Genomic DNA, 56,500 nt, shown 5'->3' with positions numbered 1-56,500 from the left:
CAACAACCACCACGCAAAAACGCGGCAGCCAAGGGCCAAAAAACAAGGCACAAGAAAAACAAACACGCGCTGTTGAGTTCTCAAGAAACAACCGCCCAACCCCCACAAGCCAAAAACCAGCTCTTCAAGGAAGACGGCGTCCCATCAATCTATATTTTAAACAACCCCCACACTACCAAAACCCTCACACAACACCAAACCGGCGTTTTGCGAAAACCCAAGTAGTTAAGGGCCTGGAACCCGTTTCGGATTTCTCCGCTCCGTTGTTCCGTTGTGTCTTCACAGTATCAGCAGCTTTTCTCGGACACCAAATCGGTGCTTTCAAGCTACCGAGCCACCAGCACAACGAGACCACCCAATTCTCACCGGCACAACAGAGGCGCCGGCGTGAATCCGGACAGTAGCTTGCGAGGTGACGGGGCACGTCCACCGAGCGGTGTCCGCTTCGCCCCATGAAGACTGTCGCCGACAGCGAGGCCTTGCGACCCCCGCCTCTTGGCGACCCGAACGACTATAGTCCGCGATCGTCGCATCGCCAACTCAATCGAACGTGACACGCGACACGTTTTCTTGCGCCTCCCCACAGGGGACGCCCATCAACCCATGCCGCTCCCTTTTCTCCCCTGGTCACCCTATGCTGCCCCCGGCTGGTTTCGTCTCCCTTGGCTGCGAGTCCCCCGAACCATGGGCGATAGTGGGAAAGGACCGCAATAGCGGGCTAACCGGAGAGTGCTCTGTGACCCACCGTTCCCCCGCCCCCGTGCCCTCGGCGCCCTGGCCCTCGGGCAGTTTCATGGCCCGGCTGAGCGAAGACGCGCGCAGCGACCTCCTCTCGCTGGCGCCCCAGCGCGAATATCCGGCCAACACGACACTGCTGCACCAAGGCGACACCGGCGGCATGATCTACATCCTCAGATCCACGCGCGGCGGCGCATCAGCGTGCGGAAAGGTCGTCGCGCGCTTGAAGAACGGCGACGAGTCGCTCCTGGACATCCGCGTCAGCGGTGACATCGTCGGAGAATTGGCGCTGCTGCGGAAGCGCCAACGCATGGCGACGGTGATCACCTGCACGGCCACCCTCGTCCACGCCATCCCAGGGGCGGACTTCCGGGCTTTCTTGAGTCGCCACGGTGAGGCGTGGGAAGCGATCAGCTCCATCATCGGCGACCGGCTGGAGTGGTCTGAGGAACGAAGGCTGGACTTCACCGGCTATGACGTGCCGGCGCGTCTGGCTCGGACTGTTATTGCCCTGGTCGAGCGGCACGGGGTGACCACTCCGAAGGGGGTGGAGCTGGGCGTCAACCTCTCCCAGGCCGAACTTGGCCGGCTCATTGGCGCCAAAGAGGACGCGGTCGGCCAGGCCGTTCGGCATCTCCGCGAGGCCGGATGGGTCCAGGCCGGCTACCGCAACCTGACCGTCACCGATCTGAGTGGTCTGCGGACTTTCTCGGAAAACGGGAGATAGCTCCGTTTTCATGCGTTCATCCCGAACCGCTCAACAGGGCAGTGCATCATGTGTCTCCTAAAGGAGATCAGAGATATCTGCGCTTCGAGAACTTCTTTAGAGAAGTGACTCCACGACCACACTTCCCAACGCTGCAACGAGCATCACGGAAGTGTAGGGAATGGAGCGAGCGACATGGGCGTGCTTGAGACGGGCGAGAGTGGCGAACACCCGCGAAAGTTCCCATGCTTCCCGAACCTCATCTACCGCGTTGGTCTCGGCTTTGTCGTAGGGCGGGATTTCTCCGTTCTGATATCGATCCATCGCGATGCTGAAACGGCTCGACTGGGGAGCGGGCGTGCGACGCGGGCGCAGCGCCTGCACTAGGTGGTACCCCGAGGCGAGAAACGCGATCGTGAACACCACCAGCAGTAGGGACGCGAGTGACCCCCGCTGTCCTGCGCTCTCCGCCTGTGCGGCCATGACGGCGAAGGCCGAACCGGCGTTGACGACGACGAGAGTCCCCACCTTCGCATCGGCCTGCTGCACGTACCCCTGGAACATCGTCAGCGCTGTCAACGCGGTCGCCGTGTCAACCTGCCCTTGCTCTTCCGGCATTTGTATACAACCCGTCCTTTTTTGCCTCATTGTGAGCTGCTGACGGATTTATTCAACAGTGCAACGCTTAACCGAACGTCTGAAAAATCAGTGATGTGGAGGGTGTCTACAGTCACACCTTTTGGTGCCTATCAGCCCTCTGGAAAGCCGACTAATAAGGAATCTCTTCTCTTCCCCCGCACCACACTGGGGCCATCGTCCCCAGGGCTATCAGGGAAGGAATGAACAGTGACGTTCAGCGATGAATTCCAGCGGCGGCCGATGATCGCGACCGACGCCAAGGGTTTTGGGTCGGCCGACGATCAGCGCCAACTCGCCATCCAAAGTGGACTGCGGGCGGTCCCGGAGCAGGCCGCCGAGCGCAGCGGGCTCTGTCGAGAAGGCTGGGACACCCAGTTCACTGGGGACGGGGAACTGGCGGTACTGCCGCGTGAGGCGCGCGAAGCAGTAGTCGCCGACGAGTACGTGCGGGCCTTTGCCGCGGAACTAGCCCACTACAACCGCGATCTCCGTTCCGAGGCCCGGCTGCGCGTGCGTATGGCGATCCACTTCGGCAACGCCGTGCCTTCCGCCGAGGGCTACCGGGGACAGGGGGTCGTGGCGGTCAGCAGGCTGGTCGACAGCGACGTGCTACGGGCGGCACTGGACGTATCGGGCGCCGACTTAGTGGTGGCGTTGTCGAACCAGGTGTTCGAGGACACGGTGCTCCAGGGCTACACCACCGTCAGCGCCGAGGAGTTCCGCGGCGTCAACGTGCGGGAGAAGGAGTTCGTGGCGCAAGCTTGGATTCGGGTCCCTGGCCATGACATTCACGCGCTCGACCTCGGCAGCGCCATCCCCGCTCGTGGCCGCCACCGACGAGAGGCGGGCCAGACACCTCCTCCAGCACCGGAGAAACGACCGGAAACGCTTGAAGCCCCCGACCAGAGCCCAGCCACACGCGGAGAAAACGATCCCGACAGCGCCGCCACGGTCGCCTCCACCAACGTCGAGGAGATACGTATCGACCGCTCGACCGGCCTCTCGAGCGGTGGCATCCAGCCCGGACGGGACCAGGATTCGAGTCCACGATGAGCAAAGGCGAGTCCTCACCGCAACGGTGAGGAAGACCTAGGTTGTTGTTTTTGCACGGCTGGGATAGGGGCTGTGTGTGGGGGTGTTCTCCGTTGGCTCGTGCCTCGATCGCTGCGCGATCTCGGCAGCCTGCGGGGGCGCTCACCCGCGTGCGCCCACCGCCCTTTTCAAAAACAACAACCTCGTCCAACAGCCCAGACTTCGGTGCTCCACGGGAAAGTTTGCCGGGCCTCGGGGCTCCTCTTCAGGAGTGCCGAGGCTTTTGCTGTGGGCCGGAGAGCGGCGGAGTACGTCGTGCGCGTGGCGAGGGTGGGAGCCCGGTGCCGTCGGCCGAGGTTTCCCGCTGGGGCCGACTGGAGCGGGGCCGGCGCGGTGTCGAGGAAGAGCGTGTCACGTATCGGCGCGATGTTGTCGGCACTGTTAAGTCAGCTTAGCGCCGGGTGGGTTTACAACGACTCCCGGCTTTTTGGAATTGTAAACTCGCCCTCACAGACGACTTTTTTCTTGCATCTTATCACTCGGCTTATAAAAAGCCGATGACCAGCACATTCCCCTGGGAACCATAAGATCAACCTCGACCTCACCATCCTTCTCTCCCTCCTTGTTTTCGCAGCTCACAGGCACGAAAAAAGATCAACGAGCACCGTCAAGTCACCCGATCAACACCAGCGGAGCACGCCAGAAAAACACAGAAACCCCCTTGAAATAACCTTGCTCGCATTCCATTATTGCGAACACTTACACGGAAACGTGTTCGCCGACCGATTCCCGCGCTAATGGCTACTGCCGTGGCATGGAATCGACGCCTCGACGTGGGACGGGGGAGTGGAGGTAACGGTGAGACACGGGCGTCGGAAGAGGAGAACGACATGTCGAATGAGGCTCTTGACCTGGAGCGGGACGACGCCCAGGAAGGGGACGGCGGTCACACGAGTTGGGCCCGCTTCGGGTTGCTGACCGCTCCCGCCGTTCTCGGGGCCGGTGCCTTGGTGTTCGCGATGTCTCAAGGGGCGATCGCCGCTTCGTTCGCGGTCTCAGGGCAGCAGTTCAAGATCTCGGCTGACCGCCTGGAGGGCGACGGGTTCGCCATGTACGGCTCGCTCGACCAGACCGTGCGTGAAGAGGTGAAACCGGTCGCGGTGGCGGCGATCCGCGAGGCCGAGTTGGACAGCCTATGCCAGTCGGTGCTGACAGAGTTCCCGATTCTCGGCGAAGTCTCCCTCAAGCTCACCGCCGGCACAGAGGACACACCAGTCGAGGCGTCGAACCTGTTTGTCGACATGGAGCAGATGGACGGCGATGCCGAGTTCTCCCAACTGGAGATCGGACGCGACGCCTCCACGCTCGACAAGGGGCCAGAGGGGGGCCAGGGCATGCAGGACCTGTTCGGCATGCAGGGCGACACCATCGAGGTCGACAACCTGGAGCAAACCGCGTGGGGAGCCAACGCCGGCACATTCCGGCTCTCGGACCTGAGCATGGGCGTGGAGCAAGGCGCGAACGAGTGCTTCTGACGGGTCCGCCTTCCAGCTCACCGCGCTGCTGAGCGGTGCTGGGAGCTTGGGGGGTGACCGTAGGCCGCGTTTGCGGCGTTCGCCGGTGACCGTTGGACGCAGAAGCCCCGAAGGGTGTGGTGAGACATGACCAAAGGAGCCGAACGAGCAGGCCGGCGCCGCCCCCGACGGGGCTCGTCGTCGCCAGCACGGATGTGGCGGAGTTTCCGGACGTGGCGCCGTAACCGTCCCTTCTGGGGCGGGGTGCTGACGCTACTGGCCGGCGTCGAGATCTGCGTCATTCCGCTCGCTCCGATGCAGATCATGATCCAACAGGGCATCGCGGGTGTCCCGTCGGTGCTCTTGGGGATTCTCCTGATCGCGCTCGGCCTGATCACGTGGGCCACACCGGCGCAACGCACGATTACCGGCGTGCTCACGGTGCTCAGCGGATTGGGAGCACTGGTGATGTCCAACCTGGGCGGATTCGTCATCGGGAGCCTGCTCGCGTTCGTCGGCGGTGGGTTGATGTTCGCCTGGCGGCCCACGCCCCGGCGCCCTCGCCGATCTGCCCGTTCCCGCCGTGCCCGTCGTTTCCGCAGCGGCGGTGCCGAAGGTGACACCAGCGAGGACGCCCCCGCGGAACCTCTTGACGCGGGCCCCCTCACGACGCGGGTGAGTGAGGGCGCTGAGGGGGTGGTCGACGGCTCTCGCTGACCCCGAGAACACCCTCCCGAACACCACAAGACTGTTTTCGAGCCACGACAAGCTGCTGTATCTCCCACGTCGGCTGCGGTCTGTCGGCGCGTTACGCGCGGGCGACGTGGTCCTCGGCCCCTGATGGGGGCGGCCCGCGACCGGTGGGCCGTCAGTTCTCCGAGCGCCGAACGAGAGGAGAAAAAATGCGGCGCAGCAGGAAGGTAACGACCGAGAACACCACTACCCGTTCGTTGGCTAGGCGCGGCGGTGTCGCCGTGCTGGGGGCGGCAGGGCTGACCCTGGCCATGGCTGCCCCGGCTGCGGCCACCACCGCCACGCCCGCCGGAGACTACTTCTCCGCTTCCCTGGTTGGGACGGCGGACCTGTCCGTTGGCAGTGTCACCGTTAGCTGCAACGTCTCTGTAACCGAGCCCGATACTCCGCTGGGCACCAACTCGCTGAACCAGATCGACCCGGCTCCCGACAACAGCAACCCCTCTGGGTCGGTCAGCGCAGGAATCAACCCGCCCTCGTTCGAGGACTGCACCACGAACATGCCGCTGGTCGACGCGACTGTGACGACGAGTGGCTCGTGGTCGATCTCGGTGGACCACGGTTCGCCGATTTCGGGGACGATGAACCTGCCACAGGGCGGCATCGTCGTCGAGACCAGTGGTCTGGCGTCCTGCGAAGCCGTCGTCGCGCCGAACGGACCGGCCGGTGCGGTCGGCGAGTGGAGCAACGGCGACCCCTCGACCCTCACCTTCGACGCAGCGGCGACGCCAGTCGAGGTGACCGGCGGCTTCGGCTGCCCGACCTCCTCCGATGAAGGGACGTTCGACGCGGTGTACGAGGTCACCAACGTCAGCTCGCCCGGAGACCCGATCACGATCACGTCATAGCGTGACAGCGGCCTCTGGCGGCCGTTGATCGCATCATTCCCACGCCGGGACCGACTCTCCCCAGTGCCGGCGTGCACGCCGAAGCCCCCAGCCCTCACTGGGGGCTTCGGTCATGTGCGCGCACCCGGCGGGAAGCGCCGCCGACAAGTCAGTGAGGCGCCCGTCACCCTGTCGAACAGCCCAAGGCCCGGCCGGCCGCCGTCAAGGCCAACCCGTCTGGGCCCCGCCTTACGACAACACAGCGCTATGGGGGTAGGGTCGTATCGCTGTCTGCCTGGTCTTAGCGGTGTGACGCTTTGCGGAGGGTGGGCCGGCCGCCATAAGCTCCCCCTTCACGGCACGGCGCGGTCTCCCCTGAACGCCTCAAGAAGGATAATCACACTAGGTAGGCAAGACGGTCAGTACTACTCCCCTGCCCTTGAGGGACGGCCGAACCGCGTTTCGGATGTTGCGGTGCACACTCTCACTGTCGACGCTGCTCTCTTAGCGAAAGCCAGGGGACAAGCCCGGTAGAGGTGTCACTTACGGTAGCCGCGCCTGAATATCCTCGCCTATGATCCGGTTCCTTGGTCGCGCCGAGCGTGTCTTCGGGAGGGGGCTCCTGGCCAGCAAGTGCCGTGAGCCGGAGGGGGCGACGGAGTGCGGGCGCACGGCTGGGTCGTCACGTGCCATGTTGCCAGGACTGACGGGATCGGGGCGCTGTCTCTCGCCACGGGGTTTCGCATAAGAACACCGCCCTTGCGAACCGTTACGCTCGCTTGCCCCGCATGGAACCGGGGAGCCGGCCGTCGAGCTCAACGGGAGATCTTGGCCCAAGCCAACGGGAGAGGAAGAGGATGGACGAGTTCTTCAGCGACGCGCTGCTACGAGCGGCCCGCCCGCACTTGGCGTGGGTCGCCGAGCAGATGGATCTTTTCCGGGAACTGGTTCCCATCGGTGATGTGGAGACCGACCTCGCTGCGCGGAAAGCGTGGCAGAGTGGCCACGAACTGGAGATCGGAATACTGGGCAGTTTCGCTGAGGACGGCACCTGGCTGTGGGGATGGGCCAACTCCACGTTCGACGGCATGCCAGTGATCGCCGAGTCCGCGCGGCTGCGCTCGATCGGTGAACAGTACTCGGTACCGGAGCTGACCGAAGGGCTTGTCGACCTGAATCACCTCCCCGACCCGCGGTTGGGCTCCGACCACATGGCGTTCGCGGCCATGGGGCTTCTCGGCGCCCGAGGGGTGATCATCTTCAACTATTCGGGGCGAGCCCGCGCTTTCCTGGTCACGTTCGACCCGATGATCCCCGAGGCGCGCACCGACCTGGGGAAAGTGGCGTCGTTCCTACACACCGGTGCGACGATGCTGCCTGGGCCGGAAGCCCAAGAGGGGCGCGGATACGCATCGACGGTGGTACGCGGCTACGGTGAACACCACCAACTCCCGGTCACCGAGACAGCGCAGGGCATGGAGTTGCGGCTCGCCACCGGCAACCGCATCGCGGTCCACATCGACGGCAACGACCAGATCGAAAGCGTCGACGTCACCGGGCCTGACGGTGGTTTTCCCGTCGCCGAGGCGACCCAGACCTTGTCCCACAATCCTGCTGTGGCCGCGGAGCCGACGCTTCCCGGGCTCCCGGAGGGGCTGCTGGTGGGGATTTTGCCGCGCCTGGCAGGTGCGGTGGCCCAGGACATCGCGTTGCAGCACCACCTGGCGGACAACGATTGGAACGTGACGTCGCCGGTGTGGGACGCCTCCTCCGGGACGCTGCGCTACTCCGACGATGTGGAGTTGGCAGCGCGGGAGGTGGGCAGCTATGACTCCGCTGCCGAGGTGTGGCGGTGGCCGGCCGCCGATGAGCAGTGGCAGGGGGTGGCGCACCTGCGGGCATGGGCACACGAGAGTGGGCATCCTGAGGTGGCAGGCGACGAGGTTGCCCTCTCGGGCCGCCAGAAACCGGGGCATATCGCGGAAATCCTGGCGTTGACGGCTGTGGATCTGGGTGAGGGCCGCGGGTTGTGCCGGCTCGATTTCCCCGATGGGGAGCGGTATTACCTTGCGGTCACCGACCCCCGGGTACCTGTGTGCCATAGCGGACCGGACACGGTCTCGCGCGACGTGCTCTCCACCGCCAACCTGGTGCACCCCGTGACGGGGGAGACGGAGCGGTACGAGGTCATGTACCAGCTCGCGGTCGGTTACTTCCAGCGCTTCGGCATCGCCACGGTGCACGAATATGAGCCCCACGTATTGGGGGGACGTTTCGGCTCTTACGAGGCGTGGGTGCGCTTCAGCGAGGACGGAAGTATCGGGACCGTGGATGTGGGGGTGGCGCAGTCGCAGGAGGGGTCCGCCTGATTTTCGAGGACGAGGCGGTAGGGATCAGCCTGCGGTGTCCTCACCGGGGGCCTCCTTCTCGGCGGGGGACGCGCCTCCGTCGACACGCTTACCGGTGACCGGGTCGTGGAAAGTACCGCCGCTGAAGTCGACGTGGTCACCGCCGTGGGAGTGGGGGGTGACGGGGCCGGTGAAGTCACGCCCTTGGATGACGGTGCCTGAGATGTCACCGCTGACCGTGTTGGACACGTCGGTGGCAGACCCGGTGGAACCGGCATCGTCTGACTGCCGTTGCGAGGGAGCGGCTCCGGCACCGGCTGTGAGGGCGCGGGTGACGAGCCCGCCCGCCAGGGCCATCGCACCCACGACGCCGGCGACCCAACTGGCGAATTCGACGCTGCGGTACCATACCGCCAGCGCCAGCGCTCCCAAGATGGCCAATCCGCCGAGCAGGGTGAGCATGCGCCAAAGCAAAGACATACCACCGATTTTGACGGTTCCCGTGTTTGGTTTCTATGCCCTTCAGGCTTTGACCCCCCTTGGAACCCTGCCGGTTTTTCGAGGGGCTTGACCGGCGCGGACGATGTCCGATTACACGCGATCACACTCGTTCCCACCGCAACGGCCGAGACCCACCTCACAAACCAAACGGGCGCCATGTTTGAGCTGTGCTAACGCCATGCACGCGATCACGGGGGCTGCGGCTTCACCGTGCGAGGCTGTACACGGCCCCGGACAGGATGCATCGCGCCGCCTCCGGGAAGCGTCGGTTAAGACTGATTCACCCGCCTCGACACTGCCCTGTGGGCGCGTGGGGAAACCGCACCGCCGCGGGGAAGGTCCCGTTCGTCGCCTTCGGTGAGCTGGGCGGAGCCACGGCGACCAGCGTGGCCCCTCGCCCCCTGGCCGGCTCTGGCCACTGCCGGCCGCCGACATCCGCCCCGCCCCTGGCCCTGCTCGCCATGGCCCCACCGGTCCTTGCCAATCGGCCTCCTGCGAAGTGGCCGGTCAAGGCCAGAACACACATAACCACGCCGGTTGCGGGCAGCCGGGTCCGTACAAGGGACTCCTATACCGGCGGGGGGTAACGGCTGTGGACAGCTACGGGCCGGCGCTGGCGCTGCTGGCGGTGGCCGTCGGCGCGGTGCTCGTGGTCTACGGCGTGTCGGCGCTGGTGCAGGTCGGGCGTACACCGGTGGTGACCGAGGGGTTCTTGTCGGGGGCTCCGGTGACCGAGCACGCCGTGTCGCGCTACCACGTGCGGTGGTACCCGGTGACGCTGCTGTTCCTGGCCTTCGACATGGAGATGGTCTTCATGTACCCGTGGGTGCTCGTCGTGGCTGAGTTGGGGCTCAAGGCCGTGGCCGAGATGTTCCTGTTCCTCGCCGTGCTCATGGCCGCTGTCGTGTACGCCTGGCGCGAGGGGGCGTTGCGGTGGACGTGAGGAGGTGGCTGCTGCGGTGGGCGCTGCCTCGGCCGTTCGTGGTGACCACGATCGGGGGCACGGGCGCACGCTTGGCGGTGGAGCGTGAGCTGCGGCTGCGCAACTGGCAGCCGGCGGCCACCCCGCCGCAGGCGGACCTGCTGGTGCTGTGCGGGCCGGACGATCCCGCTATGGCCGCGGCGGTCGCCCGGCTATGGCGACAGCTTCCCGCGCCGCGGGCGCGCGTACGGGTGGACGCGGCGCGACAGGCGGCATGGCAACTGGACGCGGGGCGGGCGGCGCTCGCCGACGTGTCCGGTCAGCGTCGCGCGGCGACGCTGACCGGGGCCGCGGACGGCGCCGGCAATGGAGGCGACGGCGACGAGGCGCGGTGGCCACCGGTGGCCGGCGGCCACCACCACGACCAGCACGGCTCCAGTCCTGACGCCGCGCCCGGCCATGGCTCCGGCCAAGGGAGCGCCGGTGGCCATGGCCAGCATGGGGAGCATGGCCCCAGTGGCCATGACCACGAGGGACATGACCATCACATGCACGGCGGTGGGATGGAGCTACCGGGCGGGTTGGCCATGGCCGGGCGGGGGCCGGATCGGGACGGGCTACGGCTCGACCGACTGCACGTCGCGCTGGGTCCCGCGCTGCCGGACTGGCCGGCGGGGTTGGTGGTGCGCCTGCTCCTCCAAGGCGACGTGGTGCAGGAAGCGGAGGTGGCGGTCGCGAGCCAGGCGCGCGGCCCTGCCTTCTGGTCCAGCCCTGCCGTGGCGGGGCTGGCCGCTCAGGGGCGGGAGCGCCCGCGGGCGGCGGCTGCCGCGGACGGGGCGCAGCGGCTGCTGAGCCTGGCGGGGTGGCCGTGGGCCGCGTTGATGGGGCGGCGGGTGCGCGACGCGCTGCTAGCTCCGGCGCTGGCACCGGCCGGCTCCGCGGGAGGGGCCGAGCCGGGGGCCAAGGAGGTGGCGCGCTGGCTGCGGCGGGTGCGGCGCTCTGGCGTGCTGCGCTGGGGGCTGGCCGGGGTGGGGCCGGTGAGCGGGGTGGATGTTCCCGAGCGGCTGCGGGGGGACGTGGTGTCTCGCCTGCTGCGGATGCTCGACGAGGTGGAGGCGGGGCTGGCGGGGATGGCCGCCGATGCCGGTGGCGGGGGCGCCGGCACGAGCGGTGAGGAGACGCGGCCGAGCGCGTTGGGCGGGGAGCGCGCCGAGACGGCCGACGCGGCGCTGGCGCTGTTGCCGGGGCTGTTGCGCGGGCAGGAGTTGGCGGCGGTGCGGTTGATCGTGGCCTCACTCGATCCCGATGTGGAGGCGCGCACGGTCTACCTGGACCGGCTGGGCGAGGCTTCGGGAGCCGCGGAGGTGCGGGATGACTGACGCGGCCGTGCCGGGTGGGCCGGCGGCGTGGGCCGCCGGCGGAGATGGGGTGGCCGCGGCGGCAGTGTGGCCGGTGCTGGTCGCGCCGATGGTGCTGGCGGTGTTCGGTTATGGGGCTGCGGCGGGTACGGCTGTGCTGCGCAGGCACGTGTCTGGGGTTGCGGCCGTGGGTGGGCTGGTGGCACCGGCGCGGGAGACGGTTCGGCTGCTGGTGACACAGCGTCGTACGGTCCCCGGCGCGGACGCGCTGCTATGGCGGTTGGGGGGCGCGATTGTCCCGGTCGCGGCGGTGCTGGCGGTGCTGGTGATTCCGGTGGGGGGTCGGGCTGTCAGTGACCTGTCGGTGGGTGTCGTGTGGTTCAACGCCATGGAAGTGCTGGTCTGGGCGGGGCTGTGGCTGGCGGGGTGGGGGGCGAACTCGGTGTGGGGGATGGCCGGCGGCTACCGGTTCCTGGTGCAGGGCTTGTCGTATGAGTTGCCGCACATGTTCGCGTTGACGACGGCGGCGCTGGGGGCGGGGTCGCTGCGGGTGAGCGAGATCGTGGCGGCGCAGCAGGAGCAGGTGTGGTTCGCGGTGGTGATGCCGGTGGCGCTGGCGGTGTATCTGGTGTCGGCGCTGGCGATGGCGTTTTGGGGGCCGTTCGATCAGGCGGTGGGGCGCGATATCGCGGGCGGGGTGACGGCGGAGCTCTCGGGGGTGGATCTGCTGCTGGCGCGGGCCGGCCGTTACCTGCTGCTGGCGGCGGTGGCGGCGATGGCGGTGCCGCTGTTTTTGGGGGGCGGTGCGGGTCCGTGGCTGTCGGGGTGGGCGTGGTCGCTGGTGAAGGCGGCGGTGGTGCTGGCGCTGCTGGTGTGGGCGGGGCACCGGCTGCCCACGGTGCGGATGGACCGATTCACCGAGGTGGGGTGGGTGGTGTTGCTGCCGGCGACGTTGCTACAGGCGCTGCTCGTGGCGTGCCTGATTCTCCTGGGATGGGGGTGATCCGGTGGTGGAGCTGGTCGTGTTCGCTGTGTGCGCCGTGTGCGCGGTCGCGGCGGGGGCCGCGGTGTTCTGGGTGGACTCGATGGCGCGGGCGACGTTCGCGCTGCTGGCGTCGTTCGTGTTCACCGGTGTGGTGATCCTGCTCATCGAACTGTCTTACCTGGGTGTGCTGGTCATTCTCATGATGACCATGGAGATGCTGGTCATGGTCGTGTTCATGGTCATGTACATGATGAACCCGGCGGGGCTGATGCCCATGACGATGGTGCACAACAACCGGGTGGCGCTGGTGATCTCGGGGGGCACGTTCGTGGCGCTGGTGGCAGGCATCGAGGTGGTTCCGTGGCCGGCGCGGGGTGGGGAGCCGCCGCCGTTGCCTGCGGCGGAGTTGGGTGCGGCGGTCATGGAGTCGCACATGCTCGTGATGATGGTGGTGGCCATGGCGCTGTTCGCGACGATGGTCGCGTCAGTGGTGTTGGCCACGGATCGGGGGCGTTACGACCGTTACGGCGACGGTTTGGACCGGCGCGTGCCCGACGATCCGATCCGCGGAGGTGTGGGCCGGTGATCTCGCTCGATCCTGGTCTGCGCGGTGCCTGCGCCTCCCGCGCCCCAGCGCCGCCGGCGCGGCGGCGCTGGGGCGCGGGAGGTGGGGGTGTGGTTCCCTTTTCCGGCGCGAGGGGCGAAGCGTCGGAGCATCCCGGGAGGTTCGTGATGACGCTCGACGTGTTCCTGCTGCTGGCCGCGGCACTGCTGGCGGTTGGGCTCTACGGTGCGCTGAGTCAGCAGTCGATCGTGATGATCATGATGGGTTTGGAGTTGATGATCAACGCGGTCATCGTGGCCGCTGCCGCCTTCTGGTTCTTCCTGTCGCCCAGCCAACCGGACGGGCAGGTGGTGGTGTTGGTGGCGATCACGGTGATGGCGGTGGAGATGGCGATGGGGTTCGCGGTGACCACGGCCATCTTCCGCTCGCGTGACGTGGACGTGGTGGACGCCGCCGCCGACCTGCGGGAGTGAGGCGATGGCGGCGACGCTGTGGACGCTGCTCGCGCTGCCGACCGTGGTCGGGGGCGGGTTGCTGCTGGCCGGGCGGCGGGCTGACGCGGTTGCCGCGCCGGCGGCGTTGGCGGTGGCCGGGGCGGAGGTGGTCTTGGGAGGTGTGGTCGCCGGGACGCGGCCGGCGGTGACGGTACCGGCGCTCCCGGGGATCAGGGTGGGGGCGGCGGTGGATGGCCTGTCGGCGGTAGCGGTGCTCACGGTCGCGGTGGTGCTACTGGCGGTGGTGAGCGCGTCGGTAGCCGAGATCGGGCGGGGGCAGGCGCGGGCGCGGTTCCATGGGCTGCTGTTGGTGTTCGCGGCGGCGATGCTGGTGACGGTCACCGCGACTGATCTGGTGGCGCTGCTGGCGGCGTGGGAGGTTATGGGGGCGACGTCGTATGCGCTGATCGGGTTCTGGTGGCAGGCCCCGGGGCGGGCGCGTTCGGCGGGGGTGGCGTTCGTGACGACGCGCGCCGGTGATGTGGGGCTGTACCTGGCGGCGGGTGCGGCGCTGGCGGGCGGCGCGGCGGGGCTGGAGTTGGCGGGGTTGGCCGGTCTGGCGCCGGGGTGGCGCGACGCGGCGGTGGCGGGGATCGTGGTGGCGGCGCTGGGCAAGTCGGCGCAACTGCCGTTCAGTTTCTGGCTGTCGCACGCGATGGTGGGCCCGACTCCGGTGTCGGCGCTGCTGCATTCGGCGACGATGGTGGCGGCGGGCGGCTACCTGCTGGTGCGGGTACAGCCGGCATTGGCGGCGACGCTGTGGGCGGGGCCGGTTGTGGCGTGGGTGGGGGTGTTGACGGCACTGGCGTTGGGGGCGGTGGCCTACGCGCAGCGCGATATCAAACAACTGCTGGCGGCGTCGACGTGCTCGCAGGTGGGATTTGTCGTGTTGGCGGCCGGGGTGGGGGCGGTGGTGGGCGGCACGGCGCAGTTCGTGGCGCACGCGGCGGTCAAGACTTTGCTGTTCCTGGCGGTGGGGGCGTGGCTGGTGACGCTGGGGGCGCAGGGGGTGGAGCGGTTGCGGGGGGCGGCGCGGCGCTACCGGTTCGTGGGGGTGACGTTCGCGGTTGGCGGGGTGGCGCTGGCGGGGGTGCCGCCGCTGGCGATCTGGGCGGCTAAGGACCCGATTTTGGCGGCGGGGTTGGCGCGGTCCGCGGTGCTGTACGTGGTGGCGCTGGCGGCCGTGGCGGTCAGCGCAGCGTATGCGGCCAAGGCGGTGGCGGTGGTGTGGGCTCGTTCGGGTGAGGAGGCCGAGGCAGAGGACGGGCCGCGGGTCGCGTTGTGGCAGCGGGTGCCGCTAGCGGGGCTGGCCGCCGTGTCGATCGCGCTGGGGGTGGTGGCGTTTCCGGTGGTGGCTGCGTGGGGGGCGCGGCTGCTGGGCGTGGCCTACGGCGCTGCTCCGGCCCTGTGGGAGATCGTGGTGTCGGGGGTGGTGAGCGTGGCTGTACTGGCGGTAGCCGGGTGGGTGCACGCGCGTGCCGAGCGGGCCCGTGCGGTGGTGCTGCTGCCGGCGGGGCTGGTGGAGTGGCTGCACCTGGAGCGCCTCGCGGAGGCGGGGGTGGTCCGGCCGGTGTTGGCGCTGGCGCGAGGGTTGGCGGTGGTGGATGACCGGGTTATCGACGGTGGGGTGCGCGGGTGCTCCGCGGTGGTCGCAGGGCTGGCACGGCTAGCTGACGGGCGGGGCGAACTAGGGCTGGACCGGTCGATTCGGGCAGTGGCGGGTGCGGTGCGGTGGCTGGCGCGACTGGCGCTGCGGCCCCAGACGGGGCTGGTGCACCAGTACTACGCGCAGGCGGTAGCGGTGCTGCTGGCGCTGGTCGCGGTGTGGGTGCTGCTGCGGTGAGGGCGTGGCGCACGACGGTCGGTGGGCTCGCGCGACGGCGGCCGGGAGGTGCCGGCGGTGCGGGCCACGGCGGCGCGTGTCGATGCGGCGGGGGAGGCGGAGGACGGTGCCACGTTGACGCGGGCCGCGCGGCGGCTGCGGCCAGGTGCCGGCGCCCGGCGCTGCCGTGCCCTTGGCCGCACCTGCGGGCGGGGCGGCGATCGCGCGCCCCGACCCGCGCGACGCCCTGGGAGGTGCGTGGATGACTGCGTTGTCCGTGGCGGTGTTCTTCCCGCTGGCTGTGGCGGTGCTGCTGCTGATGCTGCGACGCCCGCGCGCCCGGGCGGTCATGTGGGCGTGGGTGGGGGCGACGGCGCTGGATCTGGTGCTGGTGGCGGCGTTGTGGGTGGGCTACGTCTTCGGCGACGCGGCCGGGGACGGGTTCGGCTATGAGGCCAGCTCCCGCTGGATTCCCAGCGTGGGTGTGGGGTACCACATCGGAGTCGACGGGATATCGCTACCGCTGCTGACGATGACGGCGGTGCTGTTCCTGGCGTGCGCGATCTACTCGGTGCATGCGGTGCCGCGGCGGCGGGCGCGCGAGTACGCGGTGCTGTTCCTGTTTCTCCAGAGTGTGTCGCTGGGGTTGTTCGTCTCGCTGGACCTGATCTTGTTCTTCGTGTTCTTCGACTTGTCGATCGTGGGCATGTACGCGGTGATCGCGGGCTGGGGGCACGGGCAGGCCGGGCGTTCGGCGTTGCAGTTCTTCCTGTACACCTTCACGGGGTCGTTGGCGCTGCTGCTGGGGTTCATCGTGCTGTACCTGGGTTCGCAGCCACGCACATTCGACATGGTGGAGCTGGCCCGCCAACAGCCGCTGGCGGGCACCGGACTGGCGGGCGGGCTGGCGCTGCTGGCCGTGGGGGTGGGTTTGGCGGTGAAGACGCCGACCGTGCCGGTGCACACGTGGCTGCCGCCGGCCCACACCGACGCGCCGGCGGCGGGCTCGGCGATCCTGGCGGGGGTGCTGCTGAAGATGGGCGCCTACGGGTTCGTGCGGATCGCGATGCCGCTGCTGCCAGGAGCGTGGCGGGATTATGCGTGGGTGATCGTGGTCGTCGGGGTGGTGTCGGTGCTGTACGGGGCGCTGGTGGCGCTGGCACAGCCGGGGTTCAAGCGGATGGTGGCCTACACGTCGGTCAACCACATGGGCTACATCGTGCTGGGGTTGGGCGCGGTCGGCGTGGCGGGGTCGGACGCGGCCGACGCGGAGGCGGCCACGCTCGCGGTCACCGGTTCGGTGGTGCAGATGGTCAGCCACGGGCTGCTGACGGGGGCGCTGTTCCTGCTGTCCGGGGTGCTCTACGAGCGCGGCGGCACGTATGCGATGGGCGCCTACGGCGGGGTGGCCGGTCTCACGCCCCGGTTCGCGGCGGTGACGGCGGTGGCGGCGCTGGGGGCGCTGGGGCTGCCGGGATTGTCCGGGTTCATCGCCGAGTTCCAGATCTTCACGGGCAGCTTCGGCGCCGTGCCGGTGGCGGTGGCGCTCGCCCTACCGGGGATCGTGATTACGGCCGCGCTGTTCCTTCGGGCGCTGCGGCGGATCTTCCTGGGGGATCGGGCGCTGCCGGCGGGGGCGCGGATGGTGGACCTGAGCCGGCCGGAGATGGCCTCGATCGTGCCACTGCTGGCGCTGTCGGTGCTGATTGGGGTGGTTCCGATTGTGCTGGTGGAGATCGTGGTGCCCGCGGCGCAGGCGGTTGTGGCAGCGGTGACGACGTGAGTGTGGGCGTGGAGGTGACGAGCGCGGCCGGGCTGGCCGCGCTGCTGCCCGAGGCGGTGGTGGCGCTGACCGCGGTAGCCGGGCTGCTGGTGGGGTCGTGGCTGCCGCGCGGGCGCCAGGGCTGGGTGCGGGGACTCGCGGTGGTGGCCGCGCTGGGAGCGCTGGCCGGGGCGGCCGGCGGGCTGGGCGGTACTCCGATAGCGCTGGCCAGTGGCTACGCGGTGGACACGGCCACGGGTGTGGCGCGCGTAGTGGTGCTGGTGGGTGTGGTTGTGGTGCTGGTGCTGTCGGCTGACCACGTGGCCGGGTCGCGGCGCGAGAGCGAGTTCTGCGTGCTGGTGCTCTTGGGCGGTTTGGGCGCGATGGTGGTGGCGGGCGCGAGCGACCTGCTGGTGCTGGCGGTGGGTGTGCTGCTGGCCAGCGTGCCGCTGTACGCGCTGGCCGGGTTCGGCAAGGACGCCGGAGGCACGGAGGCGGCGCTGAAGTACTACCTCGTGGGGGCGCTGCTGGGGGTGGTGCTGCTGGCGGGTGTGACGCTGCTGTTGGGCGCGGGCGGGGCGACGAGCTACGCGGAGCTGTCCGTGGCGCTGCCAAAGGCGCCGGCGGGGGTGGTCACGGCGGGCACGGTGGCGGTGCTGGCGGGACTGTTGTTCAAGGCGGGGGCGGTGCCGGCGCACTTTTGGGTGCCCGACGTGGCCGAAGGCGCGTCGGCGCCGGTGGCGGCGTTCGTGACCACAGTGCCCAAGATCGGGGCGGTGGTGGCCATCTACCGGTTGGGCACCCAACTTGAGGTGGCCGATGTGGTGGCGTGGCCGGCGCTGGTGGCGGTGGTGGCCGCGGCGAGCATGACGTTGGGCAACCTGGCCGCGTTCTTCACCGGGCAGGTGCGGCGACTTCTGGGCTATTCGACGATCGCGCAGGTGGGCTACGTGCTGTTGGCCGCGGCTGCGGCCGGTCAGACCGGTTTGGCGCTGCCGGGGCTGCTGTACTACCTGGCCGCCTACCTGGTGACCAACCTGGGGGCGTTCGCTGTGGTGTGCGCGCTACCGCGGGCGGCGACACCAGACGACTACGCGGGGCTGTTTCGCCGCCGCCCCTGGCTGGCGCTGGGGCTGACCGTGTGCCTGCTGGGGTTCGTGGGCACGCCGCCCACGGCGGTGTTCGTGGGCAAACTCTCGGTGTTCGCCGCCGGTGTGGACGCGGGGTTGGCGTGGCTGGTGGTGCTGGCGGTGGCCAACACGGTGGCCAGCCTGTTCTACTACCTGCGCTGGCTGCGACCGGTGTTTCGGCAGGTGCCGCTGGGTTCTGTCTCGAAGCCCACGGTTGCGGAGGCACGCTCCTGGCCCGGCGAGTTCACCTCGCCGGGCCGGTGGAGCGCTCGCGTGGCCGTGGCCGCCGCTGTGGCCACGCTGGGGGTGGGGGTGGCCGCCGAGGCGTTCCTGTCGGGGGTTCAGGGGGCGCGGTTGCTGCCGTGAGGCGAGTGCCGCAACCGGCCGTGGCGAGGCATCGTTGAACTCAGCCAGGGGTGTCGTGGCCACCGGAGGTGAATACGCTGCGGGCCGCTTTGAGCATGGTGGCGATTCCGGGAGTGGTTTCAGCGTGGCGCAGCCATGTCATGGTCACCTGGACACGGAACTCGTCGCCGGCCATGGGCAGCGCCACGATCCGGCCCTTGTCGACGTGGCTGCGTACAGCCATATCGGGCAACAGCGCGGCGCCCATGCCGGTGGCCGCACAGCTGCACAGGGCGGCGAAGCTGGTCATCTGTGCTTCGATCGTGGGGGCTGTCGGCCCCAGTGAGTGGACGCAGGAATCGAGCATTTCCCGGAAGCAGCATCCCGGCTCGGTGGCGAGGAAGGATTCGCCCTGCAGGTCCTGGGGGCGCACCCGGTCGAGCCGGGCGAGCCGGCTGTGCCGCGGAACCACGACCATCAAGTGGTCGGTGGCGATGGTCTCGCTGGCGAGCGTCTCGTCTGCGGGAGGGTCACCGAACGTGAAACCGACTGCGATGTCCGAACGACGCACGGCATTGTAGACCTCTCCCCGATTGCCTTCCTTCACCGTCACCCGCACGCGCGGGCACAGCGAGCGGTAGTGGGACAGGAGGGCGGGGATGCGCTGCGCGCACAGCGTCTCCAGGCCGCCGATAGCCAGCTCGCCTTCCGGTTCGCCGGTGCCCTCGTCGACAGCGGCGCGCGCCTCCTGGACCAGCAGGAGCACCCGATCGGCGTAGTCGATGAGCCGCTGACCGGCCGAGGTCAGGCTGAGATCGCGTTTGCTCCGGTCGAACAGGGCGGTTCCCAGCTCGGCTTCCAGCGCCTGGATATGGCCGGTGACGCTGGATTGAGCGTAGTGGAGCTCTTCGGCGGCATGGGTGAAACTCATGGTCCGTGCCACCGCACGGAACGTCTGCAGATGCCGCAGTTCCATAGAGCGGTTCCTCTCATCGGGTGAGCCGATTCCTGTCATCGTATCTCCCTATTTTTATAAACGCCCCACCAATTGGAACAATCCCTCTGGGCGTGCCTCCCAGATGATGCAAACCGAAAACCGAGGTCACGCTTGACCAGCTATCTGCTTTTTAATGTTTAGGGAGAAATGAATGACGACGCAGTCCGGGGCACCGGATGCGGCTAGCCAGGTGCCGGGAAGCCGCCCCGGTGGCCTGCTGCTTTTAGGGCTGTCTCTCGGCTACTTCATGGTGATGCTGGACACAACTGTGGTCACAGTTGCTCTTCCAGCGATCGGTGACACCTTTTCGGGCAGCCTGAGCTTTCTGCAGTGGGTCTCCAATGGCTACACGGTCGCTTTCGCTGCACTACTGCTGTCTGCCGGCGTTCTGGCCGACCGTTATGGCGCCCGCCGCGTGTTCATGATCGGGCTAGTGGCCTTCGGGCTGCTTTCGGGACTGTCAGCTCTGGTGGCATCGGTTGAAGCGCTCATCGTCCTACGCGTGATGCTAGGAGTGGCCGGAGCGCTGCTGCTGCCGGCGTCGCTGGCGGTGATCGCGCACGCCTTCAGCGATCCGGGCGCGCGGGCGAAGGCGATGGGCGCGTGGGCGGCCATCAGCGGAACCGCCTTGGCCGCAGGGCCGACGATCGGCGGTGTGCTCACCGACGCCCTGGGCTGGCGATCGATCTTTCTCGTCAACGTGCCGGTGGCGCTGGTCAGCTTGTTGATCACCCGTAGCTACGCGCCGAAGAGCCCCCGCAAGCCCGGCAAGGGAATCGACCTGCCCGGGCAGGTGAGCATCGTCGTTGCGTTGACCAGCCTGACGTACGGCCTTATCGAGAGCGAGCCGCTGGGGTGGACATCGCCCCAGGTGGTGGGAGCCTTGCTCGTCTTCGTTGTAGCCATTGCGGCGTTCGTGACGGTGGAGACGAGCAAGGGCAACAAGGGTGATGAGCCCATGCTGCCGATGCGGATATTCACCAACCGGATATTCTCCGCCGGACTGTTCGCCGGGATGCTGGTCAACTTCGCTCTTTCGGGGCTGTTGTTCGTTCTTGCCCTCTTCTTCCAGGAGTCCCGGGAATACTCGGCCTTCATGGCGGGGGTGGCTTTCATCCCACTGACCCTGCCCCCGGCGTTCAACCCGATCTTCACCGGCCGTCTGGTGGCAAGGGTCGGCCCCAAGGTTCCCTCGGTCATCGGCTTCGTGATGATGGCGGTAGGGGCGTTTCTGCAGGTTCCCTTCAGCGGCAACTCCGGCGTGGACATCGCGGCGACCGTAGTGGGACTGCTGGTGGTGGGATTCGGCATCTCCTTCGCGATTCCCGCTTTGATGACGGGAGTCGTCGGATCGGTGCCTCCGGAGCAGTCAGGGCTTGCCTCCGGCGCGTTGAACTCCTCACGGCAAACCGGAGCGGTACTCGGAGTCGCCATTCTGGGGACGATCATGGGCGCGGCCTCCTCCATCGCCGCGGGAACGCAGATCGCACTGGTAGTGGCGGGCTCGCTGCTGCTGGTCGGGGCCGCCATCGTGGGAATATTTGTAAGGAAACCAGAGAAAGCGCAACTCCAGTAACACTTAAATCCACCCGACTCGGGGCCGCTGTTTACTGATCAACTACAGCGAACCCGAGCTTTTTTGTGGCCAGATGCGGCCATATACAACACGCCACCTTGACAAGGGAAGACAAAAGACGACCACGAAGTACCCGACTCCAATTAGCTTGCCCAAGAACCACATAACAAGTAAAATAAAAAATGCCACCCCATCATGCACAGCCAGGGAGAATAAAGTGCATGAAAAAAAACAACAAAACCCAATCGCCATGGAGATTTTTACCAATGCAAACAAAGAAATATTAACCACTTTCACCACGAGATCCACAGCAACCAAAGAGGAGTACAACTCTCCCCCTAAAGAAGACAAAGAATCACTGGCGCGAGAAATACTCGATCGCTGCAAACTCTCCCTGCAAACCGCTCAATCGGAAATGGAGTCTCTTGACACGCTTGCAGCGAGCACTATCAGGGATTTCGATGGCGCCGGGACGGTGCACAGCTTCACTCCCGAGGAACTGGCTTCTCTCTCAGTCGAACTGTTCAGCATAAGCATGGAAGTGCTGCAACAGCGGCTGCAGCAGTCCAAACGAAGATGCACCAGACACACCGAGTACAAATCCGCGTTAACGGTGATCGTGAATGTATTACACCGGGTGTTACTCGGATGCCTGCTGCAGGGCCTCACTGCTCGAGAGGCGAGAAACGTGGCCTCCTTACGGGGCTCGTACCGTGCCGAGAGGACTCGCACGGCACGTGAGCTACACGACCAGTTGAGCCATGACGTAGGGCTCGCCATACGCAGGCTGGAACTGTTCGACATGTACCGTGATCGGTCCCCCGAACACGCCGAGAGTCACTTCCGCAGGGCCATGGCAGCGCTGCACGACGGCCGAGAAGATATCCGTAGGATCGCCTACGGCCTGCGCATACACGATCGAGTAGCCAGCCTAGAGCGGGCGCTTTACGACTACGTAGATACTGTTGACCGCTGCTCCGTGGACCTGCGCACTACGGTCCACGGTAACGAGGACCATCTACCGGAACACATCCGCAGCGAAATGTTCGTGCTCATACGCGAAGCACTGAGCAACGCCATCACCAACGCACGGGCGAAGACGATCATCGCCACAGTCACCATTACCGCCGAACAGGTGTTCGCGGTAGTCGAGGACGATGGGATTGGCTTCGGGCCCGATGGCGCGGCTGTTCACCGGCGAGAGAGCGGACTTGCTTCGCTACGGGAACGCTCTGCCCTGCTCGGAGGTGAATGCCGGCTGCACAGCCGTCCTGGTCACGGCACTCGGATAGAGATGCGCGCGCCACTGACTGGGAGCGTGACCGATGTCGGCTCCGAATAACCACATCAAGATCATCGTAGTCGACGACCACACCATGTTCTGTGAGGCGCTGGAGGAACTCCTGGAAAGCCAACACGACTTCAGCGTCGTGGGCACCGCAGGCAGCGCAGACCAAGCCTGTGTCCAGGTGGCACAAAGCCAACCAGACATCGTGCTGCTGGATGTCCAGATCCCTGGTGAGGCTATTACGTCAACTATCCCCAAACTCCGAGAACTATCTCCCAATTCCCAGTTTATCGTGCTATCGATGTATGACGACCCGCATCTGGTCCACCGGTTGCTCCCCCTGCGGATCGGAGGATTTCTGCATAAGAGTGCGTCCTCCGAGGAACTCATCTCGACCATCCACAGCGTACAGAGGAAAAACGCTCGGGTGGTCGTATCCGTCGCGTTGGAAAGCTTGACGGAACCCGACACCTCCGGATCTTCCCACCTCTCCGACCGGGAGCACGAGGTGCTCGAACTGGTCGCCAAGGCGATGAGCAACGTCCAGATAGCCAATCGTCTCTCGATAAAGGAGGCGACGGTAAAGCGACACCTGCGCAGTATCTTCACCAAACTGGGAGCGACGTCTCGAATCGATGCGGTTAACAAGGCGGTCGCCGAGATGATTATCAAACCACCGGTACTGCATGGGCACGGCCAACCACACATGACACTCTGACGACACGTGTCCGGACAGTCGCGCCCCTAACCGGGGCAACGGACCGGGGCCGCGCGCAGAGCGCGACCCCGGAAGCACTCAGTTCTCCAGTCGAAGCTCCTCCGCGTCGAACCTGGCGACGGTGCCGTTGAACCCTCCGGTGAGAGCAGCGAACCACACAGCGTCGCGCGCCTCGATCCGGCTGCGTCGCAGCACCAGACTGGCCTCCTCTGAGGTGACAGCGACGTAGTCACCCTTCCTGCTCAGCTGTAGACCGGTCTGCTGGGCGGCTTCCAGCAACACGGAGAACTCGGGTACATCAAGAACGTAGAGGGTCGCCATCAGGACTGCACCTCCTCGTAATGCTGTTCGATCAGTTCTGCCTTGCGCCTCCACATCTGTTCCAGCGTCGCCTCGCCCTTTTTGTGGATGTCGGACAGCGCCGCGAGGGTGAGGGCGGCGTCGCGGCTGTCGGGGGCGCCGAAGGAGCGCAGTGGACGAGCGATCTCCAGTTGAATCCCATTGGGATCGTCAAAGTAGATAGACTCCAAAAGCTCGTGAGTCAGCGGAGGCGTGACGCGCACACCGTGCTTTTTGAGTCGTGCCCGCCACTCCATGAGCTCCTCCCGGGTCTCAACATGGAGTGCGATATGGCGGGAGCGGTGCATGAGGTCACTGGCGGGCTCATCCTCAGTCAGCCCGAAAAAATAGAAGAACGCCAGATGATTCCCTTTACCCAGCGCGAAGAAAAAATGGACGAAATCAGGGAAAGAGTCGGTGACCCACCCCTTTCCAGTGACGGCATGCACCAAGGGAAGCTCTAGCGCGTCACGGTAGAAGCGCACGGTCTCCTCGGGATTCCATGTGACGTGCACGACGTGGTCGAACCCTTGTATCTCCAATTCCGGCGCTGGGGAATCGGTGTTAACCATCGTTTTCTCGCTCATCGATCTCTTCCCTAGTGTGCTTGGCGCGATGTCTGCGGTGAATCTGCAGCAAAGGACTCATCAAGTAGATGATCGACACTCAGTCGAAGTTGCTTTTTGTCGATTTTGCCGATAGCCGTCTGCGGGAAAGCTGAAAATATCGCTAATCGTTCGGGAAATTTAAATCGAGCTACCCCTTTGCGTTCAAACGCCTCCTGAAGCTCCGCAAGGCTCAACTCACTTCCCGGGCGCAACACCACACACATACACACCGCCTCCCCCAACTCCGCGTGGGTCTGGGCCACGGCTGCCGCATCGAGCACTTGAGGCAGGAGGTCACGCGCCAAGTCCTCCAGCTCGACGGCGGCGATCTTCTCCCCACCCCGGTTGATCTGATCCTTAACGCGGCCGGTGACTGAGAGATTGCCTTCCGGAGTGATTCGGACGATGTCACCGGTGCGATACCAGCCGTCGGCGGTGAACGCGCGAGCGTTGTGCTGGGGGGCGGCGAAGTAGCCCCTCGGGGTGTAGGGGCCTCGGGTGAGCAATTCGCCCGGCGTTCCGGGTAGTAGGGGACTGTCCTGCTCGTCGACGACGAGCAGTTCGTCGTCAGCACAGATGGGTCGCCCCTGCGTTTCGGTGACCACATCGTAGGGGTCGTGTAGCCGAGTGTAGTTGAGAAGCCCCTCGGCCATGCCGAAGACCTGCTGGACCTGGCAGTCAAAGCCCGTAATCAGGGAGCGCACCATCCCGTCGGGCAGCACGGAACCGCCGATCTGAATGACCTGGAGGCTGGCGAGATCGTCACTCGCGGAGGGCAGAGCATCCAGCCAGCGCTGTGCCACGGCGGGCACGACCGAGGTGACATTGACCTGCTCGCGCTCGATCTCGGCGAAGGCCGCCCGGGGCTCGGGGGACGGTAGCAGCACCACCATGCCGCCGTTCATGAGGGTGGCGAGTGCCCCTGGGCTGCCGAGGGCGAAGTTGTGGGCGATGGGCAGCGCGGCGAGGTATACGGTGTCGGCGTGGAACTCACAGACCTCGCCACTGCGCCGAGCGTTGTACTCGTAGTCGTTGTGAGTCCTGGCGATCACTTTGGGTAGCCCCGTAGTTCCGCCAGAGAGCAGGAACAGCAACACGTCCCTGGGGTCGGGGGGCGCCGCGTCGAGACGGTGCTTGCGTGCAGCCACCTCGTCCGCCTGGCGCATGAGCGAACGTAGATCGACGTGTTCCGGGTAGACGTGGTCCCCGACAACCATCACCGTGGCGGCCGAAGGGGTGTCGGCCGCCACGGTGGCGGCCAGCTGCTGATGCTCGTAGCCACGCCATTCGTCGCGGACGACGATCGCGGCGACCTCAGCCAGCTCGGCGAGATAGCTCAATTCGTGCTCGCGGTGGGGCATGAGAGCGAGCACAGGCGCCGCTCCCAGTCGTGCGCAGGCCAGCAGGACCACCACGAATTCCCAGCAGTTGGGCAGCTGTACCAGGATGGTGTCGCCTTTGCGCACACCGCTGCGCGCCAGCCCCTCAGCGAGAGCGTCGGAGCGTTCGGCGAGCTCACGGTAGCTCAGCCGGTGATCGCCGTCGACGACGGCGGTACGGGACCTGAAACGGTCCGCCCACTCCCACAGATAGGCGCCTAGGGGCCGGTTACGCCAGTAGCCTTTCGCACAGTAGTCCCTTGCCACTTCATCGGGCCAAGGTACGGTTCCGGGTCGGTTCATCAGCGTCTCCACATGCTTGTCGCAGTAGGGGCGGGAGCGCGGTCCGACGCGGCCTGGGCCAGGGGATCGGCGCCGAACCACGGACCGAATTCAGCCGACGAGCACCCCGTCGGCGGCGGGGGCGTACTCCTCATCGCTGTCAGATGCGGATTCGGCGCCTCCGGGGTGCAGGCGGTCCCACACCAGATCGGTGAGGAGCAAGGAGATCGCAGCGGTGTTGGGCCGATCCCACAGCAGCGTCGCCGCCAAGCGCACCCCGAATCGGCGTTCGAGATTGCGACGGATCACTACCGACATCACCGAGTCCAGTCCCAGTTCGGTCAGCGGTCGACGCGAGTCGAGGTCGGCGGCGGGAAGTTTGATCTCGCCGGCCACCACGGCGTCGACCTCTGCTCCAACAGCCTCGTACAGCTCCTCGCGGGACATGCCCTCCCACTGCGCATCGCCGGCCGCGGCGGGGATGTCCGTGTCCTCTTCAGCTGCGAGTTCACTCAGTAGCGACGGCCGGGTCATGGCGGGTTCCAGCGGGATGGTCCGTAGGAAGGCAAAGTAGCCCGAACTGTGACGCTCGGCGTACTCCCAGCTTTGGAACGCCTCCGTAGCCGATATGTCGGCCGTACCGCGCGCGGCCAACTCGGTGTCGATCACGGCCGAGGATGTGGACATGCCCAAGCCGCGCCACGACGTCCAGCCAAAGCTGACGGTGTCGTCGCCGCCGTTGGCCCTACGATGAGCCGCTAGGGCGTCGAGAAAGGCGTTGCCTGAGGCGTAGCTGGATTGTCCGGGCAGTCCCAGCAACAGGCCGCAGGAAGAGAACAGGATGAAGAAGTCGACACTGTTCGGAGGGAAGAGTTCGTGGAGGACCCAAGCACCCGCCGCCTTGGGGGCGACGACAGTACGCATCGACTCCTTGTCCAAGTCGCGCAGCATGCGGTTGTCTAAGACGCCAGCCGCGTGCACGATCCCCCGAATGGGGGGCAGCCCCAGCTCGGCGGGGCTGAGCAGCCGCTGTGCTTGCTCGCGGTCGGTAATGTCAAGCGCCACAGTACGCACGGTCACGCCGAGCGCTTCGAGTGACCTGACCCCCTCGATGCGGCGGCGTGTCTCGGAATCGCATACCGAGTCCCACTGCGCGCGCGGCGGCAATGCGGCACGTCCGGCCAGCACCAGCCGGTGCGCTCCGCGCCCAGCGAGCCAGTGGGCGACCTCAAGCCCCAGCATGCCCAGACCGCCGGTGATGAGGTAGGTCCCCTCCGGCCGGAACCGCTGGGGTGGGCGGGTGGGCTCGCTCGCCACCTGGGCGAGGCGCCCCACGTGGGCGCCTTCCTCGTCCAGCGCGACGACGTCCTCTCCGGGAGCGGCACGCAGCACGTCGAGGAGTTGGACTGCGAGTTTGTCGGGGGACTCGGCGAGGTCGAGGACGCCTCCCCACAGTTCGGGATGCTCCCCGCCGATCACCCGGCCGATCCCCCAGAGGGACGCGTGTCCTAGCGCCGCTTCGTCATGGCACTGGCGCACCCCTTGGGTAAGACACCACAGCTTGGGCTGTTCATCGGCAGCCGCGCCAGTGACGCCGAGGAGCCATTGGGCGGTCCGTGCCAGGAGCCAGGCGGAACGAATCGAGGCTTCGGGCCCCGACTCGCCTGCCCGGAGTGAGGCCGGTGCGACGAGCACCGCACTCGCCGCACCGATACGGTCGCGTAGAGCCGTAAGCTCCTCCGGGTCGGTCACGGCTGCGCAGGGCACCCCCATAGCGCGATAGCGGTCGCTGAGCATACGCACCGCTTCGTGGTCATCGCCCACGATGACCACGTCGCGCAACTCCACGGAATCGGCATCGGGCGCGGTGGCCAACGGGCGCCAGGCCATCTCGTGCACGATGCGGCGCGGGCTCGTCGCGGCGCCAGGGTCGCCGTCCAGGACGCCGTAGCGCAATCCCATCATGCGTGCCACCACGCGCCCGTCCTCGGCCGCGATGTCGACATTGACGGTGTCGGCAGCCGCACCCCCCTCGGCGACTCGGACGTGGATGAAGGCGCGGATGGGAGAAGAGTCGCTGCGCAGTGAGACACGGTCAATGTGGGCAGGCATCCGCAGCGTGGGCGGGCCGGGAAAAACTACAGAGGCGATAGACAGCGCCGCGTCCATGATGGCGGCCCAGCTCATGGGTTTTTCGTCGCTGGCATCGCCGGCCTTGACGGTGGCCAGCAACTGCTCGTCACCTTGCGCGAGTTCCTCGATCTGCCAGGGGAATCCCATGGCGGCGACGCCGATGCCGGCGAGCCGGTCGGTGACGAAATCCTCGGCTAAGCGCTCGCTGCAGTACTGTCTCAGCTCGGCTATGGCGAGGGCATGTGGGGGAGCGGGCGCAGGTGCGTCCACCGAGGCGGTGGTGTGGGTGAGCCACGCCTGCTCGCGCTCCAGGGGCTCCTCGACGTCGCCGTCCAACAGCCGAGAGGAAAGCCGGATCGTGCGCTCCTGGGTCACCACCTGTAGCTGGCGAGGGGCACTCACCGATACCGGGACCTTCAGCGACACATCGGTTAGGTCGGGACGCTGGGTGTCGGCGGAGGCAGCGGCGAAAAAGGTGTTGAGCAGAACCGCCGCCGGGATGATCTCCACTCCCCGCACCGGGTGGTCTCCCGGGTAGGGACGGCACGATTCGTCGAGATAAGTGTGCCACAAGGTTATCGGAGGGCTGGCGTTGACCTTGGTACGCCCGCCCAGCAGGGTGTGGCTGTCAACGTCGTGGCGCTGGCCACCGATGTTGTGACGCGGGCCGGACTCCGCCCAGTAGGGGGAATGCTGCCAGGCGTTGTGGGGCAACTCGGCGAGGGGCGCCGCGGGCCACAGGCGTGTCCAGTCGACCGAGGCGCCGTGGGCGTACAGCAGTCCCAGGTTGGTGAGTAGGCTTTCCCACTCGGGCCGGTTACGGCGCAGGGTGTGAGCGACACAGGCGTCGTCCACCTCAAGTTCGGCCAGTGTCTCGTTGATCGAGTGGGCGACGACTGGGTGGGCTGAGATTTCGAGGAACAGCCGGTAGCCGTCCTCGACCGCTGCGGTGACCGCCTCGGCAAAGCGGACAGGGTTGCGCAGGTTTTGCGCCCAGTAGCTGCCGTCGCGGGCAACAGTGGCGCGGGGGTCGTCGAGAGCGGTGGTGTAGAGGGGCACCTCGGGTGCCCCCACAACCATACCGGCTACGGCGTTGACGAGTTCGTCGAGCAGCGGATCCATGTGGCGGCTGTGAAAGGCTACGTCGGAATCCACCCGACGTACAGCCATGCCGCCGTCCTCCCACTCCTTGGCCACGTCCTCGACCGCCGAATGGTCTCCGGCGATCACCGTGGAGGACGGTGAGGCGGCGATCGCGGCGACCACGTCTTGGGCCCCACGCTCATGGCACAGCCGGGAGCGCACTTGGTCGAACGGCAGGCTAACCATGGCCATGGCGCCCTTGCCCGAAGCATGACGCAGCAGGCGCGAGCGTCGGCACACCAGGTGCGCCCCGTCATGAACGGAGAGCACGCCCGCAGTGACGGCAGCGGCGATCTCACCGACCGAGTGCCCGATCACAGCCGCGGGGTAGAGCCCGCGGTCACGCCAGACGGCGGCGAGAGCCACTTGTGTCGCGAAGATCATCGGCTGGATCTGGTCGACGGTGTGGAAGTCGCCTTCACTGAGAGCATGCCGCGGGGTGAAGCCAAGCTCCGCTTCGAAAATCGGGCCGATGTCATCGAGGACAGCGGCGAACACCGGCTCCTCGGCCAGCAGTTCACGCCCCATACCGATCCACTGCGATCCGTGACCCGAGAAGACCCATACAGTGCCACTGGTCGGCGGGGCCAGCACGGTTCCGGTGGCCACACCTGCCGTGGGGGCGCCGGCTGCCAGGGCACGCAACCGCTCGGCCAACTCGGTATGATCGGCAGCCACTGCTGTGGCGCGGTGGGTGAGAGGACTGCGCCGCACGGCCAGGGTGTGTCCGACAGAGGGCAGGGCGGGATTCTCCTCTTCCACGTAGTCGGCCAGTCGTGCCGCGTACTCACGTAACGCCGACTGCGTGGCACCGGAGAGCGGGTAGGCGGCGGCCGAAGCCCCACGGTCGACCTCCACCGCGGTGGTGGTCTCCAAGGGATCCGGCGGCGCTTCCTCCAGAATGACGTGAGCGATCGTGCCGCCATAGCCGTAGCCGGAGACGCCAGCCAGTCGCGGCTGACCGGCAGGCTGCCACGGCGTTGGCTGTGCGACCACCTTCAGCCCGGCGCTCTCCCAGGGGATGCTGGGGTTGGGGGTCTCGAAGTTGGCGGTGGGCGGGATCTCACCGTGCTGGAGGGCGAGTACTGTCTTGATCACGCCGGCAATGCCGGCTCCGGCTTCGAGATGGCCGATGCTGGGCTTGACAGAGCCGATGAGGCATGGCTGCTCAGCGGGACGGCTGGCGCCGAAGACGGCCGCCATCGCGGTGGCCTCGATCGGATCGCCAGCTCGGGTACCGGTGCCGTGGGCCTCGATGTAGTCGACCGATTCGGGTGCCACGCCGGCATTACGGTAGGTCTGGCGCAGCAGGTGCTCTTGGGCCTGGCTGCTGGGAGCCATGATGCCGTTGGTCTTGCCATCCTGATGGACGGCGCTGCCGCGCAGAACGGCAAGTACCCGATCGCCATCGGCTTGGGCGTCACTGAGTCGCTTGAGAGCGACGACTCCGGCGCCTTCGCCGCGCCCGTAGCCGTCAGCGGCGGCGTCGAAGGATTTCGACCGTCCGTCGGCGGAGGTGGCCCCGGCAGCGTCAAGAACCATGGTCAGCCCGGGACCGGCCATGACCATCACCCCACCCGCGAGTGCCAGCGGGCTCTCTCCGGCGCGCAGGCTCTGACAAGCCAGATGGAGTGCGACCAAAGAGGAGGAGCAGGCCGTGTCCACGGCCATGGAGGCGCCCCTAAGGTCGAGGGTGTAGGAGACGCGGTTGGCGACGGCGCACATCGCACCACCGATGCCGGTCCATGCCTCGATGCGGGGGAGGTCTTCGAGGAGTCGCCGACCGTAGTCGTCGGAGCCGACACCGATGAAGACGCCCGTGTCGGAGCCGCTGAGCTGATGCGGTGGGACACCGGCGTGTTCGAGGGCTTGCCAGGAGACCTCAAGCACCATGCGCTGCTGCGGATCCATCAGCCCGGCCTCGCGCGGGGAGATGCCGAAGAAGTCGGCGTCAAATCCCTGGATGTCGGAGAGGAACCCTCCGAAGCGCGTGGTACTGCGCAGCGCCGCTTCGTTCTCGGGTGCGGCCTCGGCATAGGGGTCCCACCGACCCGTGGGGACCTCGCTGATAGCGTCCTCACCGGCACGCAGAAAACTCCAGAAATCGTCCGCGGAGTTGACGTTCCCCGGAAAACGACAAGACATTCCGATTATGGCAATCGGCTCCGGCCTCCCCGGACGACCGGCCTCACCGCCAGTGTAATCGACCACTGATGACCACCCTTCCTTTTCCTGAAAAGCCCTTTCCCTCAATACTCAGATCTAGTGCTTGCTTGGCGCTTGTACGGAGTTTGAACATCGAGCGGCAATGATTTTCACTACAAAAGATGCGCTGTATTTCAACTGGTCAAACACTAGGCATTCCACAACTTTTCCTAGGAGAGAAACGGCCGAACTTAACCGTTCCTCGGGACTCGTAGCCCACGAATCTCCCACTCCATTCACCCTGAACTCCGTTTGCAACCGGATGCTCGTCCCATAAATTCGGCCAGCAGAGAATCATGCCGAAGCAACGGCGACGGATTACCGGTTGCGGGCCGCGGCCACTCATGGAGCAGATATCCCACTCAATGATCCGCCACAGGATGATCGACTTTGACCCGGCTATTGACTTCCATGAAAAAGAAGTTCTGATCGGGGGCAGCGCGACCTCGATGACCGCGGACATATGTAGGTAGCTGTGCTCGGGGAGCGGCGCGTCTTCGGAGTTTCTCCATGATCGGTGCTCCCGTCCTTGGGCGCGGCGAATCGTCAGTGGAGAAGGGAGGCGATCCGAAACTCCTCCCGCCTTCTAGACGGGTCATGGTCGAGATGGGGACGATCGCGGCGCGGCAGCGGCCAAGCAGCGACGGCGTCGACCCTGCCGGTGAGAATGGCGATGTGCATCCGGGTGGGCCAGTCGTCCTCGCCCGGGCCGGCAGGGCGAGCCAACGCCCATCCGTCGGGGCCGTCCAGCACTACGGGCAGCCGGATCTGGGAGCGTAGCCTGTCGGCGCGGTCGAGGAGTTGGTGCCAGCCGTCGATGTCAGTGAGCGGCACCCGGGCACGTAGGTGAAAGGCCGACGCGCCTAGGCGGGAGAGTTCCTGGACGAAAGTGTTGTCCTGGCCGTTGGCTGCCGACCAGGGGGCTGCGGCGTAGGCATGCATACCGACGACGACGGTGAAATCACGTGCCGACTCGGCCACCCAGGCGCGCACGGCGGACTTGTCGATCTCGTCCGCGAGAGGCAGGGCGCATTCGAGGAGGCGGATACCGGTTCGGGCGGCCAGATCCCGCACCTTGTCGTCGTCCAAAGCCACGACGGCCATCACGGCCGCTCCCAAGTCGGTGAGCCTGCGTACGGTCTCGCACCATAGTTCGGCCTCGCTCCCGGCATCGGTCTCCGGAATACCGCTTGGGGCGGCTGAGCCGGTCCAGTCGAGAGCCAGGAGCGCGCTTCCCGCTTCGGCGTAGGCAAGCGCGGCGCGCCGCTGCGCTGCACCACGGCTGGCAACGTAGGTGGCTATACGGTTGACTAGCGCGATCTCGCCAATGTCGCCGGGCTGGGCCATGGCGTTACAGGCGGTGGAGGCACTGGAGGCTTGGGCGTCGCCACCGGTTGTTTGGCGGTCAGAAGCCGCGTCCTCGATGAACTGTGACTCGGCCGCTTCAACCTGCTCGGGGTGACGACGGCGCAGACCAGCGTAGTTGATGGCTCCAGCGCGGGTGAGGAAGTGCATGCCGAACTGGGCAGCGGGCATGTGCATGCGATACCGGAAGGTCTCCCACCAGCGCATGCTGGGTTCTGCGATGCGTTGGGTGCGCGCTGTCTCAGGACGTCGCTGCCGCTCATAGCTAGCGAAAGCCTGGGAGGGGCTCTGATGCTGACGCAGAGCCCGGGCCAGGGTGATGGCGTCCTCCATCGCCATCTTTGTGCCCGACCCCACGGAAAAGTGGGCGGTGTGAGCGGCGTCGCCGAGAAGCACCATGTTGTGGCGCGACCACACGCCGCGCCGCACGACACGGAAGGCAGACCACTTGCTGTTGTTGGCGAGCAGGGGTGCGTACCCCAGAGGCTCGCGGAATATCTCGGCGAGGAGACTCTGCGAATAGGTGTCACTGTCGCCGGGGCGCAGGGCACGGGCGGTGGACTCGGCCATACCTGCGGCATGCCAGGTGGTGACATCGGTCTCCACGATAAACGTGCTCATTCCCTGTTCGTGGGGGTAAGCGTGGGCTGCGAACGGGCCGAACTCGGTGTCGACGAAGGGGAATGTGACTGCGTCGAAGTGGGCGGGGGTACCGAACCAGATGAACCTTGCGGCGGCGGTGTCGTCACGCTCCTGCTCGTCAGGCCCTAACCGGTCACGGTTGCGCGAGTTGGCACCGTCGGCGATGGCCACGATGTCGGCAGGGCCGACATCGGCGGGAGCTTCAGTATTAAAGCGCAGGTCGGCGCCGACCTGTATCGCCTGCTCCTGGAGTATCTGCAGCAGTGTCTTGCGGGCGACGGCAGTGAAGCCGTACCCAGGGTAGCGCAGTCGGGTTCCGTTGTGGCGCAACTCCATGTCGCTCCACTGGATACTGGCGCCGACGATACGCGCGTGACTCTGCGGATCGGCCTCGCGGAAGGCGTCCATAGTACGGTCGGAGAAGACGACGCCGAAACCGAAGGTGGAGTCGGCGGGGTTGCGCTCGTAAAGGACAACTTCTGTGGTTGGATCGTGCAGTCTGATCAGGCGAGCCAGGAACAGACCGGCGGGCCCACCACCGATGATCGCTATCTTCAGCGCTCGCATGGCACCTCTTTTCGATCTCCAGGAGCAGTGCGCACAGTCGGCGTCAGGAGAGAACCATCGGTTCCTCGGCCTGGTTCAGATGTTCGTAGAACGGACATCCCCAGACAGGCTCGAAGGGGGCGAAGGTGTCCCAGCGGCTTTCCTTGCGTAGCTCAAGGTTGAGTGCGTTCTTGTCACTCCAGAAGTCACCGCTGACCAGCCGTACAAGCCATTTGTTGGTGGCGAGCCCGTCTCCGGCGAGGTCCATGCCGACGGACTGCAGGAAGGGTCTGAGGTTGTAGTCGTACTCGTAGTAGGCGTGAATCAGCCGGGCGTAGATGTCATAGCCCGTCTTATAGAAGTTGGTGTAGTCGAGCTGGAGCTGTTCCTCACGTTCGGGCTCGGCCAGGATGGCGTGGGTGGTATCGGCAGCTCGTATGGCGGTGGTCATGGCGAGGAACACCCCGCCGGAGAAAATCGGGTCGAAGAAGCAGGCCGCGTCACCGACCATGAACCAGCCGGGGCCGGCCATGGTGTCGGAGTAGTAGCAATAGTCGGCCTCGACATGGAGCGGGGTGTGAGGGCGGGTACCGGTGATGCGCTGCTCGATTCGCCCGATACGTGAGACGTGGTCGTTGAACACCGCTTCGCGGTCGCGCCCGCTGTTCCGCAACACGTCGCGGGGCATGACAGCGCCGACGCTGATCGTGTCCGACCAGATGGGGATGGCCCAGACCCAACCGTCCTTGTGTCCACCAATCTGGATGTCGCCCTCAACACCGGGGTTGTAACGCTCATCCATGTCCGTGAAATGGCGGTAGAGTGCCACCATACGCAGGCTCTCGGGGTATCTGCGCAGGCCGAACGTCTGCGCGACCTTGCTAGCCCGGCCTCCGGCGTCGATAACGAACCGGGAGCGGACCGTATGGGAGCCTCCACCATGGTCGTAGCGCACCCCTACCACGCGGCCGTTCTCGTGCAGTAGCTCTTGGACCACTGCCTCCTGGATGAAGTGGGCACCGCACTCTTGGGCGAACTCGGAGAGAATGCGGTCGAAGTGGGCACGTTCGGTCTGGAACGTGGTCGGGTGACGTCCCTCTCCCTGTTCGCTGAAAGGGATTCGCCCGTGCTTGTCACCACGCTTGCCGCCGCTGAACTCGGCGCCGTACTTGACGACGTATCCCTGCTCCTTGATGCGTTCCAGCACACCCAGTTTCTCGAAGATCGCGTTGCATGGGGGGAGAAGGGACTCGCCGATGTGGAAACGGGGATGAGTGCGGCGTTCCAGGAGCAGCACCGAGTGGCCGGATTGAGCGAGCCGAGCGGCGGTCGTTGCGCCGCCGGGGCCAGCGCCGATCACGACGACGTCGACGGTTTCGGGGGGAGCTTCAAGCGAGAGTGCCATGTGCAGTGTTCCTCCCATATCGAGGCGGTTTTCAGCGGTACGGAGCGTGGTGGAGAGGGCTGCTCAGGCGGCGAAACTGTCGAGCAGCAGTCCCTGCCGAGGCGCCGGATCTTCCAGCGTCGGATCGCCGTTGAGCAGGGCAGAGTGCAAGCGTTGCAGCTTGGGCGAGGGATCGATCCCAAGTTCCTGGGCGAGGGTGGTGCGCAGCCGGTCGAAGATCTGGAGTGCCTGCCAGCACCGGGAAGAGCGATACAGGGCGACCATCAGCAGGGCGTGCAGGTTCTCGTGATAGGGATTGGCGGCAACGATCTCACTGAGTTCACCGACGATGTCGAGGTGGCGCCCCAAGCGCAGCTCGGTCTCCATGAGCTGCTCCACAGCTTCGAGCCTGGCGTCGGAGATACGGGTGATGTGAGACTGGAGAAGGTGACCGGCGTCGATGTCCAGCAGGACGGGGCCCCGCCAAAGGGACAGGGCAGAACGCAGCAGCCGGGAGGCGCGCTCGTCGTCGCCCTCCCTACGAGCCTGGCGCCCCTGCGGCAGCAGTGTTTCAAACCTGCGCAGGTCGATCCAGTCGTCAGGGATCTCCAGTAGATAGCCGCCGTGCCGGGTGACCAAGGGGTTCTTACCTCTGCTGGCACCGGGACCAGCCAGTCCTCGCCTGATTTTGGCGATGTAGCTCTGCAGGGTGACTTTTACACTACGCGGCGGCTGCTCATCCCAAAGCTCTTGGACGAGCTCAGAAATCCGAACAACGCAATTCGCTCGAACCGCCAGAAGAGCGAGCACCTTCCGTGGCTTCTGGGCCACGGGAACCACCGATTCGCCATGGATATTACAGGCCAGCGACCCCAATACACTTATCTCCATATATGCTCCCCCTACAGATTGAGCATAGAATCGAAAAACAATTCGAAACCCATTGGCTCATGCATGAGACAAAAGGAGAAACGTCGATCACCTAGAATGATCGGCATATCATCACTCTAAGGCCGCCCACAACGCCACCACAAGACGATGGAACGAAAGTAGCATGCGGCGAACCAAAAGGGGAGCCGGAGAACCGTGTACAAGCCGTATCCTGCGGATCATTGCCTATGCCACCTGATCAAGAACTGGAGATTCAGGACGGTGGCTGATGCCGCTTTCCAGCCACTCGGGAAGCGCGTACCGATAGATCGGCATGGCGACAGCCGTGGTCACGACTGCAACGAGAACGAGAACTGAGAAGAGGCCTTGTGTGATCAGCCCCTGAGATAGGCCGATGTTGACGAATATCAGGATCATCAACCCACGGGCGTTCATGAGGCCGCCTACGGCGTAGGACTCCCGCCACGAGAACCCGAACCCTCGCATCGGCAGCGCGCACCCGAAGAACTTGCCGATGAAGCCGGCTAGCAGAACGGCTACGAAAGGCAGAACCAAGGTGGGGGTGACGACACCGAGGAGGTTCGTGTTGAGGCCGGAGAAAGCGAAAAAGATCGGAAGCAGCAGGACGGAAACCACGTCCATCATCTTGCTGTGCAGGGCTTCACGGAACACCCTGTCACGTGGCATCGCCAGCCCGGCGATGAACCCACCGAAAACCGAGTAGATGCCTATGTAGTCGGTGAATAACCCTGACGCCAGAACGACGATGACCACGGTGTACATCCCGTCGTAGCCCAGGGCTCCCCGCCTTGCCACGCGCGCCCCCAGGGGGTGGAGCAGCCGCGAAACTCCGAACAGCATGAACACGACGAAGCCGCCCGCGGACGCGATCGTCCATAGAGACTGCCATACCCCTGCCCCGCTGTGCAGCGAAAGAAGGACGGCCAGCAAGCACCAGGCAGCGGCATCGTCGATGGAGGCCGCCACCAAAGCGAGCCGACCCAACGAGGAATTCTGCAGCCTTCTCTCGTAGAGAATACGAGCCAGCATAGGAAAAGCAGTGAGGGAAAGCGCACCTCCAAGAAATAAAGCGAATTCCACTCTGGTCACGTCGGACCCTGAGAGCTCCCGATAACTAACAAACCCGACGATCGCCCCCAAAAGCAACGAGGGAAGCATCCCCGAAACAGCCAGCAGCGTGGCACGTTTTCCCCGAGGATCACCATTTCCATGATCGACTCCGACGCCAACGAGAAACATATAAAATGTGAGACCGACAGTACTCAGTACATACAGGACGGATTTGACCTCCTGCGGGAAGAGGATATTCTGGCTGCCCGGCCACATCAGCCCTAGCAGCGTAGGACCGAGAAGAATTCCGGAAATCATCTCACCGAGCACTCGAGGCTGCCTCACCACTAATGCCAGCCGACCACAGAGCGCGGACATCGTAAGAATAATCACCAACGCCAGCAATATTCTTATTGCCAGCGCCAGATTCTCATCGACTGTCGCCGGAAATATCGAATCCTCCACCGGTCTCCTCTGCCACCTGAAACCCAGCGCCTTAGAATGGACACGTCCAGCGTCACAGCAAAAATTTGAGTGTCATGTGTAGCGGTGCTTGAGTCGCCGGGTACGGGAGCGGTGGCTGCCGGTCATACCGCGGTGGTTCGCGGCGAGCACGACATAACCGGCGACGGTGCGGGTAGACGGCGGCGCATGGAAGACAGTGGTGGTTTCGCTGTGCCCGGCGGTGCGACCGCCTGCCACGGGCTGCGCGCAGGCGCGTCGGCGAAGGGAGCGCGCACGCGCACGGCCGTCTCCCCTGTCGGGGGTGGGAGGGGGCGGCGGCACGCCGGGCGGGGGCGGCGGGCGGCGGCCAAAGTGTGGGCCCGGCTGGGGCTGGCGGCGCGCGGGGCCGCGTTGGTCAGTGTCCTCGGGCTACTGCTGACGGGGCAGTGGCTGGCCGCGTTGGGTTTCGCACTGATCCTGCTGGCGCTGCTGCTGATCTGGCAGCGTCGGGTGCCGGTGGCCGTCGACGCGGTGTTCGCCTCGGTCACGGTGGTCGCGGCGTGGGCCAATGTCGAGAGTTGGTACCAGCAGGTGCCCGGAGTTGACATGCTCATCCATCTGCTGCTGACGGGCAGCGGAGGCGTGGTGGGGCTGTTTGCGCTGGTGGAGCTCGGTGGTCTGCCGGCGCTGGAAGATTCCTCGGGGCGGGTGCGCCGCTGGGCGGTGGTGCTGTGGGTGGTGATGGTGGGGATCACCGGTGCGATGGTGTGGGAACTCTACGAGTGGTGGATGGACCTAGTGACCCAGGAGTTCCCTGCGAGGCACCATGACGTGCGTACGGATCTGGTTGCCGGCACGCTGGGAGCTCTGGCCGCGGGCCTGGCCGTGGCGCTGGGGCCACAGCGGTGGCGGCGCAGGGCGCGGTAGGGCCGCCCCAGCGGGCGAGACCGCGCGGGGTAAACCGCGTGTCTCGGCACAGCCGGCCCTAGCGGCAGCCTGGCGGCGCTGAAGGGGTGAGACGGGCTGGTCCCGCTCAACCGTCGCGGGCGGCGAGCGGGGCGACGGCCCCAGTGGATGGTGACCGGGGCCGTCGTGGTGGCGTGGTCAAAGGTCGATCCCGAAGGTTATCTCCAGAGCTTCCTCGACGATCTCTTCGGTGTCGCCTTCGGCCACGGCCTCGACGAACTCGGCCAGGTCCTCGCCCTCAGGGTCCATAACGCCCTCCTCAGGGTGATTGGGGGGAATGACGCCCCCAGGTATAGCCCGTGGCGGTGGTTCTCGCCACCCCTATGGGGCAACCGGCGCGAGGGGGTGAGCTGAGGCCGTTGCGGCGACGTTGGCCAAGGCCGGCAGGTGGCCCCTACACCCCGCTAGGGCGGGAGTGGGGCTCCTGGTCGCCCCATGGGGCCGAACGCACAAGGTGTGGGGTGTCGTCGGCTGGGTCGGTCTGGTCGGGATGCTCGTCCGGGGTGCCGCTGCGGTCCCGGAGTTCGTCGAGGACTTCGGGTAGTAGATCGCCGAGGACAGGGGGCATGTGGTCTGGGGCGGCCGAGTGCGTCACCGGCAAGGTCACTCCCACGTAGGCAGGTCCTGTGCAACGAAACGAGTAGCCGTAAGACCGCCCGTGCGACTGAATAGTGATGCCGTCGCGCCCGGCCGATCTTTTTCCGTCTGAGTCGATCTGCCCGGTCGTGGGCGCGTTGATGTGAGGAGAAAGCGAACCGCTTGCGACAATTCGACATCGCTGTCCCAACAAATTCACGCGCCTGTCGCAATTGTCCTGATTTGTCACACTCAGCTCTGGGGGTGACGCGCCGGCCCCAGGGATGGCCGCGCCGCCTCGCGCTCGACGCCGCCGACCGGTGCGAGGAAAGGACGAAGCACCATGAACTGGACACTCGAAGTGGTGGCGGTTCCCGTGACCGACGTGGAGCGGGCGAAGAGCTTCTACCGGGACCAGGTCGGCTTCCGCCTCGACCACGACACGTGGGCCACTGAGACGATGCGCGTGGTCCAACTGACCCCACCCGGGTCGGCCTGCTCGATCGTGGTGGGCATAGGGCTCATCGAGTCGGCGCCGGGCTCGCTGAAGGGACTGCAACTGGTCGTGCCCGACATCGAGGCGGCGCGTGCCCACCTGGTGGAGCACGGCGTGGCGGTCAGCGAGATCCAGCAGTTCAGCACCGCCGACGGGGGAACGTTCGTGTTCTTCGACGACCCCGACGGCAACGGCTGGGCGGTACAGGAGATCCGTGCTCGCGCCCGCGGCTGAGCCCCGGCCGGGCGGAAACGGAAGCGACGTGAGCCCGCGGCGCGCCCACGGGTGTCGAGGCCGCCGCCGGCCGGCTATGACGGGCATCGACGGTTCCGGCGGGCCACAGCCGGGCGCTGGGCAACCCGGTGCCGCGTAGCGTTAGGCTGCCGCGCGTAACCGGGTGAGGGGAGACAACGAACTGTGGCTGAGGTGACGCGGAAGACGCCTCGGGTCGTGGTGCTGGGCATGGGCGGCACGATCGCGATGGCCGCGGGAGAGGAAGGCGGGGCCGTACCCGCGTTGCGCGCGGCCCAACTCATGGCGGCCGTCCCCGGGCTGGCCGAGACCGGGATCGAGGTGGAGGTCGAGGACGTCCGTCAGCTTCCGGGAGCGGCGCTGGCCGCCGAGGATGTGGCCGCCCTGGCCACGACGATCGAACGGCGGTTGGCGGATGGAGTCGACGGTGTCGTGGTCAGCCAGGGCACCGACACCATCGAGGAGAGCGCCTACCTGCTCGACCTGCTGCACACCGCTGCCCAACCGGTGGTGGTCACCGGCGCCATGCGTCTGCCCGGCCAGGCCGGTGCCGACGGCCCGGCCAACCTGCTGGCCGCCGTGCAGGTGGCCGCCGCCCCGCAGGCGCGCGAGCGGGGTGTACTGGTGGTGCTGGCAGAGCAGATCCACGCCGCCCGCTACGTCCGCAAGACCCACACCACGAGCACCACCGCGTTCCGCTCCCCCGACGCCGGCCCGGTGGGTTACGTGGTCGAGGGCGAGCCGCGGCTGCTGGCGGAGCCGCAGCCGCGCACCGTGGTGCCGCACCCCGGGCGAGGGCCGTGGCCACCGGTGGCGCTAGTGACGCTGACCATGGGCGAGGACGGCCACCTGCTCGACGAGTTGGCCGAGCGGGTGCGGGGGGTGGTTATCGCCGCGATGGGAGCCGGCCACGCGCCCAAGCGGATCGTGAGCACGCTGGAGGAGTTGGCGCGGCGGGTCCCGGTGGTACTGGCCTCGCGCACCGGCGCCGGGAGCGTGCTGTCGACCACCTACGGTTTCGCCGGCTCCGAGCAGGATCTGCTACGGCGCGGCCTGACCCGCGCCGGGTTCCTCGACCCCCTCAAGGCACGGGTGCTGCTCCAGGCGCTGTTAGCGGTCGGCAGCGACCGCGACACCATCGCCGCCGCCTTCGCCGCCGCCGGCGAGCACCACCCCACCCAGCCGTGGCCGTTCCCGCCGCCCCCGGCCGCTCCTCGAGAGTGAGCGCTCATCCCCGCGGCTGCCCCCACCCATCGGCCGCTGACAGGCTCGCTGAGGTGCGGAAGGGGCTCTGCGAGGTGCCAACGCGCCCGTGGGTGGCCAGTGCGGTTTTCCGCCCACAATGAAAAAGGCTTCTTCGGTTTCCGCCCACAATGAAAAGAGCTTCTGCGGCTCTGCGGCGCCGACCATGATCGGCTCATGCGACTCACCAAGTTTGGGCACGCCTGCGTACGGTTGGACAAGGACGGCCGGGCCATCGTGATCGACCCGGGGAAGATGACACCGGAGCCCGAAGCCATGGCCGGCGCCGAGGCAGTGCTGATCACGCACGAGCACTTCGACCACGTCGACACGGAACGCCTCCACGCGGCCGTGGCCGACGCCCCCGAGCTGACCGTCTACACCTGCCCCGGAACGGCCCGGCACCTGAGCGGGCTGGAGGATCGGGTGCGGGTGGTCGGCGCCGGCGACACGTTCTCCGTAGCCGGCTTCGAGGTGCGGGCGGTGGGAGAGAAGCACCACCCCAGCCACCCGGATATGGAGCCGGTCGACAACGTCGGGTTCCTCGTCGACGGGGAGGTCTTCCACCCGGGCGACGCGCTGACCGTGCTCGATGTGCCGACGCTGCTGGTGCCGGGGCAGGCGCCGTGGTTGACGGTGCCCGACCTGATCGGCTACCTGCGCGCGGTGAGACCGCGCCGGGCGTTCGCCGTCCACGACGGGCTGCTCAACGAGTGGGGACTCATGGTGCTCGACAGCGTCCTCGCCAGCGAGGCCACGGGGCTCGACACCGAGATCCGCCGACTCCTGCCCACCGAGAGCGTGGAGCTGTGACGAACCATGCCGCAGATATGAAAATTCTCGTCTGATATTCGCTTTTCTGTTTTTTCCGCTCGTCATAGCGGCGGGAATGGCAGGCACCACCTATCCGGTATGCCGTGGTTCATGCCGATTCATACCGTTGTCGTGACGTCGCGTCGAACAATGCGCGGGTCAGCGCACCAGCTGACGATGTACAGCGGCACTAGCACGGATACCGCAGAGAGGGTGAATCCATTGCTGAAGGACACGATGCGGCGCGTCGTCACCCCGGTTCTCATGGGTGGCGCCATCGCCGCCGTCGCGGGGGGCGCGGCCTTCGCCGTCACCGAGTACCCCGAGGGCGGGGTCTGGGAGCACGGCGTGGAGTACGGCACGGTGTACTCGAACTACTACCACTCGTCGACCTGCCACAGCTCGACCGCCGTGGGCGACTACACCGACCGGGACACCGCCGGCGCCGGCGAATGGTCGTACGCCTCCGCCCCCAAGACCTCCTTCATCGAGGCGACCGCCTACAGCACCTCCTGCTGAGACGGTCCCGCTCGCTTGGTTTCCTAGCGAGAGCGTGAGAGGACCCGGTTCGCCGGCGGTGCTCTACCGCCGGCGAACCGGGTGCGCCGTCCGGGCCGCCGTCGTCAAAGGACCACAGCACACGAGAAGCACGCCCGCGCTTTTCGGTATTGGAAAGACTCGTGCCGCATCGAAGCATCGCATTCACCCACGCCGCCTTCCTGGTGTTCTCGGCGGCGCTGGCTTTCCTGGTCATGCGGGGACTCGACGAGAACAGCATCGTGGGCCAGTCGGCGGTCCTGTGGGTCAGGGACTCCGACGGCTCGGCGAATAGTTCCCAGGTCGTGAACACGGTCGAGTCGTTCGGACGCGACCACCGGATCACCGTCGGGCGCAAGGTCGCCGACCTGCGCGACCCCGGCGGGCGCCGGCACCTCTACCTGACCACCGCCGCCGCCGACTCCGCTGCCGCGTCCTGGCCGGCGGAGGGCTATCCCGCCTTCGGGCGCGCCGTCGACACCGAGGTGCACCCCTTCACAGAACTCGACCAGCGCGACCCACGCGGGTTCTACTACATCTTCGGGCCACGGCACTATGTCTACGATCTGGCCGACGAACTGTCCGCGCTCGGCCTGCGGGGCGAGGTGCAGCCGGCGATCACCCTGCACGACTGGCTCGGGGTCTTCGGCGACGGCCCCCTGCCCGCCGCGTTCAACGTCGCCATCCTGTGCGGGATCGTCGCCGTCGGCTCGGGTGTGCTGCTCAACGCCAAGGCTTACGGTGTGCTGCGGTTGCAGGGGAGATCGTTCAGTCGCATCCTGCTGGGCGACCTGGGACGGTTAGGGCGGTTCTGGCTCGCCGCGCTCACTGCCACGGCCGCCGCGACCGTGGGTGTTCTCGGTTTCTACAACGGGCTGGCGCAGTTCGGGATGTTCGTGCGGGTGGCGCTGTTCTTCCTCGCGATATTCACCCTCGTGGGCCTGGCCACGCACGTGGCTGCGCTGACCCTGCTCCACGGCACCGACGTCCTGGGGGCACTCAAGGGCAAGGTGCCGGCCCGGCTGGCCACGGCCGGCGCCTACGCGGCCCGCATCCCCGCGATGCTGCTGGTGTCGGGCATCCTCGGCGCCACCCTGGTGTCCCTGGGGGAGATGCGGGAGTACCAGGACAGCCGCGCGGCCTACGAAGAGGCCGGCGACGCGACGCAGATCTTCATCACCGGCAGCGTCAGCGACCAGGAGCGGATGGACACGGTCATCGGTTCGTGGCTGCGCCGGGCCGGCGCCGCGGGACAGACCGTGCTCGTCGGCCAGGAGCGGCCAGAGCAGTTCGTCCCGCAGGGGTCGCCGCCGCCCGCGTTCGAGGTGCTCGTCGTCAACGACACCTATCTGGAGCAGCAACCTGTCCTGTCCCCTTCCGGGGAACGCTACGGAGCGTCCCGGGGCGGGCAGAATCGGGTGCGTGTCCTTGTGCCCGAGACGCTGCATCGCCGGTCGGCGGACATCATGGCCGGGGTCACCGGCTGGGTGGACTTCCAGACGCGAGACAACCGGGACCTCCAGGTCGACATCGAGCGGCTTCCCACCGAAGCGGGGCAGTCGATGTTCACCTACGGCTCGGAGTTGCCCGGGGCAACCGCCGCGGACTTCGTCGACGACCCGGTAATCGTGGCCGTCCCGAACGGCTCCGACGTCCTCCACGACATGTCCTACTTCGACTACGCCACGCAGGAGGCGATCGTTTTCGACGATCCGCGCGACGTCTCGGCAGCCATCTCCGAACCTCCGCTGTCGACTTATGTCAACGGCATGCAGCCGGTCGCCCAGCAGGCCGCCGAGGAGTACCGGGATCTGGTGGGCGACTTCCGGCTGGAGGTGTTCAACCTGGCGGCGGGCGTCCTGGTCGTGTTCATCACCGGGATCAGCGTGTGCATCATCCACACCCGCAAGAACGCCCAAGGGATCTTCGCCCGCCACATCAGCGGCTGGACCTTCGCCGCCACCCACCGCCGGCTGCTGACCGTGGAGGCGCTGCTCGCCTTCGCCTTCGTCGGATGGGCGACGTGGGACACCGTGTCCCGGCTCAACCAGCCGGCCACCCTCAGCGGCCGGCAGCCGGGGCCGCCGGTCACAGGCGCGGAACCCTTCCTGGCGCCGGGGCTGGCCGCGGTGAGCCTGGCGCTGATGGTAGCGGTGCTGGTCGTCTTCCACCGCCGCATCATCCGCGAGGGCGCCGCCGAAGCATGACCGCCGCTCCCATATCCCCGTCCGGCCACGACACCCCTGGGAAAGCGCCGATGATCTCGATCGAGAACCTGTCCAAATCCTTCGGCCCGCGCACCCTGTGGTCGGAGGTCAACCTCACGATCCGACCCGAAGAGATGCTGGCGCTGGTCGGCCCTAGCGGCACGGGCAAATCCACCCTGCTCAACTGCCTCGGTCTACTGGAGACCACCGACAGCGGCCGCATCCTCGTCGACGGCCACGACATCACCCGACTGAGCATCTCGGCACGGCGTCGGTTCCGCCGCGACAACCTGGGCTACCTGTTCCAGAACTACGCCCTCATCGACAACGCCACGATCGCCGCCAACCTCGACGTCGCCACCGACGCCGGACGCCTCCGCCCGGCAGGGCGCCGCGCCGGCCACCACGAGGCCCTGGAACGCGTCGGCCTGGCCGGCCGGGAGAAAGAGAAAGTCCACTACCTCAGCGGCGGCGAACAACAGCGCGTAGCCCTGGCCCGCCTCATCGTCAAAAAACCTTCGCTGGTGCTGGCCGACGAACCCACCGGCGCGCTGGATAAAGACAACACCGCCCTCGTCGTCGACGTGCTGCGCGACCTGAGCCACACCGGCTGTGCCGTCGTCATCGCCACCCACCAAGACCACGTCCGCGACAGTTGCGACACCGCCTTCGCCGTCGACACCGGCCACCTCACCCACACCACCCTTCCAGAGGTGAACGTGGGCAACGGCAGTCACCGACAATAAATACAACCACAAAACCGTCAATCGTGACATAAAAGGCAAATAGTCACGTATCACCAAGAGTATGGACATTGCAACCACATCGCTAGTAATCTTCCCGCCGTGTGCGCTGGAGCACCGTATGTGATCATGTGACATTTCCATGTGAGCCGGGGAGCAGGAATTGCCGTTCACGGTTCTGGGGCCGCTGGGCTGCGAGCATGCGGGCGAGCGAATCGGGCTTCCCAAAGGAAACTCCGCGGTGGTGCTGGCGATGCTGCTGGTCAACGCCGGAAGAGTGGTGGCGGTCGACACCCTGGTTGACGCGATCTGGGGCGAACGACCGGTGGAGACAGCGCACAAGCAGGTCCAGATGCTGATCAGCGGACTGCGTAGGTGCCTGGCGCCGCTGGGCGAGGTCATCGCGACCGTGGGAACCGGCTACGCGCTCCAGGTGGCTCCCGAAGAAGTCGACGTCCAACTGTTCGAGCGCCGGGTCGCGGAGGGGCGGGCGGCCGTAGGGCGCGAGGAGCCACAGCAGGCCGCCTATCTTTTCTACCGAGCCGAAGAGATGTGGCGCGGTTCGACCGCGTTCGCCGACGTGCCCAGCACCACCCTGGAAGGCGAGCGCCGCAGGCTCGACGAACTGCGACAGACCGCGATCATGGAACGCATCGACGTCGAACTGGACCTGGGCCGCCACGACACGGTCGCCGTCGAGCTGGGGTGCCGCGTCCGGGCGGACCCGCTCAACGAGCGGCTGCGCGCGCAACTGATGCTGGCGCTGTACCGGTCGGGTCGCCAACGCGAGGCGGCCGACGTCTACCGCCACGGCGAGCAGGTCCTGCAGAGCGCGCTGGGCGAGCCTCCCGGCCCGCAGCTACGGCAGATGTGGCAGCGCATCGCCCGCCGCGATCCGCGACTGTCGTACCGCGAGCACACCGCGCGCCCCACCGCCGTTCCCTGCGGGCTGCCGGCCAAGATGGGGCCGATGGTGGGCCGGCGTTCGGAGCTGGAGGCGGTCAGGATCGCCCTCACCCGGCGGGACTGCGACGCGCTGCCGGTCGTGGGCATCACGGGCCGCGGCGGGGCAGGCAAGACGGCACTCGCGGTGACCGCCGCCCACGAGGTCACCGAGCGCTACCCCGACGGGACGCTGTTCGCCGACCTGGGGCGGGTGCGCAGCGCCGACCGCGTGCTGGCCGGGTTCCTGCGGGCGCTGCACCTGCCGGAGGCCGAGATCCCCGAGGGGACGGGGCGGCTCTCGGAAACCTTCCGCGAAGCCACGATGGAGCGGCGGGTGCTCGTCGTCCTCGACGGTGTGGCCTGCGCCAAGGAGGTGGAGACGCTGCTGCCCACCGGTTCGGCCAACGCCGTGATCATCACGAGTTGCGTGCCGCTGACCGAACTCACCGGAGTGCGGCGGCTGACGCTGGAGGCGCTGGCGCCCGACGCGGCGCATGACCTGCTCGCCGAGAGTGTCGGAGCCCAGCGGGTGGCCGACGAGCCCGACGCCGCCGAAGGCATCGTCGGTATCTGCGAGGGGCTGCCGCTGGCGCTGCGGATCGTGGGCGCCCGGCTCGCGGCGGCCCGCCACCGCAGCCTGCAATGGCTCCTCGACCGGCTCGCCGACGAGCGGCGCCGGCTGGACGAGCTACAGTTCGGCGGGCTTTCGATGCGGGCTTGCCTGGAGAGCGGCTACGACGTCCTCACCGACCGCCAGCAGGACATGCTGCACGCGGTCGCGGCTCTCGGGGCGCGGACGTTTCGGGCCTGGGAAGCCGCCGCAGCGGCCGGCCTCGGCCTCCAGGAGGCCGAGGACCTCCTCGACGAGCTGGTGGCCCTGGGGTTCCTCGACGCTAGCGGCAGCGAGCCGCGTTTTCGCTGCCACAAGCTGGTGCTGCTGTTCCTGTCCAAGCGCCCTTACTGTTCGGCGGCGTCGTGGCGGCACAAGCGCCGGCGGACGCAGCCGGCGGCCGGCCACCCCTCGCTCGTGGGACCGTCCCGCTTCTCCCCCGACCTGACCGCAGGCGGCCACACGATGACCCCCACCCATCCGCTCGTGCCACCCCCGAGGAGCTGGTGACAAGACCACGCCGGCGCTTCTTCGCCTTCCGCGCCTGCCGACGCGGCGCCTCGCGGTGATCGAGGGATTACGCACGTCTCCAGGAGTACGGCCAGGAGAGACGACCTTGCCACCGGCGAATTTCCACCGGCTGTGGACGGGATGCACCCAACGCGCCACCAAGCGCGTGCCCCGCGCGGCGGCGGGCGGCTCGGTTGAGAGTACGGTGGGCGCTGTGGCCGGAGTGAGCCACGCGACACCACTGCGAACGACCCACTCGACAACAGAGGCGCCGTCTCCCCGCGTCAACGGGCGCATGCGGCGCGAACCGGGACGAGGAGGCTGCCCAGGCACGGCCCCGACACGCCCGGATCGACCAGGGAACGCCCGCGATTCACCGCACGCCCCGGGCGACCGCGGCGGGCCCCTCGTCCTCATGTCTGCCTGTGTCACCAGCCGCCCCTCCCCACGGGCGGCATGCACCCCCTTCAGAAGGCACGCCCTTGAACACCAGACATCTCGTGGACCCGCAACTCACGGCCATGCTTGACGCGTTTCCCGTCTTGAACCTGTCGGCGCAGACCCTGCCGCAGGTGCGCGAGGAGATGGCACAGCTACAGTTGGCCCCGCCCCACGAAAGCGGCAACGTGACCACCGCCGAGCACCAGCTCCCCGGACCTGCGGGCGCTCCGGAGGTACGAGTGCTGGTGACGCGCCCAACTCAGGCGTCACAGGAGGCGCTGCCCGCGCTGGTGTGGATTCACGGCGGCGGCTACGTGCTGGGCTCGGCTGACCAGAACCAGCCGCTCCTGGAAGCCCTCGCGGAAGAACTCGGCTGCGTCACAGTCTCGGTCGACTACCGGCTGGCCCCCGAGACCCCCCACCCCGGCCCGGTTGAGGACTGCTACGCCGCCCTGGAGTGGACCCACCAGAAGGCCGGCGATCTCGGTATCGACGCCGACCGTATCGTCATCGGCGGCGAGAGCGCCGGCGGCGGGCTGGCCGCCGCTCTGGCCCTGCTCGCGCGCGACCGCGCGAAGGTGCCGATGCGCGCCCAGATGCTGATCTACCCCATGATCGACGACCGCACCTGCACTAACCCCGACCTCAACCCCTATGTCGGGGAGTTCGTGTGGACCAACCGGGACAACGCCTTCGGGTGGGCCTCGCTGCTGGGCCACGAGCCCGGCCGCGACGGCGTGAGCCCCTACGCCGCCGCCGCGCGCGCCGACGACCTCGCCGGACTCCCGCCCACCTTCATCGGTGTCGGCTCCCTCGATCTCTTCCTTGACGAGAACATCACCTACGCCCAGCGGCTGCTCCGAGCCGGCGTGCCCGCCGAACTCCACATCCACCCCGGCGCTTTCCACGGCTACTTCGGCTTCGAGGGCATCGAACTGGGGGAACGGCTACGCCGGGAGTTCGTCACCGCGCTGCGTAACGCTTTCACCCGGTAGCTTCCGCAACGCACCTCCAGGCGAGGTCGAAGCCCACGAACCCAACGGCTCCTCTCTCCTCCCCGTCAACCCGCGGGATCGCGAGAGGAGCCGTTGACCGGGCGCTACCCGCCGAATGCGGACAGCCGGCGTCGAACCGACCCACCCGGTCGGGCCGCGCTTCTGCACGACGTTGCGCCCCGGCTTTTCGGCGGTGCCGCGCGCCGAGGCGGTCATGCTCCCACGTTGAGGTCCTCGATCGCGATGGTGTCGTGCGCGCGCACCAGCCGCGTCGTGGTCTTATGCAGGAAGTCGGTCCGGGCGTGGCGGATTTTGCGGTGGACGGCAGCGACCTTCTTCTTCGCCGTGCGGCGGTTGTTCGACCCGGGCTGCCTGCGCGCCACCATCCGCTGGTACCGCTTGAGGTGCCGGGCTTTGCGCTCCACATGGCGCGGGTGGGCGATCGTCTCCCCCGTGGACAGCGTCGCGAGATTCTTCACGCCCAGGTCGATGCCGACCGTGGTGCCCGTCGCTGGCACAGAGGCGGGGACCTCGGTGTCGACGGCGAAGGTCACGTAGAAGCGGCCGTCGGGTTCGCAGGCGACGACCACCGTGGGCGGGTTCAGGTTCGCCAGGTCGACCTCGGGCCACGACCACGCCAGGCGCGGGGGTGCCTTCTGTTTGGCCAGAAACAGTTCACCGCCGCGGATACGGAACGCACGACGGGTGTCGTGGGCGGCCTGACGCCCGTTCCTGCTCTTGAAGCGAGGGTAGCGGGCATGTCCGGCGAAGAAGTGCTGGAAAGCCGTGTGCTGGTGCCTAAGGGTCTGCTGCAGCGGCACCGCCGATATCTCGGACGCCCCCACTCGGTGGTCTTCTTCCACCGGGTCAACGCCGCATCGGTCTGGGCATAGGAGGTCTGTTCGCCGCCCTGGTGGTAGGCCTCGCAGCGCTCGACCAGGGTCTTATTCCACACCAGCCGCACACACCCGAACGTGCGGCCCACCTGGGCCGCCTGCTCGGAATCCGGGGAGACCCAGTACATGTACGCCATCCGCACACCCCGGTTTTACAGTAAAGAAACAAGGGGAGAGACGCTCGGGGTCGAAGGGGTCGATGAGTATTTCGCCTGCGGCCACGGCTGCGCCGATTGCGGCCCGAGTGAGAATCACGGGGCCACCGCCCCACGCCATAGTTCTGAGGCCCGAGGGCCTTGAGCCCCCTGGTACTTCCCGGTGTACAGGTCGATGTGACCACGGGAGACCTCGAACATGATTTGGCCAATCTGCATGCCGGCATAGACACGCAGCGGTTGCACCGGGGTGAGTTGCAGTGTCCACTGCCCGAAAAAGCCGATGTCTCCTACGGGGGCGGTGATCTGCACCCACAGCCCCAGGCGGCCCACACTAGAGCGCCCTTCCAGTAGGGGCACATAGTGGTCCGAGCCGACTGCCTCGATGGTGTGGCCCAGATAAAGCTCTCCGGGCTGTAACACAAGCCCACCAGCGGGAATGGCCATCTCGCGTGTGGGATTAGGGCTGCGAGCGTCGAGGACTGGTTCGGTGTAGACGTGGAGCGCCGCCCCCAGCCGAACGTTGTAGCTGTTGGGGTTTACCTGGCGGGGGCTATAGGGGTCGATGCGGATACGTCCGTCGGCGCGGGCTTCATTGATCTCGGCTCCGGTCAAGATCACCAGCGGCCTCTCCGGGTGGTGAGCACATCGGTGAGCAGTTCGCCCAGTTCTAGCCCGGTCGGCGCCAGCCTGCGGGCGCCCAGGTGTGTCTGCGCGAGATAGGCGGTAGTTACTATGTTTTGTCCGCTCGGCTTGCCAGGGTGGTGGGCTACCGGCCCCACCGCTGCGGTCAAAGCACGCCAGTCGTAACGGGTCAGAGGCGATTCGAGTTCGGCCTTGACGAAAATGTTGGCGAAGGGGTCGATCTCTAGCAGGTTCCAGTCGGTCAGCTCCGTGCCCAGCCGTACTGGGCGCAAGGCGGTGGCGTTGAGCAACACCGGCTGGCCGGTTGCGTGGTGGGTAGCGCTTGCGACAGCCGCCGCGAGCGCGGGTGGGTCGACGATCGTGTCCTGATAGGGATCGTCCAGCGCCCCCAGAATGGAGGCCCTGGAGCGCATCGCCTCCGTCTCGGATAGCACTGCACGTGCCGAGGGCGTGGGCGCCACCGAGTCGGCCGCCGGCATGGCGTGGGTGGTAGCCCGCCAGGTTGCACCGCGGGGGACGGCGTGGGCATAGCCCTCGGCGAGTTCGGCGCCTTTGACCACCACCGCGGTTCCGGCTCTGCGGGGCCCGCTATGCGGGCTATGGCAGTGCCCTGCGAATACGACATCCAAGCCGGGCAAAGCGCGGGCGAGGGCGAGGTCGAATTCGAAGCCACTATGAGACAGGACAACCCATGCCTGCGCGTCGCAGGTGCCCATCAGGGATCGCAGCGCCGAGGCGGGGGCTATGGCGCTGTGGCCGTAACGCTCATGGGAAGGGACGCAGGCTAGAGCCTGGGGCGAGATAATGCCGGTAATGGCGACGTTACGCCCCGAAATCATGGCTGTCCGCACTGGTTGCCAGACCGGCTGCCCGGCAGTGTCGACAACGTTGGCGCATACTGTCACCGCCGCCACGGCGGGGTCGCGGTAATGGTGGGCGTAGCCATGGTTGCCCACGACCACGGCGTCGTAGAAGTTGGCGAGGAGACGCCGCTCCAGCCCACCGCCGCCCATGCGGTAATAGCCGGTGCCCTCGAAGAAGTCGCCGCAGTCCACGCGCAGGCTGCGGCCGCGTTCGGACTCCAGCAGACTCAGTAGGCCAGCGGCACGTTCCAGGTGAGAGTGGACGTCGGTGGTGGCGACGATCCCGCTCAGCATGGGTGGTGCGGGCGGGCTCACGCTGGCACCTCATGCTGTATGTAAGCGCCCAAGCTCGACAGGACGCCCAGTAGGTCCTCGTGGCCGCGTGCAACCTGGGCCAGACCCTCGATGCGGGATTCACCGGGGGCGACTAGAGCGGCCAGGAGAACCGCGACACCGGTACGGATGTCAGTGGCGCGGGCTTGGGCCGGTCGCAAAGCCTGCGGGCCGCGCAGACGGCACCGCACCGCGGACTCGGTTGTGATGTGGGCGCCGAAGCGAGCCAGTTGGGGAAGCAGATGACCATGGCGGCCCGGATTGATGGCGTCGCCGAAGAGGTGGTGCCCTGCTCTGCCCAGGGCGAGCACCATTAATAGCGGCTCGAAGTCGGCATCCAATCCGCCGGGTTCCAGATCGGCGACGGCCACCAGGTCAGCGGAGAGGCCCGTACGGGAGGCGTCGAGTTCGACAGTGCCGATACCGGTGACTGCGTCGAATCCCAGCGTGTGCAGGGCCGGCACGAACGAGCCGAGGTGCGCGGGCTCCACGGCGCCGATACGGACGCGACCACCAGTGGCGGCTGCCGCGCACAGCAGAGTGCCGATTTCGATCTTGTCGCCGGGTACCCGCCACTGCGCTGCGGTAGGCGCCGCATCGCCCTCAAGGTACAGGGTGTCGTCGTCAAACACGGCCGGATAACCGGCCAGGTTCAGAGCGTTGACAAGTGTTTCCACTTCTGGTGAGCGATTGGGCCAGACCAGTACCAGCCTGCGGCGAGCGACCACCGCGCGCAGGGCTGCGGCGACCGTCGCGCCGCGGGAACGGAACGGCAACTCGATACGGACGGTTCCAACCGCGGAGCCCGCCTCTACCGTATAGCCGCCGATACCGGTGGTGCTGGAGTCGCCGAATGCCGCATACACCCAGAAATGCAAATCCATAGCGCGCTGGCCGATATCGCAACCGCCCGGCCAGGGAAGATCAGCCCGACCGTAGGCGCCCAGGAGAGCCGGCACCAAGTAGTAGGAGGCACGAATGCGTACGGCCGAGGACAGATCACCGACCATGCCACGGGCATGCTCGGGCGAACTGACAAGGGAACGCCCTTCTATCGCGACCGAAAGGCCCGCTGTTTGCATGAGTTCCACAAGAGTGCGGATATCGGTGGAGCTGGGCACGGAATGCACCAACACCGGTACGCCGACGCAAGGCGCGGCGGCCAGCAGCGGCAGTCCGGCGTTCTTGCTCGGGGTCGGAGTGACGGTCGCAGGGCTGGTCAGAGCGTAACCACCGTGAACGGTGACGGTGTCCTGGAGCAAGGTGTATCGATCCCTTTCGCACAGGAGGTCTCAGGCGCGCAGTAGGTACCCGGTAATCCTTCTCGGCCGCCGAACAGGCCATCTAGGAAGTCGGAGGTTGAGCAGTCGATAAATGCACCCGCGTCTCTGCATGCGGTGGATAAAGCCAACGTGGGCTGGTCGAACGCCGGTCCGCGACACGGGCTCGTATGGGACACAGGGTCCAGGAGCACACGTCGCGGGGGTGCGGGAAAAGGTCCAACTTGCCCTCCGCTGGGGTTCACGTGCGTATGAGTTGGGGGCGCGACACGGACCCCGCGGCGGTAGAGTCAAGGGCATTCTGGCCGCGCAAGTGGTACGCCACGAGTCGCAGGAGAAGGCTTCATCTGAGAGTTCGGCCTAGACATGTACGGAAACCACGAACCACATAGCCTTCCAACAGGAAACGATGTACTGACCGATTCGGGAGGTATTGGTGATCGTCGCGAGGCCCCAGTCGCATTCAGCGGGGCGGTTCTTCATCGATGTCACCTGCCAGGATTCAGCGGCCCGCCGAAGGCGCCCCTACAGCTGTCGAACCTCTGTATTCAGAAATTTCGACTTAGAGCTTGTGGGTTAGCAATGCCGTTAGCAGAATGCGTGATATGTCGACCTCTGAAGTGTGCACCTTCCTCTCTCAATCAGTGGTAGCAGAGACCGCGACAGAGGTTGTTATAGCGGCCAGGCCAATGGTAATGCGATGGTGAGCAAAACAGGGTCTGAAAATCCCGGAACGGGTTTTCGGGTTGGGACGAGGCACATTTTTTCCACGGGAAAACCGGTGACACTTCACGCCGCCCTCACCGTCGAGCAGCGGGACGATTTGGTCGGCCTGGACTGTCTGCACGGCTGTGGCCGCGCTTGGAGCGCGTCCTTCTGACCGACCAGGACTAGTCGACCGCCCCCACGCTTTCCCTCAGTAGTGCCAACCTCCCACGGGAGCCACGAAATCGCCGCGCGCGGGCGCGAGGGGGGCGGGCCTCCGCGCACGGCGTTTCCTTGGTGGTGAGTCATAGCGGGGTGATTAGGGGGTGGGCTGCCAGGTGCCGGAGGTGGCGCCATAGGTGTGGTGCGGGCGCGGGGTTTGGGTTCCGGTCAGACACCAGTTCGGGGACTGGGAGCGCGGCGTCACCCGGGTTCGGCCACGAGTCTGGCCACGGGGCTGGGGGCGGGCCATGCGGCATCGCAGCAGCGTGGACAGGTTGTCGGCCTCGGCCGACTCGATCAGGCCATGGTCGGGCAGCAACGCCCGGTAGGTCTGGCCCGCCTCGCCCCACCACACGATCGCGCCGGGAAACCGGCGCTGGAGCGACGCCGCGTGGGCGTGTTCGGTGGCGAACTCCAGCGAGCGGCCCCACCTGCGCGGCGCCCGGCGCGCCCGCGCCGCCCGGCACGGCGGGTGCCCACACGCCCGGCACGACCGAGACCGGGGCTGGGGCTGGGGCTGGTTAGCCCGATGGGCTTCAGTCTGTTGCTGGATCATGACCGATCCTCCTCGGTGTCGGTACGACCGCCTGTGTGGGGCTCGGACTCCACAGCGGCGAGGCCACGGTGGTCACACGCCCGGTAGGGCAGCGTGGAGTCGTAGTCGTAGCCGACCTGCCAGCAATCGGTGTGGTTCTCGGCCAGCTCAGCGAACCGCGCATAGTCGGGGATGCGGCCCGCCCCCATCACGTAAGGGCACACCCGCGCCCGACGCCCCGACGCACACCGCCCATCACCGGAGCCACCAGAAGCGGCACCATGTATCCACGCAAACGCATAGAGCAACGAGGTAAAACACAACACAACCATGGGACCCCTCTCGGGTCAGGCCGGATGCTAAGTCCGGCTCGGGTACTCAGGATGCCTCCATGATTACCGCAGCAGCGCAAAAATGCAACGGTGCGATTTTTAATCGGGTTTAATGTCCTGATATGAACAGTTCGCAACAGCTATGATCACGTCCCGGCCCCAGATGGAGGAGAAGACTGTGTCCACAGAAGGTGAGGGGCCTCCGGTGCGTCGCCGGCATCTCATGCTGAAGATGAGGAAGCTCCGCCAAGCGGCAGACCTATCCCAAGAGGACGCGGCGAAAGCAATGGGGTGGAACCGGTCGAAAATCCACCGGATTGAGTATGGGAGGAATCAGAAGATTCGGGCTGCCGACATCATCGCGCTATGTCGGCTCTACAAGGTGGCCGACGCGGAGACTGATGCGCTCGCGGAGTTGGCCCGGCAGTCAGGAAAGCGCGGCTGGTGGCACCGCTACTCCGACATCCTCCCTGGTCCTTACATCGAGTTCGAGGCCGAAGCGACGGTGATCCGCGACTTCGAGATAACCCTCATCCCTGGACTGCTGCAAACACCGGAGTACATGCGCGCCATCCTCGATCGTGCGGCAGGCGCCACCGATGAGGAGATCCAGCGGCGGATCGATGCCCGGATCGCTCGCCAGAAGATCCTGACGCGAAAGCAGAGCCCTCCCCGGCTATGGGCGATCATCGACGAAGGAGCGATTCGCCGCCAGGTCGGTAGCCCGGAAGTCATGCGGGGCCAACTCCAGCATCTGATCGAGATGAGTTGCCGTCCGAACATCGACATCCAGATCCTGCGCTTCGAGGAAGGCGCCCATGCGGGAGTGGCGGGGCAGTTCCTCATCCTGGACTTCTCAGGTTTGGATCAGGTGGTCTACATCGAAGCGGAACAAGACGGTTTTTACCTGGAGAGCAGCGATCAAACCAGTCGATATACGCTGATATTCGACAAGGTTCAAGCGGCTGCAGGCTCGACGGAGCGCTCGGTGGCGTTTCTCCAAGCACTGGCCTCTGGGACCGAGCCACCTCACTTGAGCGGAGACTGAAGAGGCTTCCCATGGACCTACACGATGCCGTTTGGCGTAAGTCCAGCTACAGTGCCCCGAACTCGAACAACTGCATCGAAGTAGCAAGCAGGGCCGGGGAGACCGACGTCCGTGACTCACAGAACCCGGAACTTGTACACCTGAGCTTCAATGCCCAAGAGTGGTGGGCATTCATCACGGCAGTCCACCACGACCAGGTTTAGTACTCGGATACGACGAGGGCCTTCCGCCCCTACTGACGCGGAAGGCCCTCTACCTGAGTACCAAGGAAGATCCTACCTACTCGGTCATGGGGTACACACGAGCGAAGGGCCTTCACCCGTTACGGGTGAAGGCCCTTCGTTGCTCATCCTCGAATAATTCTACCGGCCTTGTGGGCCAACCGACTCGACGGGGTGGGACGGCTGAGGCTGGGGGACGAGTCATGGCAGGTGAACGGCGAGGGAAGGTTCCACATGAAACCCAAAGTTGGGCGATTGGCCACTTCCCTGACAGCCGTGGGCGGCGACAACACCGCTGAGGGGGAAATGTCGACATGGCGACATGGTGCTTTCGCGCCCGCCCGCTCCGCGTCGACGGACAGTCAGGGAAGCGCCAGCGCCCTCCGTTTCCCTAGCCCGTCCGACCCTGGTTGGGCTCCCGCCCCTCGGAGCGGCGCTCACGGATGGGGTCCACCGGGACGGCCCGGCGGTGTTCGTAGA

The 56,500-nt window shown here is 66.6% G+C and carries 48 protein-coding genes and 1 pseudogene (1 of these 49 running past the window's edge); 29 read left to right on the top strand and 20 right to left on the bottom strand.

Annotated features, from left to right (window positions below; genetic code table 11):
* The coding region (locus ABD848_RS15230; protein WP_344972341.1) for a hypothetical protein at positions 1–225 on the top strand (225 nt) is incomplete at its 5' end.
* A 511-nt stretch (positions 226–736) separates the two neighbouring features.
* On the top strand, positions 737–1,465 hold the full coding sequence (locus ABD848_RS15225; protein WP_344972339.1) for a Crp/Fnr family transcriptional regulator: 729 nt from the start codon (positions 737–739) through the stop codon (positions 1,463–1,465).
* A 96-nt stretch (positions 1,466–1,561) separates the two neighbouring features.
* Here ABD848_RS15225 and ABD848_RS15220 read toward each other — a convergent pair whose 3' ends face one another.
* Positions 1,562–2,062, bottom strand: a complete 501-nt coding sequence (locus tag ABD848_RS15220) for a hypothetical protein (RefSeq protein ID WP_344972337.1) — start codon at positions 2,060–2,062, stop codon at positions 1,562–1,564.
* Between the two features lie 228 nt (positions 2,063–2,290).
* On the opposite strand from ABD848_RS15220, the gene ABD848_RS15215 reads away from it, so the two are divergent.
* The 5 genes from ABD848_RS15215 to ABD848_RS15195 all read left to right on the top strand — a co-directional run bounded on the left by ABD848_RS15215 (position 2,291) and on the right by ABD848_RS15195 (position 8,578).
* Positions 2,291–3,136, top strand: coding sequence for a hypothetical protein (locus tag ABD848_RS15215; protein ID WP_344972335.1), 846 nt, complete (start codon positions 2,291–2,293; stop codon positions 3,134–3,136).
* A gap of 869 nt (positions 3,137–4,005) precedes the next feature.
* The gene (locus ABD848_RS15210) at positions 4,006–4,650 is read left to right on the top strand and encodes a DUF6230 family protein (RefSeq protein WP_344972333.1); all 645 of its coding nucleotides are present in this window, start codon (positions 4,006–4,008) and stop codon (positions 4,648–4,650) included.
* A gap of 192 nt (positions 4,651–4,842) precedes the next feature.
* On the top strand, positions 4,843–5,346 hold the full coding sequence (locus ABD848_RS15205) for a DUF6114 domain-containing protein (RefSeq protein WP_344972331.1): 504 nt from the start codon (positions 4,843–4,845) through the stop codon (positions 5,344–5,346).
* 185 nt (positions 5,347–5,531) lie between these two features.
* Positions 5,532–6,230, top strand: coding sequence for a hypothetical protein (locus ABD848_RS15200; protein WP_344972329.1), 699 nt, complete (start codon positions 5,532–5,534; stop codon positions 6,228–6,230).
* Positions 6,231–7,066: 836 nt separating this feature from the next.
* On the top strand, positions 7,067–8,578 hold the full coding sequence (locus ABD848_RS15195; protein WP_344972327.1) for a DUF6882 domain-containing protein: 1,512 nt from the start codon (positions 7,067–7,069) through the stop codon (positions 8,576–8,578).
* Between the two features lie 24 nt (positions 8,579–8,602).
* On the opposite strand, the gene ABD848_RS15190 is transcribed toward ABD848_RS15195, so the two are convergent.
* On the bottom strand, positions 8,603–9,037 hold the full coding sequence (locus tag ABD848_RS15190; RefSeq protein WP_344972325.1) for a hypothetical protein: 435 nt from the start codon (positions 9,035–9,037) through the stop codon (positions 8,603–8,605).
* Between the two features lie 613 nt (positions 9,038–9,650).
* Between ABD848_RS15190 and ABD848_RS15185 the strand changes: the two genes are divergently transcribed.
* The 8 genes from ABD848_RS15185 (at position 9,651) to ABD848_RS15150 (ending at position 18,462) form a co-directional block, all read left to right on the top strand.
* The gene (locus tag ABD848_RS15185; protein WP_344972324.1) at positions 9,651–10,001 is read left to right on the top strand and encodes an NADH-quinone oxidoreductase subunit A; all 351 of its coding nucleotides are present in this window, start codon (positions 9,651–9,653) and stop codon (positions 9,999–10,001) included.
* The gene (locus ABD848_RS15180) at positions 9,992–11,359 is read left to right on the top strand and encodes a hypothetical protein (protein WP_344972322.1); all 1,368 of its coding nucleotides are present in this window, start codon (positions 9,992–9,994) and stop codon (positions 11,357–11,359) included. The genes ABD848_RS15185 and ABD848_RS15180 overlap by 10 nt, the downstream gene beginning before the upstream one ends.
* Entirely contained in the window at positions 11,352–12,341 is a 990-nt protein-coding gene (locus ABD848_RS15175; RefSeq protein WP_344972320.1) for a complex I subunit 1 family protein, read from the top strand. Before ABD848_RS15180 ends, ABD848_RS15175 begins: the two co-directional genes overlap by 8 nt.
* Positions 12,342–12,345: 4 nt before the next feature.
* A complete protein-coding gene (locus ABD848_RS15170; protein WP_344972318.1) occupies positions 12,346–12,909 on the top strand; it encodes an NADH-quinone oxidoreductase subunit J in 564 nt (187 codons plus the stop codon).
* A 146-nt stretch (positions 12,910–13,055) separates the two neighbouring features.
* Positions 13,056–13,361, top strand: a complete 306-nt coding sequence (nuoK, locus tag ABD848_RS15165; RefSeq protein ID WP_344972316.1) for an NADH-quinone oxidoreductase subunit NuoK — start codon at positions 13,056–13,058, stop codon at positions 13,359–13,361.
* Positions 13,362–13,365: 4 nt separating this feature from the next.
* Entirely contained in the window at positions 13,366–15,225 is a 1,860-nt protein-coding gene (locus ABD848_RS15160; protein WP_344972314.1) for a proton-conducting transporter transmembrane domain-containing protein, read from the top strand.
* 241 nt (positions 15,226–15,466) lie between these two features.
* On the top strand, positions 15,467–16,987 hold the full coding sequence (locus ABD848_RS15155) for a complex I subunit 4 family protein (protein ID WP_344972312.1): 1,521 nt from the start codon (positions 15,467–15,469) through the stop codon (positions 16,985–16,987).
* The gene (locus tag ABD848_RS15150; RefSeq protein ID WP_344972310.1) at positions 16,984–18,462 is read left to right on the top strand and encodes an NADH-quinone oxidoreductase subunit N; all 1,479 of its coding nucleotides are present in this window, start codon (positions 16,984–16,986) and stop codon (positions 18,460–18,462) included. The genes ABD848_RS15155 and ABD848_RS15150 overlap by 4 nt, the downstream gene beginning before the upstream one ends.
* A gap of 40 nt (positions 18,463–18,502) precedes the next feature.
* Here the strand turns inward: ABD848_RS15150 and ABD848_RS15145 are convergent, their stop codons facing one another.
* A complete protein-coding gene (locus ABD848_RS15145; protein ID WP_344972308.1) occupies positions 18,503–19,417 on the bottom strand; it encodes a LysR family transcriptional regulator in 915 nt (304 codons plus the stop codon).
* 172 nt (positions 19,418–19,589) lie between these two features.
* On the opposite strand from ABD848_RS15145, the gene ABD848_RS15140 reads away from it, so the two are divergent.
* The 3 genes from ABD848_RS15140 to ABD848_RS15130 all read left to right on the top strand — a co-directional run bounded on the left by ABD848_RS15140 (position 19,590) and on the right by ABD848_RS15130 (position 23,020).
* On the top strand, positions 19,590–21,014 hold the full coding sequence (locus tag ABD848_RS15140) for an MFS transporter (RefSeq protein ID WP_344972306.1): 1,425 nt from the start codon (positions 19,590–19,592) through the stop codon (positions 21,012–21,014).
* 217 nt (positions 21,015–21,231) lie between these two features.
* A complete protein-coding gene (locus tag ABD848_RS15135) occupies positions 21,232–22,356 on the top strand; it encodes a sensor histidine kinase (RefSeq protein WP_344972304.1) in 1,125 nt (374 codons plus the stop codon).
* Complete coding sequence (locus ABD848_RS15130; RefSeq protein WP_344972302.1) at positions 22,340–23,020, top strand: response regulator transcription factor; 681 nt, start codon at positions 22,340–22,342, stop codon at positions 23,018–23,020. Before ABD848_RS15135 ends, ABD848_RS15130 begins: the two co-directional genes overlap by 17 nt.
* 78 nt (positions 23,021–23,098) lie before the next feature.
* Here the strand turns inward: ABD848_RS15130 and ABD848_RS15125 are convergent, their stop codons facing one another.
* The 8 genes from ABD848_RS15125 to ABD848_RS15090 all read right to left on the bottom strand — a co-directional run bounded on the left by ABD848_RS15125 (position 23,099) and on the right by ABD848_RS15090 (position 37,473).
* On the bottom strand, positions 23,099–23,341 hold the full coding sequence (locus ABD848_RS15125; RefSeq protein WP_344972300.1) for a hypothetical protein: 243 nt from the start codon (positions 23,339–23,341) through the stop codon (positions 23,099–23,101).
* On the bottom strand, positions 23,341–23,946 hold the full coding sequence (locus ABD848_RS15120) for a VOC family protein (RefSeq protein WP_344972298.1): 606 nt from the start codon (positions 23,944–23,946) through the stop codon (positions 23,341–23,343). The genes ABD848_RS15125 and ABD848_RS15120 overlap by 1 nt, the downstream gene beginning before the upstream one ends.
* An 11-nt stretch (positions 23,947–23,957) precedes the next feature.
* A complete protein-coding gene (locus ABD848_RS15115; RefSeq protein ID WP_344972296.1) occupies positions 23,958–25,649 on the bottom strand; it encodes a (2,3-dihydroxybenzoyl)adenylate synthase in 1,692 nt (563 codons plus the stop codon).
* Positions 25,650–25,739: 90 nt separating this feature from the next.
* The gene (locus ABD848_RS15110) at positions 25,740–31,115 is read right to left on the bottom strand and encodes a type I polyketide synthase (protein WP_344972294.1); all 5,376 of its coding nucleotides are present in this window, start codon (positions 31,113–31,115) and stop codon (positions 25,740–25,742) included.
* Between the two features lie 540 nt (positions 31,116–31,655).
* Entirely contained in the window at positions 31,656–33,683 is a 2,028-nt protein-coding gene (locus tag ABD848_RS15105) for an FAD-dependent monooxygenase (protein WP_344972292.1), read from the bottom strand.
* Between the two features lie 43 nt (positions 33,684–33,726).
* Positions 33,727–35,067: an NAD(P)/FAD-dependent oxidoreductase gene (locus tag ABD848_RS15100; protein WP_344972290.1), complete on the bottom strand. Its 1,341-nt coding sequence runs from the start codon at positions 35,065–35,067 to the stop codon at positions 33,727–33,729.
* A 63-nt stretch (positions 35,068–35,130) separates the two neighbouring features.
* Positions 35,131–35,937, bottom strand: a complete 807-nt coding sequence (locus ABD848_RS15095) for an AfsR/SARP family transcriptional regulator (RefSeq protein WP_344972288.1) — start codon at positions 35,935–35,937, stop codon at positions 35,131–35,133.
* A 225-nt stretch (positions 35,938–36,162) separates the two neighbouring features.
* Positions 36,163–37,473, bottom strand: coding sequence for a cation:proton antiporter domain-containing protein (locus ABD848_RS15090; protein WP_344972286.1), 1,311 nt, complete (start codon positions 37,471–37,473; stop codon positions 36,163–36,165).
* A 186-nt stretch (positions 37,474–37,659) separates the two neighbouring features.
* Here ABD848_RS15090 and ABD848_RS15085 point away from each other — a divergent pair, with 186 nt between their 5' ends.
* A complete protein-coding gene (locus ABD848_RS15085) occupies positions 37,660–38,379 on the top strand; it encodes a hypothetical protein (protein WP_344972284.1) in 720 nt (239 codons plus the stop codon).
* Positions 38,380–38,812: 433 nt separating this feature from the next.
* Here the strand turns inward: ABD848_RS15085 and ABD848_RS15080 are convergent, their stop codons facing one another.
* Positions 38,813–39,019 carry a hypothetical protein gene (locus tag ABD848_RS15080; protein ID WP_344972282.1) on the bottom strand — a complete coding sequence of 69 codons (207 nt, stop codon included), beginning with the start codon at positions 39,017–39,019 and terminating at the stop codon, positions 38,813–38,815.
* 318 nt (positions 39,020–39,337) lie between these two features.
* Here ABD848_RS15080 and ABD848_RS15075 point away from each other — a divergent pair, with 318 nt between their 5' ends.
* The 8 genes from ABD848_RS15075 to ABD848_RS15040 all read left to right on the top strand — a co-directional run bounded on the left by ABD848_RS15075 (position 39,338) and on the right by ABD848_RS15040 (position 48,785).
* On the top strand, positions 39,338–39,724 hold the full coding sequence (locus ABD848_RS15075; RefSeq protein WP_344972280.1) for a VOC family protein: 387 nt from the start codon (positions 39,338–39,340) through the stop codon (positions 39,722–39,724).
* A 183-nt stretch (positions 39,725–39,907) separates the two neighbouring features.
* A complete protein-coding gene (locus ABD848_RS15070) occupies positions 39,908–40,966 on the top strand; it encodes an asparaginase (protein WP_344972277.1) in 1,059 nt (352 codons plus the stop codon).
* A gap of 195 nt (positions 40,967–41,161) precedes the next feature.
* Positions 41,162–41,797, top strand: a complete 636-nt coding sequence (locus ABD848_RS15065; RefSeq protein WP_344972273.1) for an MBL fold metallo-hydrolase — start codon at positions 41,162–41,164, stop codon at positions 41,795–41,797.
* Between the two features lie 222 nt (positions 41,798–42,019).
* A complete protein-coding gene (locus tag ABD848_RS15060; RefSeq protein ID WP_344972270.1) occupies positions 42,020–42,316 on the top strand; it encodes a lactococcin 972 family bacteriocin in 297 nt (98 codons plus the stop codon).
* 161 nt (positions 42,317–42,477) lie between these two features.
* Positions 42,478–44,541, top strand: a complete 2,064-nt coding sequence (locus ABD848_RS15055) for a bacteriocin-associated integral membrane family protein (protein ID WP_344972267.1) — start codon at positions 42,478–42,480, stop codon at positions 44,539–44,541.
* Positions 44,542–44,591: 50 nt separating this feature from the next.
* A complete protein-coding gene (locus ABD848_RS15050; RefSeq protein ID WP_344972264.1) occupies positions 44,592–45,287 on the top strand; it encodes an ABC transporter ATP-binding protein in 696 nt (231 codons plus the stop codon).
* 160 nt (positions 45,288–45,447) lie between these two features.
* The gene (locus ABD848_RS15045) at positions 45,448–47,349 is read left to right on the top strand and encodes an AfsR/SARP family transcriptional regulator (RefSeq protein ID WP_344972262.1); all 1,902 of its coding nucleotides are present in this window, start codon (positions 45,448–45,450) and stop codon (positions 47,347–47,349) included.
* Positions 47,350–47,831: 482 nt separating this feature from the next.
* The gene (locus ABD848_RS15040) at positions 47,832–48,785 is read left to right on the top strand and encodes an alpha/beta hydrolase (RefSeq protein WP_344972260.1); all 954 of its coding nucleotides are present in this window, start codon (positions 47,832–47,834) and stop codon (positions 48,783–48,785) included.
* A 212-nt stretch (positions 48,786–48,997) separates the two neighbouring features.
* Here ABD848_RS15040 and ABD848_RS15035 read toward each other — a convergent pair whose 3' ends face one another.
* From ABD848_RS15035 to ABD848_RS15005, 7 genes and pseudogenes are all read right to left on the bottom strand, one after another.
* The gene (locus ABD848_RS15035) at positions 48,998–49,606 is read right to left on the bottom strand and encodes an RNA-guided endonuclease InsQ/TnpB family protein (protein ID WP_344972258.1); all 609 of its coding nucleotides are present in this window, start codon (positions 49,604–49,606) and stop codon (positions 48,998–49,000) included.
* A 143-nt stretch (positions 49,607–49,749) separates the two neighbouring features.
* Positions 49,750–49,809: pseudogene (locus ABD848_RS15030) on the bottom strand (hypothetical protein); the annotation flags it as partial.
* Positions 49,810–49,932: 123 nt separating this feature from the next.
* Complete coding sequence (gene dcd, locus ABD848_RS15025) at positions 49,933–50,457, bottom strand: dCTP deaminase (RefSeq protein ID WP_344972256.1); 525 nt, start codon at positions 50,455–50,457, stop codon at positions 49,933–49,935.
* Positions 50,454–51,659: a bifunctional UDP-sugar hydrolase/5'-nucleotidase gene (locus tag ABD848_RS15020; protein WP_344972254.1), complete on the bottom strand. Its 1,206-nt coding sequence runs from the start codon at positions 51,657–51,659 to the stop codon at positions 50,454–50,456. Before ABD848_RS15020 ends, dcd begins: the two co-directional genes overlap by 4 nt.
* Entirely contained in the window at positions 51,656–52,939 is a 1,284-nt protein-coding gene (locus tag ABD848_RS15015; protein WP_344972252.1) for a hypothetical protein, read from the bottom strand. Before ABD848_RS15015 ends, ABD848_RS15020 begins: the two co-directional genes overlap by 4 nt.
* Positions 52,940–53,981: 1,042 nt before the next feature.
* Complete coding sequence (locus tag ABD848_RS15010; protein WP_344972250.1) at positions 53,982–54,440, bottom strand: hypothetical protein; 459 nt, start codon at positions 54,438–54,440, stop codon at positions 53,982–53,984.
* A complete protein-coding gene (locus ABD848_RS15005) occupies positions 54,437–54,628 on the bottom strand; it encodes a hypothetical protein (protein ID WP_344972248.1) in 192 nt (63 codons plus the stop codon). Before ABD848_RS15005 ends, ABD848_RS15010 begins: the two co-directional genes overlap by 4 nt.
* A gap of 301 nt (positions 54,629–54,929) precedes the next feature.
* Between ABD848_RS15005 and ABD848_RS15000 the strand changes: the two genes are divergently transcribed.
* Both ABD848_RS15000 and ABD848_RS14995 read left to right on the top strand, forming a co-directional pair.
* A complete protein-coding gene (locus tag ABD848_RS15000) occupies positions 54,930–55,799 on the top strand; it encodes a helix-turn-helix domain-containing protein (RefSeq protein ID WP_344972246.1) in 870 nt (289 codons plus the stop codon).
* A gap of 11 nt (positions 55,800–55,810) precedes the next feature.
* A complete protein-coding gene (locus tag ABD848_RS14995; RefSeq protein ID WP_344972244.1) occupies positions 55,811–56,002 on the top strand; it encodes a DUF397 domain-containing protein in 192 nt (63 codons plus the stop codon).
* Positions 56,003–56,411: 409 nt separating this feature from the next.
* On the opposite strand, the gene ABD848_RS14990 is transcribed toward ABD848_RS14995, so the two are convergent.
* Positions 56,412–56,500: the 3' portion of an Lrp/AsnC family transcriptional regulator gene (locus tag ABD848_RS14990; RefSeq protein ID WP_344972242.1), read on the bottom strand. Its footprint extends 415 nt past the window's final position; 89 of the gene's 504 nt are visible here — the last part of the coding sequence; its start codon lies off the right edge, out of view; the stop codon is at positions 56,412–56,414.

The organism is Salinactinospora qingdaonensis (genome assembly GCF_039539445.1).
GTDB lineage: Bacteria > Actinomycetota > Actinomycetes > Streptosporangiales > Streptosporangiaceae > Salinactinospora > Salinactinospora qingdaonensis.
This window is presented reverse-complemented; position numbering and strand designations above follow the sequence as displayed.

Bases quoted from the DNA above. Each gene is read 5' to 3' on its own strand.
- ABD848_RS15220 (WP_344972337.1), bottom strand. From the start codon at position 2,062: ATGCCGGAAGAGCAAGGGCAGGTTGACACGGCGACCGCGTTGACAGCG.
- ABD848_RS15210 (WP_344972333.1), top strand. From the start codon at position 4,006: ATGTCGAATGAGGCTCTTGACCTGGAGCGGGACGACGCCCAGGAAGGG.
- ABD848_RS15205 (WP_344972331.1), top strand. From the start codon at position 4,843: ATGTGGCGGAGTTTCCGGACGTGGCGCCGTAACCGTCCCTTCTGGGGC.
- ABD848_RS15200 (WP_344972329.1), top strand. From the start codon at position 5,532: ATGCGGCGCAGCAGGAAGGTAACGACCGAGAACACCACTACCCGTTCG.
- ABD848_RS15195 (WP_344972327.1), top strand. From the start codon at position 7,067: ATGGACGAGTTCTTCAGCGACGCGCTGCTACGAGCGGCCCGCCCGCAC.
- ABD848_RS15190 (WP_344972325.1), bottom strand. From the start codon at position 9,037: ATGTCTTTGCTTTGGCGCATGCTCACCCTGCTCGGCGGATTGGCCATC.
- ABD848_RS15175 (WP_344972320.1), top strand. From the start codon at position 11,352: ATGACTGACGCGGCCGTGCCGGGTGGGCCGGCGGCGTGGGCCGCCGGC.
- nuoK (WP_344972316.1), top strand. From the start codon at position 13,056: ATGACGCTCGACGTGTTCCTGCTGCTGGCCGCGGCACTGCTGGCGGTT.
- ABD848_RS15160 (WP_344972314.1), top strand. From the start codon at position 13,366: ATGGCGGCGACGCTGTGGACGCTGCTCGCGCTGCCGACCGTGGTCGGG.
- ABD848_RS15155 (WP_344972312.1), top strand. From the start codon at position 15,467: ATGACTGCGTTGTCCGTGGCGGTGTTCTTCCCGCTGGCTGTGGCGGTG.
- ABD848_RS15145 (WP_344972308.1), bottom strand. From the start codon at position 19,417: ATGGAACTGCGGCATCTGCAGACGTTCCGTGCGGTGGCACGGACCATG.
- ABD848_RS15140 (WP_344972306.1), top strand. From the start codon at position 19,590: ATGACGACGCAGTCCGGGGCACCGGATGCGGCTAGCCAGGTGCCGGGA.
- ABD848_RS15130 (WP_344972302.1), top strand. From the start codon at position 22,340: ATGTCGGCTCCGAATAACCACATCAAGATCATCGTAGTCGACGACCAC.
- ABD848_RS15125 (WP_344972300.1), bottom strand. From the start codon at position 23,341: ATGGCGACCCTCTACGTTCTTGATGTACCCGAGTTCTCCGTGTTGCTG.
- ABD848_RS15120 (WP_344972298.1), bottom strand. From the start codon at position 23,946: ATGAGCGAGAAAACGATGGTTAACACCGATTCCCCAGCGCCGGAATTG.
- ABD848_RS15115 (WP_344972296.1), bottom strand. From the start codon at position 25,649: ATGAACCGACCCGGAACCGTACCTTGGCCCGATGAAGTGGCAAGGGAC.
- ABD848_RS15105 (WP_344972292.1), bottom strand. From the start codon at position 33,683: ATGCGAGCGCTGAAGATAGCGATCATCGGTGGTGGGCCCGCCGGTCTG.
- ABD848_RS15100 (WP_344972290.1), bottom strand. From the start codon at position 35,067: ATGGCACTCTCGCTTGAAGCTCCCCCCGAAACCGTCGACGTCGTCGTG.
- ABD848_RS15095 (WP_344972288.1), bottom strand. From the start codon at position 35,937: ATGGAGATAAGTGTATTGGGGTCGCTGGCCTGTAATATCCATGGCGAA.
- ABD848_RS15085 (WP_344972284.1), top strand. From the start codon at position 37,660: ATGGAAGACAGTGGTGGTTTCGCTGTGCCCGGCGGTGCGACCGCCTGC.
- ABD848_RS15075 (WP_344972280.1), top strand. From the start codon at position 39,338: ATGAACTGGACACTCGAAGTGGTGGCGGTTCCCGTGACCGACGTGGAG.
- ABD848_RS15065 (WP_344972273.1), top strand. From the start codon at position 41,162: ATGCGACTCACCAAGTTTGGGCACGCCTGCGTACGGTTGGACAAGGAC.
- ABD848_RS15050 (WP_344972264.1), top strand. From the start codon at position 44,592: ATGATCTCGATCGAGAACCTGTCCAAATCCTTCGGCCCGCGCACCCTG.
- ABD848_RS15010 (WP_344972250.1), bottom strand. From the start codon at position 54,440: ATGATCCAGCAACAGACTGAAGCCCATCGGGCTAACCAGCCCCAGCCC.
- ABD848_RS15005 (WP_344972248.1), bottom strand. From the start codon at position 54,628: ATGGGGGCGGGCCGCATCCCCGACTATGCGCGGTTCGCTGAGCTGGCC.
- ABD848_RS14995 (WP_344972244.1), top strand. From the start codon at position 55,811: ATGGACCTACACGATGCCGTTTGGCGTAAGTCCAGCTACAGTGCCCCG.